The 53,258-nt window shown below is 47.0% G+C and carries 43 protein-coding genes and 16 tRNA genes (1 of these 59 only partly in view); 12 read left to right on the top strand and 47 right to left on the bottom strand.

The window, feature by feature from the left end:
• Positions 1-137: 137 nt before the first annotated feature.
• From H9L42_RS10890 to H9L42_RS10750, 29 genes are all read right to left on the bottom strand, one after another.
• On the bottom strand, positions 138-437 hold the full coding sequence (locus tag H9L42_RS10890; protein ID WP_187303422.1) for a hypothetical protein: 300 nt from the start codon (positions 435-437) through the stop codon (positions 138-140).
• A gap of 86 nt (positions 438-523) precedes the next feature.
• A tRNA-Phe gene (locus H9L42_RS10885) sits at positions 524-599 on the bottom strand.
• Positions 600-621: 22 nt separating this feature from the next.
• Positions 622-698 (bottom strand) — tRNA-Ile (locus H9L42_RS10880).
• A 21-nt stretch (positions 699-719) separates the two neighbouring features.
• Positions 720-796: transfer RNA gene (locus H9L42_RS10875), tRNA-Pro, on the bottom strand.
• Positions 797-818: 22 nt separating this feature from the next.
• Positions 819-894 (bottom strand) — tRNA-Trp (locus tag H9L42_RS10870).
• A gap of 4 nt (positions 895-898) precedes the next feature.
• Positions 899-990 (bottom strand) — tRNA-Ser (locus tag H9L42_RS10865).
• A 50-nt stretch (positions 991-1,040) separates the two neighbouring features.
• Positions 1,041-1,129: transfer RNA gene (locus H9L42_RS10860), tRNA-Ser, on the bottom strand.
• Positions 1,130-1,171: 42 nt separating this feature from the next.
• Positions 1,172-1,247 (bottom strand) — tRNA-Lys (locus H9L42_RS10855).
• 3 nt (positions 1,248-1,250) lie between these two features.
• A tRNA-Gln gene (locus H9L42_RS10850) sits at positions 1,251-1,327 on the bottom strand.
• Positions 1,328-1,338: 11 nt separating this feature from the next.
• A tRNA-Arg gene (locus H9L42_RS10845) sits at positions 1,339-1,415 on the bottom strand.
• 5 nt (positions 1,416-1,420) lie between these two features.
• Positions 1,421-1,494, bottom strand: a tRNA-Gly gene (locus H9L42_RS10840).
• A gap of 5 nt (positions 1,495-1,499) precedes the next feature.
• Positions 1,500-1,574, bottom strand: a tRNA-Gly gene (locus H9L42_RS10835).
• A gap of 18 nt (positions 1,575-1,592) precedes the next feature.
• Positions 1,593-1,677: transfer RNA gene (locus H9L42_RS10830), tRNA-Tyr, on the bottom strand.
• A 6-nt stretch (positions 1,678-1,683) separates the two neighbouring features.
• Positions 1,684-1,758, bottom strand: a tRNA-Thr gene (locus tag H9L42_RS10825).
• A 31-nt stretch (positions 1,759-1,789) separates the two neighbouring features.
• A tRNA-Asp gene (locus H9L42_RS10820) sits at positions 1,790-1,866 on the bottom strand.
• 49 nt (positions 1,867-1,915) lie between these two features.
• Positions 1,916-1,991: transfer RNA gene (locus tag H9L42_RS10815), tRNA-Val, on the bottom strand.
• A 170-nt stretch (positions 1,992-2,161) separates the two neighbouring features.
• Positions 2,162-2,236 (bottom strand) — tRNA-Asn (locus H9L42_RS10810).
• Between the two features lie 69 nt (positions 2,237-2,305).
• The gene (locus H9L42_RS10805; protein ID WP_187303421.1) at positions 2,306-2,935 is read right to left on the bottom strand and encodes a YigZ family protein; all 630 of its coding nucleotides are present in this window, start codon (positions 2,933-2,935) and stop codon (positions 2,306-2,308) included.
• The gene (gene hflX / locus H9L42_RS10800; RefSeq protein ID WP_207734963.1) at positions 2,922-4,202 is read right to left on the bottom strand and encodes a GTPase HflX; all 1,281 of its coding nucleotides are present in this window, start codon (positions 4,200-4,202) and stop codon (positions 2,922-2,924) included. Before hflX ends, H9L42_RS10805 begins: the two co-directional genes overlap by 14 nt.
• A gap of 51 nt (positions 4,203-4,253) precedes the next feature.
• Positions 4,254-4,925 carry a sporulation protein YunB gene (gene yunB, locus H9L42_RS10795; RefSeq protein ID WP_187303420.1) on the bottom strand — a complete coding sequence of 224 codons (672 nt, stop codon included), beginning with the start codon at positions 4,923-4,925 and terminating at the stop codon, positions 4,254-4,256.
• Positions 4,922-5,764, bottom strand: coding sequence for a GTP-sensing pleiotropic transcriptional regulator CodY (gene codY / locus H9L42_RS10790; protein ID WP_187303419.1), 843 nt, complete (start codon positions 5,762-5,764; stop codon positions 4,922-4,924). Before codY ends, yunB begins: the two co-directional genes overlap by 4 nt.
• A 223-nt stretch (positions 5,765-5,987) precedes the next feature.
• Positions 5,988-7,436: an ATP-dependent protease ATPase subunit HslU gene (hslU, locus tag H9L42_RS10785; protein WP_187303418.1), complete on the bottom strand. Its 1,449-nt coding sequence runs from the start codon at positions 7,434-7,436 to the stop codon at positions 5,988-5,990.
• 9 nt (positions 7,437-7,445) lie between these two features.
• Positions 7,446-7,985, bottom strand: coding sequence for an ATP-dependent protease subunit HslV (gene hslV / locus H9L42_RS10780; RefSeq protein ID WP_187303417.1), 540 nt, complete (start codon positions 7,983-7,985; stop codon positions 7,446-7,448).
• A 39-nt stretch (positions 7,986-8,024) separates the two neighbouring features.
• Complete coding sequence (topA, locus tag H9L42_RS10775; RefSeq protein ID WP_187303416.1) at positions 8,025-10,088, bottom strand: type I DNA topoisomerase; 2,064 nt, start codon at positions 10,086-10,088, stop codon at positions 8,025-8,027.
• 91 nt (positions 10,089-10,179) lie between these two features.
• Positions 10,180-11,046 (bottom strand): DNA-processing protein DprA, encoded by an 867-nt coding sequence (gene dprA, locus H9L42_RS10770; protein ID WP_187303415.1) that lies wholly within the window; start codon positions 11,044-11,046, stop codon positions 10,180-10,182.
• Positions 11,018-12,577 carry a YifB family Mg chelatase-like AAA ATPase gene (locus H9L42_RS10765; protein WP_187303414.1) on the bottom strand — a complete coding sequence of 520 codons (1,560 nt, stop codon included), beginning with the start codon at positions 12,575-12,577 and terminating at the stop codon, positions 11,018-11,020. Before H9L42_RS10765 ends, dprA begins: the two co-directional genes overlap by 29 nt.
• A 12-nt stretch (positions 12,578-12,589) precedes the next feature.
• Positions 12,590-12,925, bottom strand: coding sequence for a YraN family protein (locus H9L42_RS10760; RefSeq protein ID WP_187303413.1), 336 nt, complete (start codon positions 12,923-12,925; stop codon positions 12,590-12,592).
• 193 nt (positions 12,926-13,118) lie between these two features.
• Positions 13,119-13,940, bottom strand: coding sequence for an HAD family hydrolase (locus H9L42_RS10755; RefSeq protein WP_187303412.1), 822 nt, complete (start codon positions 13,938-13,940; stop codon positions 13,119-13,121).
• On the bottom strand, positions 13,931-14,536 hold the full coding sequence (locus H9L42_RS10750; protein ID WP_187303411.1) for an MBL fold metallo-hydrolase: 606 nt from the start codon (positions 14,534-14,536) through the stop codon (positions 13,931-13,933). The genes H9L42_RS10755 and H9L42_RS10750 overlap by 10 nt, the downstream gene beginning before the upstream one ends.
• 154 nt (positions 14,537-14,690) lie before the next feature.
• Here H9L42_RS10750 and H9L42_RS10745 point away from each other — a divergent pair, with 154 nt between their 5' ends.
• The 5 genes from H9L42_RS10745 to H9L42_RS10725 all read left to right on the top strand — a co-directional run bounded on the left by H9L42_RS10745 (position 14,691) and on the right by H9L42_RS10725 (position 21,088).
• A complete protein-coding gene (locus tag H9L42_RS10745; protein WP_187303410.1) occupies positions 14,691-16,097 on the top strand; it encodes an NCS2 family permease in 1,407 nt (468 codons plus the stop codon).
• Between the two features lie 105 nt (positions 16,098-16,202).
• Entirely contained in the window at positions 16,203-17,585 is a 1,383-nt protein-coding gene (trkA, locus tag H9L42_RS10740; RefSeq protein WP_187303409.1) for a Trk system potassium transporter TrkA, read from the top strand.
• A gap of 8 nt (positions 17,586-17,593) precedes the next feature.
• Positions 17,594-19,057, top strand: a complete 1,464-nt coding sequence (locus H9L42_RS10735; protein ID WP_187303408.1) for a TrkH family potassium uptake protein — start codon at positions 17,594-17,596, stop codon at positions 19,055-19,057.
• A gap of 13 nt (positions 19,058-19,070) precedes the next feature.
• The gene (locus H9L42_RS10730) at positions 19,071-20,540 is read left to right on the top strand and encodes a TrkH family potassium uptake protein (RefSeq protein ID WP_187303407.1); all 1,470 of its coding nucleotides are present in this window, start codon (positions 19,071-19,073) and stop codon (positions 20,538-20,540) included.
• 65 nt (positions 20,541-20,605) lie between these two features.
• Positions 20,606-21,088 carry a CBS domain-containing protein gene (locus H9L42_RS10725; RefSeq protein WP_187303406.1) on the top strand — a complete coding sequence of 161 codons (483 nt, stop codon included), beginning with the start codon at positions 20,606-20,608 and terminating at the stop codon, positions 21,086-21,088.
• Here H9L42_RS10725 and rnr read toward each other — a convergent pair.
• The 4 genes from rnr to H9L42_RS10705 all read right to left on the bottom strand — a co-directional run bounded on the left by rnr (position 21,072) and on the right by H9L42_RS10705 (position 27,176).
• Complete coding sequence (gene rnr / locus H9L42_RS10720) at positions 21,072-23,015, bottom strand: ribonuclease R (RefSeq protein ID WP_187303405.1); 1,944 nt, start codon at positions 23,013-23,015, stop codon at positions 21,072-21,074. The genes H9L42_RS10725 and rnr overlap by 17 nt on opposite strands.
• 105 nt (positions 23,016-23,120) lie before the next feature.
• Positions 23,121-23,390, bottom strand: a complete 270-nt coding sequence (locus tag H9L42_RS10715; protein WP_187303404.1) for a hypothetical protein — start codon at positions 23,388-23,390, stop codon at positions 23,121-23,123.
• A 77-nt stretch (positions 23,391-23,467) separates the two neighbouring features.
• Positions 23,468-25,111 carry a hypothetical protein gene (locus tag H9L42_RS10710; protein WP_187303403.1) on the bottom strand — a complete coding sequence of 548 codons (1,644 nt, stop codon included), beginning with the start codon at positions 25,109-25,111 and terminating at the stop codon, positions 23,468-23,470.
• On the bottom strand, positions 25,104-27,176 hold the full coding sequence (locus H9L42_RS10705; protein ID WP_187303402.1) for an efflux RND transporter permease subunit: 2,073 nt from the start codon (positions 27,174-27,176) through the stop codon (positions 25,104-25,106). Before H9L42_RS10705 ends, H9L42_RS10710 begins: the two co-directional genes overlap by 8 nt.
• Positions 27,177-27,355: 179 nt before the next feature.
• On the opposite strand from H9L42_RS10705, the gene H9L42_RS10700 reads away from it, so the two are divergent.
• Positions 27,356-27,928 (top strand): TetR/AcrR family transcriptional regulator, encoded by a 573-nt coding sequence (locus H9L42_RS10700; protein WP_187303401.1) that lies wholly within the window; start codon positions 27,356-27,358, stop codon positions 27,926-27,928.
• 87 nt (positions 27,929-28,015) lie between these two features.
• Here the strand turns inward: H9L42_RS10700 and H9L42_RS10695 are convergent, their stop codons facing one another.
• Positions 28,016-32,293 (bottom strand): Ig-like domain-containing protein, encoded by a 4,278-nt coding sequence (locus H9L42_RS10695; RefSeq protein WP_187303400.1) that lies wholly within the window; start codon positions 32,291-32,293, stop codon positions 28,016-28,018.
• A 162-nt stretch (positions 32,294-32,455) separates the two neighbouring features.
• Here H9L42_RS10695 and H9L42_RS10690 point away from each other — a divergent pair, with 162 nt between their 5' ends.
• Positions 32,456-34,096, top strand: a complete 1,641-nt coding sequence (locus H9L42_RS10690) for an IS1182 family transposase (RefSeq protein WP_187303399.1) — start codon at positions 32,456-32,458, stop codon at positions 34,094-34,096.
• 508 nt (positions 34,097-34,604) lie between these two features.
• Here the strand turns inward: H9L42_RS10690 and H9L42_RS10685 are convergent.
• The 8 genes from H9L42_RS10685 to trmL form a co-directional block, all read right to left on the bottom strand.
• Complete coding sequence (locus H9L42_RS10685) at positions 34,605-36,638, bottom strand: sodium-translocating pyrophosphatase (protein WP_187303398.1); 2,034 nt, start codon at positions 36,636-36,638, stop codon at positions 34,605-34,607.
• A 125-nt stretch (positions 36,639-36,763) separates the two neighbouring features.
• Entirely contained in the window at positions 36,764-36,997 is a 234-nt protein-coding gene (gene secG / locus H9L42_RS10680; RefSeq protein ID WP_187303397.1) for a preprotein translocase subunit SecG, read from the bottom strand.
• A 246-nt stretch (positions 36,998-37,243) separates the two neighbouring features.
• Positions 37,244-38,533 (bottom strand): phosphopyruvate hydratase, encoded by a 1,290-nt coding sequence (eno, locus tag H9L42_RS10675; RefSeq protein ID WP_187303396.1) that lies wholly within the window; start codon positions 38,531-38,533, stop codon positions 37,244-37,246.
• A 20-nt stretch (positions 38,534-38,553) separates the two neighbouring features.
• On the bottom strand, positions 38,554-39,300 hold the full coding sequence (gene tpiA, locus H9L42_RS10670; RefSeq protein ID WP_187303395.1) for a triose-phosphate isomerase: 747 nt from the start codon (positions 39,298-39,300) through the stop codon (positions 38,554-38,556).
• Positions 39,297-40,484 (bottom strand): phosphoglycerate kinase, encoded by a 1,188-nt coding sequence (locus tag H9L42_RS10665; RefSeq protein WP_207734962.1) that lies wholly within the window; start codon positions 40,482-40,484, stop codon positions 39,297-39,299. The genes tpiA and H9L42_RS10665 overlap by 4 nt, the downstream gene beginning before the upstream one ends.
• Before the next feature lie 91 nt (positions 40,485-40,575).
• Positions 40,576-41,592 (bottom strand): type I glyceraldehyde-3-phosphate dehydrogenase, encoded by a 1,017-nt coding sequence (gene gap / locus H9L42_RS10660; RefSeq protein WP_187303394.1) that lies wholly within the window; start codon positions 41,590-41,592, stop codon positions 40,576-40,578.
• Positions 41,593-41,645: 53 nt separating this feature from the next.
• The gene (gene rpoN / locus H9L42_RS10655) at positions 41,646-43,094 is read right to left on the bottom strand and encodes an RNA polymerase factor sigma-54 (RefSeq protein ID WP_243235753.1); all 1,449 of its coding nucleotides are present in this window, start codon (positions 43,092-43,094) and stop codon (positions 41,646-41,648) included.
• A gap of 60 nt (positions 43,095-43,154) precedes the next feature.
• Positions 43,155-43,625, bottom strand: a complete 471-nt coding sequence (gene trmL / locus H9L42_RS10650) for a tRNA (uridine(34)/cytosine(34)/5-carboxymethylaminomethyluridine(34)-2'-O)-methyltransferase TrmL (protein ID WP_187303393.1) — start codon at positions 43,623-43,625, stop codon at positions 43,155-43,157.
• A 143-nt stretch (positions 43,626-43,768) separates the two neighbouring features.
• On the opposite strand from trmL, the gene H9L42_RS10645 reads away from it, so the two are divergent.
• Both H9L42_RS10645 and H9L42_RS10640 read left to right on the top strand, forming a co-directional pair.
• Complete coding sequence (locus tag H9L42_RS10645) at positions 43,769-44,743, top strand: homoserine dehydrogenase (protein WP_187303392.1); 975 nt, start codon at positions 43,769-43,771, stop codon at positions 44,741-44,743.
• Between the two features lie 2 nt (positions 44,744-44,745).
• On the top strand, positions 44,746-45,240 hold the full coding sequence (locus tag H9L42_RS10640; RefSeq protein ID WP_187303391.1) for an SEC-C metal-binding domain-containing protein: 495 nt from the start codon (positions 44,746-44,748) through the stop codon (positions 45,238-45,240).
• Positions 45,241-45,455: 215 nt separating this feature from the next.
• Here H9L42_RS10640 and nth read toward each other — a convergent pair whose 3' ends face one another.
• On the bottom strand, positions 45,456-46,088 hold the full coding sequence (gene nth / locus H9L42_RS10635) for an endonuclease III (RefSeq protein ID WP_187303390.1): 633 nt from the start codon (positions 46,086-46,088) through the stop codon (positions 45,456-45,458).
• Positions 46,089-46,329: 241 nt separating this feature from the next.
• Between nth and H9L42_RS10630 the strand changes: the two genes are divergently transcribed.
• Entirely contained in the window at positions 46,330-47,937 is a 1,608-nt protein-coding gene (locus tag H9L42_RS10630) for an NCS1 family nucleobase:cation symporter-1 (protein ID WP_187303389.1), read from the top strand.
• 99 nt (positions 47,938-48,036) lie between these two features.
• Complete coding sequence (gene hydA / locus H9L42_RS10625; RefSeq protein ID WP_187303388.1) at positions 48,037-49,458, top strand: dihydropyrimidinase; 1,422 nt, start codon at positions 48,037-48,039, stop codon at positions 49,456-49,458.
• A gap of 44 nt (positions 49,459-49,502) precedes the next feature.
• Here the strand turns inward: hydA and H9L42_RS10620 are convergent, their stop codons facing one another.
• From H9L42_RS10620 to H9L42_RS10605, 4 genes are read right to left on the bottom strand one after another with little or no spacing between them, the layout of a single operon-like run.
• Positions 49,503-50,633 (bottom strand): GGDEF domain-containing protein, encoded by a 1,131-nt coding sequence (locus H9L42_RS10620; protein WP_187303387.1) that lies wholly within the window; start codon positions 50,631-50,633, stop codon positions 49,503-49,505.
• The gene (locus tag H9L42_RS10615; RefSeq protein WP_187303386.1) at positions 50,617-51,183 is read right to left on the bottom strand and encodes a hypothetical protein; all 567 of its coding nucleotides are present in this window, start codon (positions 51,181-51,183) and stop codon (positions 50,617-50,619) included. The genes H9L42_RS10620 and H9L42_RS10615 overlap by 17 nt, the downstream gene beginning before the upstream one ends.
• A 10-nt stretch (positions 51,184-51,193) precedes the next feature.
• Positions 51,194-51,775, bottom strand: a complete 582-nt coding sequence (locus tag H9L42_RS17180; protein ID WP_187303385.1) for a J domain-containing protein — start codon at positions 51,773-51,775, stop codon at positions 51,194-51,196.
• On the bottom strand, positions 51,775-52,638 hold the full coding sequence (locus H9L42_RS10605; RefSeq protein WP_187303384.1) for a DUF5685 family protein: 864 nt from the start codon (positions 52,636-52,638) through the stop codon (positions 51,775-51,777). The genes H9L42_RS17180 and H9L42_RS10605 overlap by 1 nt, the downstream gene beginning before the upstream one ends.
• 361 nt (positions 52,639-52,999) lie before the next feature.
• On the opposite strand from H9L42_RS10605, the gene H9L42_RS10600 reads away from it, so the two are divergent.
• Positions 53,000-53,258 carry the start of a PDDEXK family nuclease gene (locus H9L42_RS10600; protein WP_187303383.1) on the top strand. It continues 569 nt past the right edge of the window, so only the first 259 of its 828 coding nucleotides appear in the window; its start codon is at positions 53,000-53,002; its stop codon lies beyond the right edge, outside the window.

Here is a 53,258-nt window from a genome sequence, read left to right as displayed (position 1 = left end):
GCCATGCCGTTTTTTATCCACTATTCACTTTTCAATGTTCAAATTACATCAAGTAACAAGTTGTAACTTTTTGAGCTAAATCTATATATTTCACTTGACTTTTATATAGTTAGCTTTCTATTTGTTTCTCAAATATTCTATATGATCCACAGAAGCAACGAAATCACCGCATAGATAAGCAGCATAGCCGACAAAATCAGTATTCCGTATTTCCACAGGCGATTTTCCGTGTATACCGTTTTAGACAGCCCGTAAAAAAGCGCCACTGCAGCCGCGAGAATTCCCCACCAGTTAAAAAAAACAAATTGTCGAAACGCCCCCGGATTTCCTCCCACGATAGAGTATCGGCCGCTCATCTGGAAAATTACAACTGCAGAACACAATATCAGAAATCCAACAATTCCGCCTGATACGAGATCTTCTTTCTTTGCTTTCATACATACTCCTTAAAAAACAACGCATCTTACATCATAAAAAAAAGTAACCCTTCGGACCTAACGTCAGCGAAAGATTACCTTTCAAATGGTGCCCAGACTCGGAATCGAACCAAGGACACGAGGATTTTCAGTCCTCTGCTCTACCAACTGAGCTATCTGGGCATAAAGTAAAATTTAATTCTTATGGTGGGCCATCAGGGACTTGAACCCCGGACCTGCCGGTTATGAGCCGGATGCTCTGACCAACTGAGCTAATGGCCCAATGAAACACTTCCTTAAAAGTGGTCGGGGTGGCAGGATTTGAACCCGCGGCCCACTGGTCCCAAACCAGTTGCGCTACCAAGCTGCGCTACACCCCGAAAACAGGCTGCGTTCGAAAAATGGCAGGGGCAGTAGGATTTGAACCCACGGCACGTGGTTTTGGAGACCACTGCTCTACCAACTGAGCTATACCCCTACAATGGCGGAGAAGATGGGATTCGAACCCATGCGGCCCTTAACGAACCCTAACGATTTAGCAAACCGTCCTCTTCAGCCTCTTGAGTACTTCTCCAGGCTAAATAAAATTCCGACATAGTTCACTGCGGGATTCTCAGTTCCTTATGGCGGAGAGGGTGGGATTCGAACCCACGGCCCCTTTCGGAGTCACTGGTTTTCAAGACCAGCTCCTTAAACCACTCGGACACCTCTCCGTATTGTAAGTTTTTGTTCTGCTACACCATACCTAAAAAAATTGGTGACCCATCGGAGATTCGAACTCCGGACACCTTGATTAAAAGTCAAGTGCTCTGCCGACTGAGCTAATGGGTCGTATGGCTGGGGTAGCAGGACTCGAACCTACGAATGACGGAGTCAAAGTCCGTTGCCTTAACCGGCTTGGCTATACCCCAATCTCGAAAAATGGCGAGCCCACAGGGATTCGAACCCCGGACACACGGCTTAGAAGGCCGTTGCTCTATCCAACTGAGCTATGAGCCCAAAAATGGAGCGGATGATGAGAATCGAACTCACGCCATCAGCTTGGAAGGCTGAGGTTCTACCATTGAACTACATCCGCATAAATGGAGCGGAAGACGAGATTCGAACTCGCGACCCTCGCCTTGGCAAGGCGATGCTCTACCCCTGAGCCACTTCCGCACACATAATGAAATTAATTGGTCGAGGGTGGTGGATTCGAACCACCGAAAGCTCAGCTAACGGATTTACAGTCCGCCCCCTTTGGCCACTCGGGAAACCCTCGATAATATGGAGCTGGCGGAGGGAATCGAACCCCCAACCTGCTGATTACAAATCAGCTGCTCTACCGTTGAGCCACGCCAGCAAACTAAATTCGTCGTCGGTTCTGATAAAATTGGCGATCCGGAACGGGCTCGAACCGTCGACCTCCAGCGTGACAGGCTGGCATTCTAACCAACTGAACTACCGGACCGCATCCTTGATAACACGTCCGCTTTTTCAGCCAAACGTCAAACCGATTATGGTGGGCGTTATAGGGCTCGAACCTATGACCCTCTGCTTGTAAGGCAGATGCTCTCCCAGCTGAGCTAAACGCCCACATTCAAGTGTTCTTATCTACTCGACACATTTATTAACTATACAGCATTTTCATTCGATTGTCAAGCATTTTTTTATTTTTTATTTTTTTGTCTGCTCAATGCCACCTGTGCGAATTCGCAGACCCCGCAACACAGAACTTTGCCGCGTACTCCTCCTATCTTTTTAATTGGCTCCAAGGGTGGGGCTCGAACCCACAGCCTACCGGTTAACAGCCGGTTGCTCCACCATTGAGCTACCTTGGAACACTGAAACAGTTGAAGCTTTTATATATTAGCATAGCCCTGCCTGCGTGTCAATCAGAATTTGAAAATTTATACAGGATTTTTTTCAAGGCTGATTTCCTCTGAAAGAAGGGCCGCGCTACCCGCTGTCAGATTGGCAAACAATTCCTTTACGGTATCTACCTGCTCCAAGTTTGTCACGATTTTAAGAGTAACCGCTTCCGCGTAAGTGATATCCTCAATATAAAATCCACCTTTCTTTTCCATATTCTGCGCTTTGCTAAGAAAAGAATAGTCAAGTTTAAAGGAAAGCACCGCCATTTCTTTCACAACACACAGTCCCGCGGCCTCCAGTCCCAGCTTCGCGCTGCTCGTATAGGCTCTAACCAGGCCTCCTGTCCCTAATTTGATTCCCCCGAAGTATCGAGTCACCACAACTGCTATATTTGTAATTCCCTCTTTTACCAGCATCTGAACGATGGGCGCTCCGGAAGTTCCCTGTGGCTCGCCATCATCGCTGGCCCATTGTATCTGAAACTGATCACCAATCACCAGGGCCGGAACATTGTGGGTCGCGTCTTTGTAGTCCGCCCGTACCGCCGCGATAAACCGCTCTGCCTCCTGCCGGGTTTCCACCGGCTTTACGTGAGCAATGAACCGAGATCGTTCAATTATCTGCTCCGCCTGAGCCTCTTTTCTGATCGTTTTATATTCTTTCATATTCTTTTAACCTGCAATAATCCGCCTCGGATAGCTCCACTTCAAAACAAGTTCCCTCTTCCTGGTAATCCATAGAAAGTACCTCTGATTTCTCACACAGATATGAGGAAATATCTCCGCGACTGTACGGAATCAGCAACGACACCTTCTTCCTGGACGAGAACAGATTTTCCCGTATAAGCTCTAGGAGTGATTCGATACCATCCCCCTGCTTTGCGGAAATAAACGCGCATTCGCACCCTGTAGCATCTACCGGTAATTCTTCGAGACAATCTATTTTGTTATAAACCATAATTTTTTCTTTGCTTCCCGCTCCGATTTCGTTGATAACACGGTTTGTTACTTCGATATGGAAATCATAGTTTTCATAAGAAGCATCCACTACTTGAAGCAGCAAATCCGCATATATTACTTCTTCTAAGGTAGCCTTAAAAGCCTGCACAAGGGGATGTGGAAGCTTACTGACAAATCCGACGGTATCAATCAAAATAAATTTGTGAGAAGCATCTAAGCAAATGCTCCTCTGCTGAGTATCCAACGTAGCGAATAGCATGTCCTTTTCCGCCACAGCCTTATCGTCCTTTTCAGACAGAGCCAGCATCCGGTTCATCAGAGCCGATTTACCCGAATTCGTATATCCCATAAGAGCAACCACCGGGATGTCCGATTTTTCCCGCCTGCTCCGCTGTACGCTTCTTGTAGTTTTAATCTGTGCCAGTTCTTTACGAATATCTTCCATTCTCCTGGAAATGTGGCGTCGATCCGTTTCCAACTGCTTTTCTCCCGGCCCCCTGGTGCCAATTCCGCCGCCCAGACGGGATAAGGACTTCCCAAATCCCGTAAGCCTTGGCATGCGGTACTGTAGCTGCGCCAATTCCACTTGCAGTTTTCCTTCTTTGGATGTCGCTCTCGCGGCAAAAATATCCAGAATCAGAATGGTTCGATCAATCACTCTTACAGAAAGGGTTTCCTCCAGATTCCGCAGCTGCATCCCGGAAAGTTCATCGTTAAAAATAATGGTGTCCGCCTCCATATTCGCGCATAGCTGGGCCAATTCAGCGACCTTTCCGCTTCCAATCAGTGTCGCCGGATTTGGCCGCGGAAGACTCTGCACCACCTCTCCTAAAACAGTAACCCCAGCCGCCTGCGCCAACCCCGCAAGCTCTTTCATAGAGTAGGAAATATCCTCATCCAGCTGTATACCTACCAGAATCGCTCTATATTCCTCTTCTTTTATAATCTCGTTTTTCTCATTAAATCTGACCATGCTCCTATCTTACCACAACTGCCGCTGCGCGCGCTACTATTTTCGTTTTTCTTACTCATTTGTCACATCAAGAATATCTTCTTTGGGTACTTGAACATAACTGTTGGGAACTCCTCCTAAAATTACAGCTTCCGCAATAAGGACAGTGCTGGAAATGTCCAAATTCACAGACGATGCCGGCGCCATAACTTTTACCTGACTGTTTATTGTAATATAAACTTTATACTTGCTTTGGTTAATTCCCTGCGCTTCAAATTCTGTTTTAAAGTCCATACCCGACACACTTAAAGGGAGCACCTTCACCTCTACACTTGGTCCTGTCTGAGAAAAAATTTCACTTCCTACAAGCGCTCCAATCGGCACCTTTACCGTATCCTCCTGCATCTTTGCGTATTCATCCTGCAATTCTTTTGAAATTTCCGTAATCAGTAAATTCATCGCTTTTGTATCAGCCTGAATCATTTCGGTTTCGCCCTTTTCATTTGTCTGGCGGATCAGCAGGTTTTCCGTATCTGCTTCTTCCAGAAACTGATCGTTGATTGCTTTATTGATCATTTTCGTAACCATGGTTTTCGCGCGGATTCTTCCGACCTCCTCAATATTTGGTTCCACGGTCATTGTAAAAAGCCACCACAGGGAAAGAAATATCGCAAAAGCAATCAAAAACAAAGACAATGGCAGTACAATCGTCTGTCGCTGTCTCCATTTTTTTCTCCTGCTCATAAAAAACACCTCCGCCGTTCTTTCACTATATGAACGGCAGAGGCTTTCTGTTCCTGTCCTGTACAAATTAAATATTCAAATTCCTCGTTAAATTTCGGATTTACAATCTTAATGTGAGTCCCTTTCATTCCAAGAGATCTGGATTCAATGACACCTGCGCTTTCAAGTTTTCTCAAAGCATTCACAATAACAGATCTGGTGATTCCTGAACGATCCGCAATTTTGCTGGCTACCAGAAGCCCTTCGTTTCCCTTCAGTTCTGCGAAAATCTGCTGAACTGCTTCAATTTCCGAATAGGACAGAGTTCCAATGGCCATCTGCACAACCGCTCTCTGTCTTGCTTCTTCTTCTTCCTCCAGAGCTTTTCTTCTCTGAATTTCCAGACCTACCACCGTAGCTCCGTATTCTCCGAGTACCAGATCTTCCTCGCTGAATTCAGGTTCATAGCGTGTAGCAACCAACGTCCCCCATCTGTGGCCGCCTCCAAGAATTGGAATGACGGTATGCAGCTTATCCGATGTATCATAATCATATTTAAAAATCTTCAAAGCTTCATCAGCAGTCAAGTTTGCCTGCGTCGTAGTAACCTTGAGCAATGCTTCATTGTATTCAATCGGGAACTTCTCCGTCCCCGTCTCCGGATCCGAAATGGTTGAACTATCCGATTTAATCTTATAGTTTACACCAATTACTTTTCCCTTCCGGTTTACAATATACACATTGGCGTCCATCAAATCGCTCAGAATCGCGCATAACTCATTAAACGAAAAAACTCCTGCCGCGCTTTCCTGAAGTACCCAGTTCAGTTTTCTTACTTTTGTCAAAAGTTGATTTTCCATATAATATCTCTCCTCCTACAACCGTTGCGTTGTACAAAATTTCCAATACTTCTGATGATATATGGTATTATATATGATTGATCAAAAATTGACAAGCATTTTTTAGAGTTTTCTAAAAAGTTTTTCTCAATGCGAAAACTACGACTTTATTGCTGTCTTGACAGGTGTTTTTCGTATCAGTTTGTCAAAATTGTAGAGTTTTTGCTCAAAATCCGGGAGCACCTTACAAAATAAAGCGATCGATATCTTCCGGATGAATTTTTTCCATAAATTTTTCTTTTACATATTCTTGATCAATTACAAACTTGTCCTCTTCCATATCCGGGATATTAAACGAAATATCTTCCAGAAGCTTCTCCAAGATTGTATGCAGCCGTCTTGCTCCGATATTTTCGGTCTGCTCGTTCATCAAAAAAGCCATAGTCGCGATTTCCTCAATGGCACTATCTGTAAACTCGATCTCCACTCCTTCTGTTTCAAGCAAAGCTTTATGCTGCTTGATGAGGGCATTTTCCGGAACAGTCAAAATTTTCAGGAACGTCTCCTTGTCCAGGTTTTCAAGCTCCACGCGAATCGGAAATCTCCCCTGCAGTTCCGGGATCAGATCGGTTGGTTTTGCCGTATGAAAAGCTCCCGCCCCGATAAACAGAATATGATCTGTCTTGACCGGCCCGTGCTTGGTATTGACTACACTCCCTTCTACAATAGGAAGAATATCTCTCTGCACACCTTCTCTGGAAACATCTGCTCCCGACCGATAACTGGATCCGGAGGCAATTTTGTCGATTTCATCAATAAAAATGATTCCGTTCTGCTCCGCATTATGAAGGGCGTCTTCTATTACCTGATCCATATCGATCAGGTTCTGAGCTTCTTCCTCCCGCAAAATTTTTCTTGCATCCCGCACTCTTACTTTTTTATTCTTTTTTTTCTGAGGCATCATATCGCCGAATATATTTCCGATTGCAATACCCATCCCTTCGCCATTCAGGTCAAGGGTATTCGTTTTCGGCGCTTCTGTTACCTGGATTTCAATAAACTGATCTTCTAAAAGTCCCTGTCTGAGCTGCTGCCGCACCTGTTCTCTGGCCAGCTGGACATCCTGCTTTTCCCCCTGGCTCTCACTTCCAGCCTGCTGTGCTTGCTGCTGTTCGTACTGCTGTTTCTGGCTCTGATAGCCGCCGCTGTTCAGCAGGAAGTCAAAGGGATTTTTGCTAGGGCCCGGATCATTGGCAGGTTTCTTCTTTCCGGGTATAATCGCTTCAATGATACGATCCTCTACAATTTCGTCCGCAATTGCGTATTTTTCATCAAGCTGACTCTGCTTTGTAATACGGATGGAAGCTTCCACCAGATCTCTTACCATAGAATCCACATCCCGGCCCACATAACCGACTTCTGTAAACTTTGTTGCTTCCACTTTTACAAACGGAGCATCCATCAACTTCGCCAGACGCCGCGCGATTTCCGTCTTTCCAACGCCAGTCGGACCCATCATCAAGATGTTCTTAGGAGTGATTTCTTCCTGCATTTCTTCAGAAAGAAGACTTCTTCTATAACGGTTCCGCAATGCGATTGCCACAGACTTTTTGGCTTCGTCCTGCCCAATGATATATTTGTCCAACTCTCCTACAATTTCTTTGGGAGTCATTTGGTATAGTTTATTCGCCATCGTATCCTCCTAGAGTTTTTCTACTGTAATATTATCATTTGTATAAACACAAATTGAAGAAGCAATATTCAGCGCTTCTCTCACAATTTCTTCCGCAGTCATATCTGTATTGTTATAAAGGGCTTTTGCCGCGGCATAAGCGTAATTTCCTCCGGATCCGATCGCGATGAAATCCTGATCCGGTTCGATCACTTCACCGTTTCCTGATACGACCAGCAGGCTTTCCTTATCCGCTACGATCATCAGCGCCTCCAGGCTGCGCATAGCTTTATCCGATCGCCACAGCTGCGCCAGGGCAACTGCCGCACGCTTGAGATTTCCGCCATGTTCATCCAGCTTGCTTTCAAATTTTTCCGTAAGGGAAAAGGCATCCGCTACGGAACCAGCAAATCCGGTCAGCACCGAATTGCGGTAGATCTTCTTCACCTTTTTCGCGCCGTTTTTCATAATGGACGTCTCGCCCATCGTTACCTGTCCGTCACCGCCGATACATACGTCATCCGCACTTCTTCTGACTGCGACGATCGTTGTTGCGTGGAACTGTACCATAATTCTACCTCCATTCTTATTTGCCTGTTTTTTTCTCTATTATTGTTCTTCTTTATAATCGCACTCGCTGTTTGAGCACGCGTATTTGATTTTTTTCGTGTTTTTCTCTACCAGAAGACTACCGCATTTGGGGCACTTTCGATCAATCGGTTTGTTCCAATAGGACTGCTGGCAGTCCGGATAACCGCTGCAACCATAAAAGACGCGCCCTGTTTTGCTCCTTCTGGCCACAATGTCCTTGCCGCATTTCGGGCATTTCACATTGATGGATTTTACAATCGGTTTTGTATTTTTACATTCCGGATACCCCGTGCACGCCGCGAATTCGCCAAACCGACCGTGTTTAATCACCATCGGTTTTCCACATTTTTCACATAATTCTCCGGTTGGTTCCTCTTTAAACTCTACCTTTTCAATTTCTTTATCCGCCACTTCCAATTCTTTCTCCAGAGTACCATAATAATCCCGGATAATGTCCTTCCAGTCCACATCCTTAACTTCTACTTCATCCAGTTTATCTTCCATCTGGGCAGTAAATCCGGTATCGACAATTTCCTTAAAATAATCTTCCATCATCTGAGTCACAATAAATCCCAGTTCTGTCGGAATCAATGTTTTTTTCTCTCTTGTCACATATTTACGATCGATAATGGTTGCGATAATAGGCGCGTAGGTACTCGGCCGGCCAATGTCTTTTTCCTCCAGATCTTTCACAAGACTCGCCTCTGTAAACCGCGCCGGCGGTTGAGTAAAGTTCTGTTCGGACAGCAGATCCGTGCTTTCCAACGATTCGCCCTCTTCCAGATGAGGAAGGAGTTTGTCATTTTCCTCATCCTTTGACGATGCGTAAACCTTCAAATACCCTTCAAAGACCAGTTTTGACCCAGTTGCTTTGAACCCGTAATCGCCATTTACGATGGACGCGGAAACCCCTTTAAAACGGGCGGGAGACATCTGACTAGCCATAAAGCGGGACCAGATCAGCCGGTAAAGATTATACTGATCTTTGCTCAGAGAATCACGAATAGATTCCGGATCCATTTCCACATAACTTGGACGGATTGCTTCATGGGCGTCCTGAACATCTTTTTTCTTATTAGAGTAAACATTGTTCTGATAAAATTCACTGCCAAACTGCTCAAGAATATAGTCTTTAGCCGCCGCACGCGCTTCATCGGAAATCCGCACAGAGTCTGTACGGATATAAGAAACAAGCCCTACTGTGCCATGGCCTTTGATTTCCACGCCTTCATAGAGCTGCTGTGCGATCAGCATCGTTTTTCTCGTGTAAAATCCCAGCTTGGTAGACGCTTCCTGCTGGAGGCTGCTGGTTGTAAAAGGCGCATATGGCTTTCGGGAACGATCCCGTTCTTCAACTTTTTTTACCAGATAGGTCCCTGCTTTCAACTCACTTACAATCTGATCGGCCTGTTCTTTATTCTCAACTGTAATTTTTTTATTCTTATATTCCGCAAGTTTTGCCGAAAATTTCTTTCCTTTTTTCAGTTCTGCCGTAATCGTCCAGTATTCCTGAGGAACAAAGGCCTTAATTTCGTTTTCTCGATCGCAGATAATTTTCAATGCCGCGGACTGCACTCTCCCGGCGGAAAGTCCTCTGCGCACTTTTCTCCACAAAAGAGGGCTGATCTGATAACCTACCAGACGATCCAGGACCCTCCTGGCCTGCTGTGCGTCAACCAGCTTTAGATCGATGGGGCGTGGGTTCTTAATCGCTGCCTGAACCGCTTTTTTTGTAATCTCATTGAACACAATCCTGCAGGGTTTGTTCTGATCAATTCCAAGCAGGTACGCAAGATGCCACGAAATCGCTTCTCCCTCGCGATCCGGGTCCGTTGCCAGATAAACTTTTGCTGCGGCCTTTGCTTCTTTCTTTAGCTCCTTGATTACATCGCCTTTCCCCCGTATGGAAATATACTGCGGCTCAAAATCATTTTCGATATCAATTCCAAGCTTACTTTTGGGCAGATCCCGCACATGTCCTACCGACGCGATCACTTTATATCTGCTTCCCAGGAATTTTCCAATTGTCTTTGCTTTTGACGGCGACTCCACGATCACCAAATTCTTTTTGGCAGCAGCCATAAAAAACCTCCTAAACTTCTATCTGATTTCTGTCTGATACAGAGGAACTTCCTAAATGTATGTTCTAAATGCTTATTATATCGTTTTTTTGTTATTTTGCAATAAAAATTTTCCCCATTGATGTGCAAATTACACCTTTTATCTCCAAAATTGTAAGGATTCCGCTGACAAATGACGCGGGTTTTCCCAAGGCTCCGCATACTTGATCCTGTGTCATTTCTCCGTGGCCACGCAGAAGTTCCACAACTTTCTTTTCATCGCGTCCCAGATTTTTTTCATCATATCCCGTTTCACATATCTCAAATCCCATTTCCGATATTAAATCCTCAAGAACCACCAGGGGAACCGCGCCGTCCCTCAGCAACTTGTTGCTCCCCAGATGGTAGGCGCTGTTAATGGGTCCCGGTACCGCGTAGACAGTCCTCCCCTGTTCTGCCGCAAGCTCCGCTGTAATCAGCGCTCCGCTGCTGTTAGGCGCCTGAACGACAACGGTCGCTTCCGCAAGACCGCTGATAATCCGGTTTCGTCTGGGGAAGCGATATCTGGCCGGCGCAGTGCCCGGCGGGTATTCGGATAACAGAAGCCCACGTCTGCCAATTTCATCCCGTAGCCTTCGGTTCGAGGCCGGATAGCAGATATCCGCCCCACATCCCAGGACCGCCGCCGTATTGCCCGGAGCGCCTGCTCCTTCTTCCAAAGCTCCCAGATGGGCACATGTGTCAATGCCTCTGGCCATTCCGCTTATCACCGTTACACCGCACTGCGCCAAACGCGCGCCCAGTTTTCTGGCGATATTTCTTCCATATTCATTTGCCGTTCTGGATCCTACCACTGCCACACATCTTCTGTGAATCAACTCCAGATTTCCTACGTAATACAGAGGATTCGGCGGCTCTTTAATCTCCTTGAGAAGTTCCGGATATTTATCTTCATTTATATATACTTCTTGAACGATCATATTCCATTCTCCTATAAAAGGGCTCTAACTGGCGGTATTGAAGAGCTTCCGCTATATGGGCCGTATGAATAAGCGGTTCTTGCTCCAGATCCGCAATCGTCCTTGAGACCTTAATCATTTTATAATAGGCCCGCATGCTGAGCCCCAGCGTTTCATATGCTTTCTGCAGAAAGCGCCGCGATTCTTCTGTCATAGGACAGAAAGCTTCTGTCTGCTTCTCTGTAAGCCTGCTGTTAAAACGAATTCCGGCGTCCTTGTATCTGTCCGTCTGAATTTCCGCCGCAACAGCGACTTTTTGCCTCATACTGTAGCTGTCTTCTCCTTTTCCGCCGCTCGTGATCTGGCTTCGGGGAACTGGAAGCACCTGTATGTGAAGATCGAACCGATCCAGCAGCGGTCCGGAAAACCGCGAATAGTAACGGGCGAGTTCCCGTTCTGAGCAGGTGCAGAGATGATTTTGATCACCATAGTATCCACAGCGGCACGGATTGGAGGCCGCTACAAGCATCACCCTACAGGGAAAGGATACACTTCCCCAGGAACGATTGATTGTGATGGTTCCTTTTTCAACCGGCTGCCTCAGCGTCTCCAACAGCGCCGGATCAAACTCACCGAACTCATCTAAAAAGAGAATTCCATTATGGGCCAGCGAAAGCTCTCCCGGTCCAGGAATCCTCCCTCCTCCGATAAAGGCCGCCTTTGAAATGGAATGGTGGGGTGCCCGGAAAGGGCGACTTCTCACAACCTGACACCTGTCATCCAGAAGGCCTGCCGCACTATACACTCTTGTTACCTCCAGCCGTTCTTCATAGCTCATCTCCGGCATGATAGACGGGATTCGTTTCGCTATCATGGTTTTTCCGCTTCCCGGGCTCCCGATCATGAAAATACCATGATTTCCTGCTGCGGCAACTAAAGCTGCCCGTTTAACACGTTCCTGTCCAGCGACGTCACGGAATTCCTCTCTGGCAGAATCCACCTCACAGTCATTCTCCGCTTGCATTGTGACCCAATTTTTTTGTTTTTTGCCCCTGGCGTATGCCAGGCTTTCCGCTAGGGTTCTTACCGGATAAAGCCGCATATCCTTCAACAGGGCAACTTCCCGCAAATTATTTTCCGGAAGCACCAGTCTGCGAATTCCCTGCTGACGCAGCCCCATGGCAAGCGGCAGCGCGCCGCGGATCGGCTTTACTTGTCCGTCCAAAGAAAGCTCTCCTAAAAAAGCGGTTTTTTCGATCATAGGTTCCGCATGCCTTTCTAACATTAAAATTCCCATGGCTATAGGCAGATCAAAATGGCTGCCCTCTTTTGGCCTCCCCGCCGGCGAAAGATTGACCGTAATGCGCCGCCTGGGAAATTCCAAACCTGAATTAAGGATTGCCGCCCGAATTCGTTCCCTGGCTTCCTTGATTGTCGTGTCCGCAAGACCTACCATATGAACGGCCGGAAGCCCTGGTTGCAAATCGGTTTCCACAGTTATCACTTCCGCGTCCATCCCCAAAAGGGAGGCGGTAATTATTTTCGACAGCATCAACCTTCCCTCCTAGATATTCTCAATATGGTTAATTTCAATTTCAATGGCGTCAAACTGCATCTGCCCAAAAGCCATTTTTTGTCCCCCCTTGGCCGCCAGATAACTGCATGCGGCCGCTTTCATACATCCAAGTTTTTTCGGCGTTATGCTTTCCGCCGGATGCCCGTAGGAGTCTCCCTGTCTTGTCTTTACTTCTATAAAATGCAAAATACGTCCCTTTAACGCTACTAAATCAATTTCTCCGGCCCTGCACCGAAAATTTCTGTGCAAAATGCGATACCCTTTACACTCCAAAAAAGCTTTGGCCGTGTCTTCTCCTATTCTTCCAAGTTGCTGATTTGTCATTTTCTCTACCCCTTTTAACTAAATGTATTTATTTTACATTTATGTTATATTAAGGATTTTGTTTTGTCAAGAAAATTTTCTTTTTCTTCCCGCATTATTATTTCCTTCCAATACAAATACCACGCGTATAACGCGTGGCAAGTATATATTGTTTTTTCGGTTTATAAAAACAGATCAAACCGCTTTTCCATATTTACAGCACAAATTTACGCACCGCCTGCGCAACTCCGTCCTTATGGTTGGTAGCAGTCACATATCTGGCAATCGCCTTAACTTCCTCTTTCGCGTTTTCCACCGCTACCGGAAGGCCCGCGAGACGCATCATCGCCATGTCATTGGGGCTGTCTCCCACTGCCATCATTTCTTCCGACTTTACATTCAGAATATGTTCCAACTCCCGCAGCGCCTCGGCTTTGCTGGTTGTAGCGCCGCCAATTTCCAGATTGTGATCAAATGAGGTCGTCAGGGTTGTATCGGCAAGGCCGCTGAGAATCTCCCGCATCATAGACCGATCTTTCTGATTTTCAAAGTTCACGTTGATATTTTCAATATGCTCTTTATGGTCAAGAATGAAATCGTACAGCCCGTCTACCGGCTGGCGGGTCGTCAGCACATAATCCACATGGCGAAAGCTGAGCCTTGTTTCCCGAATATGATCGTACTCGGCTTTTTCAATATACGCGCCGCCGCCCGTGAAAGCTTCTACCATAAAGGGATACTGCTTCAACAGTTCCACTGCCTTCTCCACTGCTGAAGGAGCGATGCAGTTTTCGTAAATAACCTCCTTCGTCCGCAGATCTGTAATCACCGCGCCATTGGAAGTCAGGACATACTGGATTCCCTTTATCTCAAAAACATCCTCCGGCAGGGCTGAGTATGCCCTTCCTGTGGCAATTACTACATTGACGCCCTTTTCTATCGCGGCTTCCAAAGCTTCCCTGTTCGCGCGGCTGATTACCCGATCGTCATTTAAGGTAGTCCCATCCAAATCCAAAGCTATCAGTTTTATTGCCATTTTCCATCTCCTACAATCTCCAGAAATTCATGATTGATTTTCCGTACCTTCTTCATGTTGCATCCATCCCCATGCCCCGGATAAATAAAAATCTCATTGTTCCATTTATTAATAACCTCACGGCAAGACCGGATCATATCCGATTCTGAACCGTCTTCCAAATCGGTTCTTCCCAGGTCTACATTAAAAATTGTATCCCCTGTGAAAGCCAGTTTTCCCCGCTCTGAGAAAAAGCAAACACTTCCCGCCGTATGGCCCGGCGTATGAACCACGCGGATTTCCTCATCTTCCAGCAGGATTCTGTCTCCATCTTCCAGCGGATGTTCCACCTCAAATTTACAAAAGTCCACATCTTGCCGATGAATGGAAACCGGGCAATCAAACATTGTCTTCAGCTTCTGAACAGCGCCTGTATGATCATGATGGTGGTGGGTCAGCAGGATCCCCCGCATATCCAAATGCTTTTTTTCAATAAAATCGCGGAATACCCCCGCGCTATATCCGGGGTCAATCACATAGCAGCATCCCCTATCTTCCTGATAAATCACATAACCATTACTTTGCAGAACGCCGCCGATAAACCGTTTTATCTTCATACTTTCTCCCCCTTTTTTATTTTCCTTTTCCTCAACTATTCTATCACAAGGTACTGTTTTCGTCCAAAAAATATAAAAAACAACTTTTTCTTTTTCGCATTATTCAGTATAATGGTATTTGTAATTTTTATTGATTAAGGAGGATTTATTTATCATGGAGCGTTTGGAGCATTTTTTCAGGCTGAAAGATCACAAGACCACAGTCTCAACGGAAATTGCCGCCGGGTTTACCACCTTCATCACCATGTCTTACATTATTCTTGTAAATCCGGAGCTTATCGCTTCCGGTGTCGCGGCAGCCGGTGGTCCGTCTGACGCTGTTTTTAACGGAGTTTTAATTGCTACTTGCCTTGCTTCTTTTATTGGAACGATTCTCATGGCTCTTTACGCGAAGCTTCCTTTGGCGCAGGCTCCCGGAATGGGCATTAACGCGTTCTTTGCTTTTTCCGTAATCGTCGGATTCGGCATGACCTACCAGGAGGCCCTGGCCATTGTTTTCATTTCAGGCGTGCTCTTTATCCTCATTACGGCATGTGGCCTGCGAGAATTAATTATTCGATGTATTCCAACCAGCGTCCAGGAAGCGCTTCCCGTTGGTATTGGCATGTTTATCGCTTTTGTAGGAATGCAGAATGCCGGGCTTGTAGTCCACAATGACTCTACCCTTATCGCGTTCGCCGATTTTTCCGCAATCAGCGATCCGGATCAAAAAGTTGCCGTATATGGGTGCCTGCTCGCCCTCCTTGGCCTTTTCATTATGGCCGCGCTCCATGCGCTTCATGTAAAAGCCGCAATCCTTATCGGGATCATCGCGGTAACGATCATTGGAATTCCCCTGGGCGTCACCACCCTTCCGGAATCCTTTTCTGTGAATTTCTCAGAGCCTTTTTCGGATTTCACTACTTATTCTCTGGGTTCGTTTATCGAAGGGTTCGGCAGTTTATTTGCGGGTCAGAATCTGCTTTCTACAATTTTTACTATTTTAATTCTGGTGCTGTCCTTTTCCCTTGTAGATATGTTCGACACCCTGGGAGCTCTGATCAGCGTTTCCAAAAAGGTGGACTTCAAAGATGCTGACGGAAACCCGGTGGGTATGAAAAAAGCACTTATGTGCGACGCCATCGCCACAACTGCCGGCGCGGCTTGTGGTACATCCACGGTTACCACTTACATGGAATCCATCTCCGGAATCGGCGCCGGAGGACGAACAGGCCTTACCTCTCTTACAACCGCAGTCCTGCTCCTGCTTTCTATCCTGGCCCTTCCTTTCGTGCAGATCATCCCTTCGGCAGCTACTGCGCCTGCCCTTATCTTTGTCGGGGCTATGATGCTCCCGTCTCTGAAAAATATTCAGTGGGATGATTTTTCCCAGCTGGTTCCGGCATTTCTTACCATTGCCGCTATGCCGTTTGCTTACTCCATTGCCACCGCAATCGCGCTGGGACTGATTTCCCACATTATTATAAAACTGCTGTGTGGAAAGGTCCGCGAGATTCACTGGCTAACGGCCGTACTGGGGATTTTGTTCCTAATCCGGTTCTTTGTTCTAGGGGCTATCTGAGAATTAGACGAAATTTTGTATATCCTGTAAAATGCGTATTGCCAAACCGACAAATAGTGATACAATAATGGTGTTATTTTCATTATGGAGGTACAAAAGGGAGAAATGAAAATTGCTATTGTCGGCGCGGGGAAGCTGGGCCTGAAGGTTACGGAAGCGCTCCTGGGCGGAGATCATTCTGTAACCATTCTCGATCAGGACGAAGATGTTCTGCAGAAGCTCAGCTCCCATCTGGATGTCATGACCGTTAACGCGAACGCGAAGGAGACGAAAATTCTCAAGAACCTGGGAATCGCCACCTATGATTATTTGATCGCTGTAACAGAAAGCGACGAGACCAATATCGTCATCGCGTCTTTCGCGAAAAAGCTTGGCTGCTCCAAAGTCATTGCGAGAGTCCGCGATCCGGAGCATATGGATCAGCTTGGTTTTATTAAAGAAACTATGGGGATTGACAACATTGTAAATCCGGATCTGGCAATTACCGTTGAAATCTATAAATACCTGGTGGAAAAATATACCCTTAGCAATGGTATTTTTTCCAGCGGGAAAGTAGCGCTTCTGGAATTCAGCGCGAAAAAGTTTTCCGCGCTCATCGGTCGTTCGATGCATGATGTAGGCGCTGTGCTGGAGAACATGCTGATTGTCGCTTTATCCAGAAACGGAAAAGTCATTATTCCCCATGGGGACACCGTTATCCAGCCCGAAGATGGGCTTTATGTGATCGGTGAACGGATTCCCATCATGGAGCTGAACGCGCAGGTACATGAAAAGGGTAAGTACACCGATCTGCAGAAAGTCATGATCGTGGGGGGAGGAAAAACCGGATATTATCTCGCGAAAAAACTCTCCGAATTTGGAATTGCGGTCAAAATCATTGAAATTGACAAGAATCGATGCCATTACCTTTCCACCCATTTGGAAGACGTTATGATCCTCCACGGCGACGCCACGGATCTGGATCTTTTGGAAGAAGAAAATCTGGATGAGATGGACGCCTTTGTAACGGCGACCGGATATGATGAAGAGAATTTGCTGCTGGCATTAATGGCCAAACGACATAAAATTGAAGATGTAATCGCTAAAGTAAGCCGCGAAAGCTACTCGGAACTCATTGAAAGTATGGGAATCGATATGGCCCTCAATCCGATTGATATTACCGCGAGTACAATTCTCCGTTTTGTCCAGGGTTCCAAACGGGTCGTTTCTTCTGTCCTGATTCAGGGACAGGCTGAAATCATGGAAATCATCGCTTCCCACCACATGAAACTCATCGACCGTCCATTATCTGAATTGGAAATTCCGGACGGAGTCATCGTCGCCGCGATTCACAGAGGACTGAATGTCATTATTCCAAATGGAGACACCATCATTCAGGAAGGGGATCGGGTCATTTTCTTCAGCCTGCTGACAGAGCTTCCGGAACTGGAAAAAATGCTGAGGGATAATGAAAAGCTGCCATTTTTTAAACGTAAGAGACAGAGGTGAGCGCCGCTATGAATCTGAGTTTACGTACATTCTGCAGAATCATTGGTCTGGCGATGCTGGTCATCGGGCTTTCCATGTTTCCTTCTCTTATTGTAGCGGTTATTTATAAAGAAACTGTTTCGTTTCTGGCTTTTCTAGGTACCATATTGTTTGCGGCGGTCTGCGGTTTTTTTCTGTTATGGTTTGGACAGCCTTCTACACAGCACCTGAAAGTCCGAGACGGATTTCTGATTGTAACGGTATGCTGGATTGTATCCGCGCTTCTGGGGGCCGCGCCTTTCATGCTTTCCGGAAGCATACCTGATTTTTTTGTTGCTTTTTTCGAGTCCTGTTCCGGCTTTTCTACAACAGGCGCCACAGCGCTTTCTGATGTGGAAATCCTTCCCAAAAGCATCTTGTTCTGGCGTTCTTTCACGCATTGGATCGGGGGTATGGGGATTCTTATTTTTGCCATTGCGCTCATGCCTTCTTTAGGGATCAACGGACAGAATATCGCGGTTTCGGAAGCTCCCGGCCCGACTCTTGATAAAATTACTCCCAAAATGTCGGATACCGCCAAGGCCCTGTACACAACTTATTTTGTGTTTACGATTGTAGAAACCATTCTCCTGTGTCTGGGAGGCGTCAGTCTTTATGACTCGCTGCTTCACACCTTCGGCTCCGTAGGTACCGGAGGATTTTCCGATTATAATAACAGCGTCGCCCATTTTGACAGTGTTTACGCGGAAATGGTCATCACATTTTTTATGATTCTCTCCGGCGCCAATTTCAATCTGTATTATATGTCGCTGAAAGACGGAATTTCATCTATTTTCCGAGACGCGGAGTTTCGCTTTTATTTGTTCATTATCGGAGCTTCCACGATTCTCATCGCGGCCAATCTCTTTTTCAGCGGGTTTTACACCAGCGTTGGTCAGTCTCTGCGTTATTCCGTATTTCAAACATCAACAATCATTACCACAACCGGTTTCGCGACAGATAATTTTGACCTTTGGCCGACCTTCAGCAAGATGATTCTGATTCTCCTGATGTTTATCGGCGGCTGCGCCTCTTCTACCGGCGGCGGCATCAAAGTCGTACGAATTCTGGTTCTTTTAAAGCTGATTCGACGGGGCATTGCCACCAGACTTCATCCCAACGCAGTGGTCACAGTTAAAATAAACGGAAAAAACATTCCTTCTGATACGGTTTCGGCTATCGCCAACCATATGTTTTTGTATATCGCTGTGGTTTTCATTTCTACGATTCTGCTGTCGCTGAATAATTTTGATATGATTACCACATTTACTTCCGTGCTCACCTGCATCGGAAATATCGGTCCCGGACTGGAGCTTGTAGGGCCTGCCGCCAATTTCAGCATTTATTCGGGACCCGGTCTGTTCCTTCTGTCCATTCTCATGCTGGCAGGACGGCTGGAGCTGTTTACCCTGTTTATTTTGCTAACGCCTAGATTCTGGAATCCAAATCATTAAAGGAAGTACCGCCATGTCATTGAATGTTAAATTAAATTATCAGGTTATCGCAAAAATTCTTGGAATCGTTACGCTGATTATCGGGCTTTTCATGCTTCCCGCTCTTTTCTGCGCCGTTTTCTATGGGGAAACAGAAAACATCCGGGCGCTGATGATTTCTTCGGGGCTCACCATTGCTACGGGTTCCTTTGTGATTCTCATTGTAAAGCCGGCGAAAGCCCGATTTCGCGCAAGAGAGGGATATCTTGTAGTAGCTCTCTGCTGGCTCATATGTTCCTTCTTTGGAGCGCTGCCCTATTATTTTTCTGATTTTACCAGCAGCTTTACCGATAGCTTTTTTGAGTCTGTCTCAGGGTTTACAACGACCGGCTGCACCGCTATGGGAATCAAAATCATGCCGAAAGCCCTTCTCCTTTGGAAAGCGATTACTCACTGGCTGGGCGGCATGGGGATCTTAGTTTTTGCCATTTCTATTCTTCCCGCTCTCGGGATCAACGCCCAGCTGATTGCCCGCGCGGAAACGCCTGGCCCTGTATTAGAAAAAATGGCCGTCCGCATGAGTGATTCCGCGAAAATACTCTATCTGACCTATATTTCCTTGAGCCTCCTGGAATTTATTCTGCTGTGCCCATTTATGACCCCCTTTGATTCTCTGATTAATACTATGGGAAGTATCAGCAGCGGCGGACTGTTTGCCCATCCCGACGGTATCGCTTACTATAACAGCGTAGCTGTTGAGATTATTATCAGTGTCTTTACAATCCTTGCTTCAATCAACTTTATTCTCTACCACTACGCGGCTACCGGAAAGTGGGGTTATGTGGCGCGGGATGTTGAGTTGCGCTCCTTTTTGCGAATTATTATCGGGGCTGTGCTGCTTTGCACTCTTGGACTTTATTTTCTCGGAAATTATCCGAACTTTTTCCAGGCTCTGAGAGATTCCTTTTTCCAGGTAGTCAGCATGATTACGACCTCCGGATATTCCAGCGCAGATTATACCATCTGGCCGGCCGTATGCCAGATGATCCTCTTCACCCTGCTGTTCATCGGGGGTTGCGCGGCTTCCACCAGCGGTTCCCTCAAGGTTATCCGTGTAGTCGTTCTATTAAAGTTAATCGGCCGCGGATTTTACAAACGGATTCATCCACGCTCTGTAGTGGCGGTCAAAATCGGGAAAAAAGCGGTTCCCGCCCTGGTGGTTTCGGAGATCACGGTGTTCATTCTCATGTACATGTGTTTGTTTCTCTTTTCCTGTCTGGTGCTTTCTTTGCAGAATCTGGATCTGGAAACAACGATCTCTACAGCCGCGTCTCTATTGAGCAACACCGGTATGGCCTTCGGCGAGGTAGGTTCTATGGGAGATTATTCCATATACAGCGCTCCGCTGAAATTATATCTCAGTCTACTGATGATCATCGGAAGGCTGGAGCTGTTTACCATCGTCATTCTCTTTACCAAAAGTTTCTGGGGGAGAGAGCGTTAAGTAAAATGGAAAAAGGCGCCGTATAAAGAAAATTTTTCCGGGCATCCTAATCACAGGATGCCTTTTTGGATCCGATTTTAAAAGTCAGAGAGGATAATAACATGCAGGTAAAAGATTTAATGACCACCGGCATCAGCTGTGTGGAGGAAAAGGCGCCCCTCAGCCAGATTGCCAGGCAGATGCGCCAGGAAGATGTAGGCGTGATTCCGGTCTGCAATGATAAAGGAGAAGTTCTGGGGATTGTAACGGATCGGGATCTGGTAATCCGCGCTCTCGCCCGTGAAGGGGATGGGAAGCCTTCCGCCGAGCTGAAAGCCGGCGATATAATGTCTACCGGTCTTGTCTGCGCTTCCCCGGAAATGAATACCCATCACGCGGCTCTGCTGCTGGCAAAATATCAGGTGCGCCGCCTCCCGGTCACAAAAAACGGCCGGCTTGTCGGTATGCTCTCCATGGCCGATATTGCCCGCCGTCCGGTATTCATCGATGAGGCCGGGGACGCCCTTTCTTCCATCTGCGCCGTCTCCGCGCCTACCCTTCAATCCTGAAGTTGATTTCCCGGTTTTCAATGTCCACAGAATCCACCTGGATTCGCACGCTTTGTCCCAAACCGTAAACTCTGCCCGTGCGTTCTCCTATCAGCCGGTATTTTTCCGGTTCATGGATATAGTAGTCGTCCAGCAGAGTATCCAGCCGGATCATGCCTTCCACGGTATTTTCCAGCTGTACATAGATTCCGAATCCCGTTACGCCGCTGATAATACCATCGTAGCGCGCGCCGATCCGATCCGCCATGTATTCGGCTTTTTTCATTTTCTCAACTTCCCGTTCCAGTTCGATAGCCGTACGTTCTGTAGCCGAAGCCGTATCTGCCGCTTCCTGCGCCTTTTTCCGAAAATGCTCCATGCTGTCCGCGTCCAGCGTTCCATGCAGACACGCCTTGATAACGCGGTGGATGAACAGATCCGGATATCTGCGGATCGGAGAAGTGAAATGGCAGTAATAATTCAGCGCCAGACCGAAATGGCCGTCGCACTCTGTACCGTAATAGGCCTTCTGCATGGATCGGAGCATCACTGTATTTACCACATTCTCATAACTTTTGCCTTCTACGCTTTTGAGGATTTCATTGAGGGTCCGCGGATGTACGGACCCCGCCGTTCCTTTCACACTGAGCCCGAACCCTCTCAGGAAAGTACGGAACTCCTCCATCTTCCGGAGAGTCGGCGCTTCATGGACACGATAGATAAAGGGCACTTCCATCCAGAAAAAATGCTCTGCCACAGTCTGATTGGCAAGAAGCATAAATTCTTCGATCAGCTTGTTGGCGGTACGCCGTTCGGCGATATCCACGCTTACCGCGGCTCCTGACGAATCCAGCCGGATGTATGCCTCATCAAAGTCAAAATCCAGGCTCCCCCTCGCTTCCCGCTTTTCTCGCAGAATACCCGCCAGCTTGTTCATAATCAGAAGATCCTCAAAAATATCCCGGTATTTTTTTACCAGCGAATCATCCTTTTTTTCCAGCATGTCCGATACTTCCGAATAGACCATTCTCTCTTTTGAATGAATCACGCTCTCATAAATATCGTGGGAGACCACCTCTCCCTGAGGAGTGACTTCCATATCCACGGACAGGGTCAGCCGATCCTCATCCGGGTTCAGGCTGCAGATTCCATTGGACAAACTCTTAGGGAGCATGGGAATCACCTGATCGATTAAATAGACGCTGTTCCCCCGTTTCAGCGCCTCCCGGTCCAGGTATCCGTCCTCTGCCACATAATGGCTTACATCGGCAATATGGACGCCCAAAAGGTAATTGCCGCCCGGGAGCATCTCTACGGAAACCGCGTCGTCAAAATCCTTGGAGTCCGCCCCATCTATGGTAATGATCGTTTTATCCCGCAGATCCCTTCTGCCCTCCAGATCTCGGCTGTGGATTCCCTCTCTGCTGACCGCCTTTGCCTCGGCGTTCGCCCTGCTGGGGAAAGTCTCTCTCAGCCCGTAGCTTCGCGCCAGAGCCTTGATATCGCCTCCCGCCTGTCCGTTCCTGCTGATGATTTCCACGATTTTGCCTTCCGCGCTGTTCTCTTTGTCCGGGTATTTTGTAATCCGAACCAAGACTTTGTCCCCTCTCTGAGCGCCGCTAAAATCCTTTTTGCGGACGAAAATATCCTCTCCTCCCTTTTTTCCATCCGGAATGACAAAGCCGAATTTTTTGCTTTTCTCGAAGGTTCCCGCCACTTCCACGGTATTCCTCTGCAGGATTTTTATGATAATCCCTTCCCGTGAGCTTCCCCACAGAGCCTGCGGAATCAGGTCGACCAGCACCCGGTCCCCGTCCATGGCTCCGTGAATACTGCGGGCAGAAATATAGATATCGCTCTCTCCGTCTTCGGTTCTGACAAAGCCAAAGCCTCTTTTGTGCTTTGACAATGTGCCTGCGATTTCAGGTCTTTTCTTTTTCTTCTTCATATGTATAGTTTACCATAGGAGTCGCTATTGCAAAAGCAGAAAGGAAGCCCCCGCGCAGTCTTTTGTGTTTCCGCGCCGGGAACTTCCCTTCTGAATGTTCTGCTATTAATTGGTGTTTTTTGTATTATCTGTGCCATCCAGCAGATCCTCGGCGCCGTCCTTTACATCGGTCGCCATATCCTCAGCGCCGTCTTTCATATCTTCTCCCAGATCTTCCGCGTCATCTTTGATATCTTCCGCCGCGTTATCGGTCGTTTCTTCTACAGTCTGGGATTCCGTCGTGCTGTCTGTGTTGCTGTCGTTATTTCCGCAGCCCGCGAAAGTAAAGACGGATAAGGCAAGCAGCATCGCGATTACCATTCTTGCTTTTTTCAAAGTATTTCACTCCTCTCTTAATTTCGTAGATATTATTTGCGCTTTTGTACAAATTTATCTATGAAATTAAGATTTTTTCAGGAAATACCGAAAAGATCCAGGAATTTCTGCCACAAGCTGCGGCTTTCTGCTTTCGTTTCCTTGGGAACACTTTTTTCCGGCAGTGTAATCGCTTCGTTTTTAATCACAAACTGAACCGCCTTTACATTGGTATTTTTTTCTGAGACAAAGGATTTTACCGTTTCCCCAGTTCCGGAAATGCCGGACAGGACGCTGTCTATTTCCTCTCCTGCTTTTTCGCTCATACCGGAGGTCTGGCTGTTCAGCTCTCCGGTTCCCACAGAAAGGCTGCCGCTGCCCTCGGACAGCGCGCTGCTTCCTGATTTGAGACTGCCGCTCCCCTCCGCCAGGGTCTCCGCGCCATCCGCCAGTTTTCCCAGCTGGGAAAGGTCCACATCTTCCAGCTGTCCGCTCAAAGACCGGATCGCCTTGTCAAAATCCGCGTAGCTTTCCGCCAGCGCGTCCGCGCCTTCATCCGCCTGGCTGACGCTTTTCGAAGCCTGATTCAGATACTGTTCCATTCCGGAAAGGGCGCCCAGATTTCCCTGGAGCAATTTTTTCGCTTCCGCGAACTTTTCCTGATAGGCCGCGGGGATCAGACCTTCCAGCTGATTCAGGAGCTGGAGCATCTGCTGGTTTCCGGACTTCAGACTGTCCAGATCCAGTCCCTGCTGTGCCATAGCGGATTTAAACGCCTGATAACTGATCCCTTCTTTCAGCTTCTCAGTTCCCTCCGCCAGGACTTCGGTGGCGCCCTTCACCTGGCCGGAAGCGGACTCCAGCTTTTCCGCCTGTTTGAGTTTTTTGGACAGTTCCTTACTTTCCTTTTTCAGCGGCGCGGTTTTCTCCTTCAGCTCCCGCGCGCCCTTATCGAGCTCCTCGGCGCCTTCCGAAAGATTCTCGGTTCCTTTGTCAAGGGTTTTCGCGCCTTTATCAATAGCTGCTACCGCTGTTTCCAAAGCGTCAAACTGCCGGGTAAGGGCGTCTTTGTCCAGATCCACATCCAGGTTCATTTTCACGCCGTTAAAGGAGATGCTTTCCATTTCAAAATCTGCCACGTCCGCCGTAAGATTCAGGGTCTTTTCTGTTTTCGGCAGCAGCGTCCACGTAAACTGCCGGTTTCCTCCCGCGTTGGCTTCTGTGGCTCCCTTTGCCGTGATATTCCTGCAATTCTCCGTATTCAGGGCAGCCGTCACCTGCAGCGCGTAGTTTTCAAAGTATTCCGGGTCCGCGTCCTGGTTTTGGCGGATTTTCACGCGAATCCGCAGATGTCCGCTGCTTCCCGCCAGCTCTTTCGCGGAACATTCTTTTCCGTCAAGAAAGCAGGTAATCCCGATATCCCATGGAATTTCTCCACTCCTTAAGTTTCCCTGATAATACAGAATATCATCCTCCGTAGCGATCTGAATCTGATCCCCCTTCTGGCGGATCTCATCGGTGGAAGTCATATTTCGCACGGATTCATAGATTCCGTAATCCTCAATCTTTTTCTGGTTTTCAAAGATATTGACCACATAAACCTCTTCCGTCTGACCGTTATCCTTAAGATCCGCGTAGACCACTTCTTCTTTTTCGCTGGGCGCCTGCGCCGCGAAAACCGGTGACGTCGCCGTGCAGACCAGAACTACTGCAAGTCCGATTGCAATCCATCGTTTACCCATGTTGTTTATCCTCCCTGAAAAAATTCGCTTTCCACGTTGTTTTCTCTATCACCTTATCCAGCAGGTATAAAATTCCCGGCAGAACCAGGAGCACCAGGATCGCGGAGAAAATCGCTCCCCGTCCTACGAGCACTCCCAGTTCTTTCAGCACTCCGTTTGTGGAGATGGCGCCCAGAATCAATCCGGCCAGGGTAAGGATGGAAGCGGATGTAAGAATCGAAAGGCTCGTATTCTTCACCGCTTCCAGCACAGCCTCGCCTTTGGGCCGGATGCTCCGCTCTTCCAGATAGCGGCTTGCCATCAGAATCGCGTAATCCACCGTCGCGCCCAGCTGTATGGAACTGATAATCAGATAGGCGATATATTGGAGATGTTCTCCCGTAAAGTATGGCACCGACAGGTTCATCCATACGGCAGTTTCAATCACAAGGACTAATACGACCGGGATCGACAGGGAGCGCATCGTCAGAAGCAAAATCAGGAAAATCGCTCCGATGGCGATGAAATTAACCACCTGCATATCGGACGTCGTCACCTCTCGCATATCGTAGGTGGACACGCTGTCTCCTGCCAGCAGATATTCTCCGCCGTAATACTTCTTCCCCAGCTGCCGCAGTTTTTCCACCACCGAGAAGGCGTCTTTCCCCTCCGGCTCTGTGCTGACGGAAATCACCATGCGGCTGTAATGTTCAGAAACAAGCTGGCTCAGAGTATCCTCATCCAGATATTCAATCGGAACCTCCGCGCCTGCTGTATCCACATAAGAAATCACGTTCGTCACCTGCGGGATTTCATAAATCGCGTCGCTGAGTTCCTTTTCCTTTGCCGTATCACCCCTCGGCACCATCATAACCATCTGGTTTGTTTTTCCAAAGGTGCTCTCCACCTTAATCCGGTCTTCATAGACCTGGGTGCCTTTACCGAACATGTCTCCCGCCCCATAGCGAAAGTCATTGTCCCCCTGCGCCAAAAACGCCGGCGTGATAATCAGCAGAAACAGAATCATCGCCGGAACGCGAATTTTGAAAACCAGCCCGGCGAATTTCCCGAATTCCGGAAGCAGCGGCCGATGCTGGGTGCGGTCGATCAGCCGGTAGCTTACCAGCGCCATGGCAGGCAGCAGCACCAGTACCGAGATCAGCGACAGGGCGATGGCTTTTACCATGACGACGCCCATATCCGGCCCGATACGGAATTTCATACAAATCAGCGCGGCGAAACCGATTACAGTCGTAAGTCCGCTGGCGGTAATCGTGAAAAAGGATTTATGCATGGCGTTTATCATGGCCTCCCGGACGTCCATCCCCTCTTTCCTGTACGCGGAAAACCGGTGGAGCAGAAAGATGGAATAATCCATAGAAACCGCCAGCTGCAGAATGCTGGAAGCCGCTTTTGTGACAAAGGAAATTTCTCCGAAGAACAGATTGGTTCCGATATTGATGAGAATGGCTATCCCAATCGTCAAAAGGAACAAAATCGGCTCAAACCAGGATGTGGTGGTCAAAAGCAAAATCACAAGGCACAGAGGCACGACGATGATCATAATATGGCTGACTTCCGTTCCCGTTGTTTCGGTGGCCACCGCCGTATTGACCGCCGAACCCTCCATAAGAGCGTCTTCCCCCGCCTGCTTCCTTACCTCCGTAACCGTGCTCAGAATTCTATCCGAATCAATGGTCAGGGAAAAGCATGCCTTTCCATCTTTATAATATTCTTCCAGAACCTCTTCCTCGATAAGCTCCAGCGGGCCTTCGATATCCGCCGCGTCATCCAGCCAGGTAATCCCGTCTACTCCGTCGATACCGCCGATCTTCTCTTTCATCTCCAGAGCCTCCGGAATCGTCACATCCGGAATCACCAGTCTCGCGTTGGGAGCCCCTCCGTCAAATTCTTCATTCATGGTCTCCAGCGCCACGGTGGAAGCCGTATTTTGCGGCAGATAATCCGCAAAGGTATAATTGACTTTTACCCCTAAGGAAAGAATCGCTCCCGCGATGGCGCAGCACACAAAGAGAGCGATAACAAATTTTCTGTGGCTTAAGACTCCCCGAAAAAAACGATTCATACATCCCCCTTTTGTTTTCATTTATCAACAAGATTCTATTAATGAACATTGTGTTGATTTATCAGCTGTATTTTATTATAATGATTTTAACGGATTTTTCAATAAGCAATTCCGCTTTTGCTGTAGAATAATGAACATTCCCAGCGGCGCGTGTTGATTTTGGAAGGAGGTTGTTTAAAATGGAAAAGCCGGTCGATCGCCGGGTCCGCAAAACAAAAAATCAGCTTCGGCAGGGGCTTGCCAGGCTGATGCTGAAAAAAAGCCTGAAGGAAATTACGGTCAAGGAGCTGACCGATCTGGTGGATATGAACCGAGGGACCTTTTATCTCCATTACCGGGACATTTACGATATGGTGGAAAAAATCGAAGATACGATTATGACGGAGTTTCAAAGAATTCTGGACTCGGTTTCCGATGAGGAGCTTTCCCGCTCCCTGCTGCCCCTTTTTTCCCGCATCTACGCATATCTGGCGGAAAACGCGGATCTATGCGCGGCGTTTCTGGGAGAAAATGGAGATATCACCTTCCTGGAGCGGCTCAAAGGGCTGGTTCATGATAAGTGTTTTCAGACCTGGGAGAAGAAATACGAGCATATCGACGCCCGGCAGTTCGAGTATTTTTACGCCTTTATCATCAGCGGCCACATCGGCCTGATCCAGACCTGGCTGGATACCGGCATGAAGGAAAGCCCAGAGGAAATCGCCGCTCTCGCGGCGGAGCTGTCGCTTCACGGCGGGCAGTTTTTAGAATAACTGCCTCTGCTGGAATGTAATATGCAAGAAAAGCGAGGCTTGCCCTTTCAGGCAGCCCCGCTTTTCTTGTTGTTCTAAGGATGGTTCTTAACGAACTTTGATCTTTTTGATTTTGCTGTAAGTTCCGTAGTATTTCTTGCCGTCGATCTTCTTGTAAGCACGAACTTTTACATAGTAGTACTTCTTCGTCTTCAGCTTGCGGATCTTCTTCGTCAGCTTCGTGGTTGTAACCTTTTTGTATTTTCCGGATTTTCCGTATTTATAAGCAATCTGGTAGCCGCTTACAGCCGCTTTTTTCTGGCTCTTAATCCGAACCTTCATGTTTCTCTTGCCTTTTGTCAGCTTGCTGATAGCCGCTTTATTCGGAACAATGCGGAAGGTCGCAGTCTTCGCGGAGAATCCCGCGCAGTCGCCCTTACCAGTTACCGTTACCGTTGCTTTTCCGGATTTCACGTTGCTCTTGTAAGCGATGGTGTAATCCGTTCCATTTACAAAGGCGCTCAGGCCTTTTACGGTCGGCCGTTTTGCCTTGCCGTTGTAAGTGTACTTCGTTGTGCTGAGAGAAATCTTCGCGCTGCTGTACGCCGCTCTCTTCGCTGTCTTATACGCAGCTTCCGCTTTTTCAATTGCCGCCAGCTCGGAGGTCAGCAGAACTTTCGCATCCGGAGTTTCCGCTACAACACTGTCATACAGCGCTCTTACCGCGTCAATCTGGCTCTTAACCGCAGTTGTGAATGCCACGTTTGTCGGCAGTTTTTCCGCGACTGCTTTGCTTACGCGGTTCGCCTGGGATACGACTTCACCTTCCTGGGAAGCTTTGCAGATATCTTCTACTGTCTGCAAATCCTGCTCATAAGCTTCCAATGCTTTCTTCTGGCTGTCATCCAGTGCTTCAAACGCCGCTCTCAGCTTCGGAACCTGCTGCTGCTCTTCATAAGACATTACGCCGCCATCTTTAACTTTGTCATAGAAGGCGTCAAACTCTGACTTGAAGGCCTGAACTTCATCGTCCAGCGCTTTGTAAGCAGCTTCCGCCGCAGTCAGAGTATCCAGATTTCCCACCTTATCGGTATCTTCCGGATACTGCTTCGCAAACAGATCATACTGTTCTCTCGCCTTTTCGATTGCAGCTTTTGTCTCATCTCCATATGTTACCGTACCGATGGCCGCAATTACTTCCTCAATATTCTCCGCAACTGTTGTAGCTTCGATTTGCTCTGCACTGAATACATAAGCGGAAGCATGAGCCAGCGTAAAGGTAACCGAGTTATCCGCCACAGTCAGCGCATCCTGGGCCATCAGCTCCAGAGCGCCGTCGTTATAATCGTTATAGTAATAGAGATATACGGTAGCACCTGCAGTAATGCCACTGTCACTGCTTAAAGTGTAAGTAATAGTTGCCGGTGCCGGGAAGTTTCCGTCGTGAGTCAGCTCGATCGCTTCTGTTGTAGCTCCCGGAAGCCATTCATCAACATCTACATCCTTTGCATCTGTAATCTCTACGTTCACATCCGCCGCGTTTTCAATCTGAGCCGCGTCAAAGGTGAAAGTGGCCTTTTCCGTTTTAATAATCAGTTTACCCGCATTTCCTTCTTTAGCTGCCGCGAATACGTCCTTGCTAATTACATTATTGGTATCACTCGGAACGTTAACCAGAATTTCATCCGCATCATCCGCATTGTTAATGGCGGTAACGATGTCATCTGCATTCATCGTAGTATCAGTAACGGACGGCTGTACGGTGAGGGTTGTTGTCTCGTCTGCGTCTTCTGTAACCGTAATATTACACGTCGCAGTCGTTTTTCCATCTTTTGCAGTTGCAGTAACCTCTACCTTCTCAGCCTTTTTGAATGCTGTTACAACACCTGTGTCAGCATCTACTTGGATTTCTGTTGTGCCCTCTGGAACGGACCATGTTACGTCTTTATTGTAAGCGTTTTCCGGAGATACAGTGGCGATTAACTGTGCTTTATCGCCTACTTCCAGAGTCATCTCTGTCACATTCAGTTTAATACCTGTAATATCCGCGCCTGGCAAGTACTTAATAATATTTTCATCTGCAGATTTTTCCGCATGCCATGGGCCCGCTTCATCACCGAATTCAACCACTGTATCAACTACAGATGAGCCATCTACATTATCCAGCTGAATCTTATTTTCTTCTTCCAATGTTCCTTTATTGAACTGAAGTGTAGGCGTATTTGTCACATTACTTCCTTTGGATACATTGATGCCACCCCAGTTGTTTCCACTGGTGTTAAGTCCGTTAACGGTAAGGATTGAACCATTGGCTACCGCGCCATATCCGGTACAGTCTTTGATCATCACATTTTCCAGAGTAGCGCTATTGTCTGCTCCGTAAGTCTGCACGCCATGTCTTGCCGCATCTCCGCCATTGATCGTCAGATTCTTTACCACAATGTCTTTTGCCTGCAAGCCGAGAACATGGCTCATACCCTTATTCTCAGCGTCTTCAGCCGGCTTAATGTCGCCGAGTTCAGCCGTAATAGTCTTTCCATTTCCATCCAGCGTCAGGGTCTTGTTGAGCAAAATAATCGGAGAATCCTTTTTAACTGTTTTTACTGTGATATCTTTCAGCAGTTTTACAGTCGCGTTTTCTTTCGCTGCTGTAATCGCTGCCTCAAGGGTCGCATAGTTGGATCCATTTACCTGAGCAACTGCTTCGCCTTTTGCCGGTTTCCACTGGATCGCTGGTCTACCATCACCAGTTTCTGCGTCTGTGATGATATCCCATTCTCCGGCACCTTCACCAAAGGTTACCCAATCAGCATCTAAATCGCCCTTTTCTACATCTATCTGAATCGGATTTTCGTCAGTCAGAGTTCCGCTGTTCAGTGTGAAAGACGGATTGTCTGTGATATTAACGCCTTTGGTAACATTTACGCCGCCCCAGCCGTTTCCATCAGTCGTCAGTCTGGTCGCTGTCGCTGTCGCTCCGTTTACAACCAGTCCATATCCGAAACAGTTTTTTACTGTTACAGAGTACAGTGTCGCCTTGCTGCCTTCTCCATAAACCTGGATACCATGTCTCGCGGATTTGTCCGTACCGTCAATTGTAAGATCTCTTACTTTTACGTTAGCGCCTTGGATTCCCAGGATATGGCCCATTCCTTCCTTTGCGTCGATTTTGTTTGCAGCGATGGTTTTACCGTTTCCATCTAATGTCAGTTTCTTTGTAATAGCAATTGCCGCCGCATCCTTATCACCCATATCTACAGTGATGTCTTTGAGCAGGGTTACGGTGTCGCCTGCTTCTGCCGCGTCAATGGCTTCTTTCAGAGTTGGATAATAGGTTTTTCCTACCAGCGCCACATTTTCTGTTGTGTCACCTTCTTTGATGATCTGATATCCATCTTCCGTTTTATCTGCCAGATATCCATCTGCAATATATTTATCCGGATTTGTGCTAAAGGTTCCTCCGGTGATGGAGATATCACCAATAGAAGTAGAGCCTCCCATCTGCTCAATAGCGGCATGATTTCCACCAGCAGTAAAAGTCCCACCTGAAATTTTCAGAACACCCTTGTCCATGGTGTCATTTAATTTTCCATTTAAAATTGCCGGACCTTCTGCTTCACTTGCTACTGTGAAAGTTCCTCCTGTCACTGTCGCTTCATTCCAGTTGAGGAAAGCGGCCTGTGTTACATTTTTAAAGGTACCACCATTGATTGTAAGAACTCCATAGTCATCATTTTTAATTGTATTGAGTCCTCCCTCAAAAGTACCGCCATTAATAATCATTTCAGCATTTATTTTTGCTGTGTTTTGGTTTCCATCATAGTAACCATTTTCAATCAAGCTAGAAAAATGTCCATCCTGTTTAACGGTGACACCTTCATTAATCGTCATTTTTCCATAATTGCGGATATTGTAAAATGAATTCCCGCCGCTAGCTTCAGCGCTCTGTCCATTCTCCTTGCTGCGGGTATATGTTCCGCCATTTAGGACAACTGTTCCACCCTGCGCATTATGGATTGCTGCTGTTTGATGTGTCACATTGTCCACGATACCCTCACCAGTAATTGTTAGATTTCCTTCATTAGTGATGGTATGAGTTTTCGTTTCATTAGTAATTGTTTTCCCATTCAGGTCAATTGTGACTGTATCATCTTCTGCAATAGTCACATCTTCCTTAACATCTTTCAGCATTTGAATTGTCGCATCACCTTTAGTTGCATTAACTGCTTTTTGAAGGGTCGCATATTCCTGATCGCCAATCTTTGCCGCGTTGTCAGACGCATTATCTTCTGCCGCCCATACAACGGACGATGGCAGCGTCATGGTAAACACCACTGCAAGCGCAATCAGCCATGCCAAAAGCTTCGCACTTTTTCTTGCTTCCATGTTTTCCTCCTTGTCTTAAATATGTAAAAAAATAATCGGATGGGGCTGTCGCATTAACGGGAAATGACTGTTAGTGTGACAGCTTTTTTGTGTACGCAAAAAACAACAAAAAACAGCCCTAAAATGTCGTAACATCACGGGCTGTTGGTGTAAAATAGTTGTGTGAAAAATATCTTACGTAAAGAGTATACTTTAAATACGAAGGAATATCAACTGAAAATTCCAATGGAAATCGATGCATGTATACCAGCTAATGATTGTGTGAGGCTCATCAGTCAGTTTGTGGAGGAAATGGATCTGACTGCTCTCTATGATACTTATGAAAGAATGCCATCAGAGAAATACGCGTCTCCTGAAATTATGCTGAAAATCATGCTCTATGCTTATCATGAAAGGAAAGATATCTCGTCCAGAAGCATCGAGAAAAACTGTAAACGTGACATCAATTACATGTATCTTCTTGAAGGCAGACAGGCACCGGACCATTCCGCTATCGCACGTTTCCGCAGCGAACACTTTGGAAAATGTGCGGAACTGTTTCTGTCGCAAATGGCTCGTATGCTGTTGGAATTGGAGCAGATTACGACAACGGAAGTCTTCATTGACGGAACAAAGATTGAGGCTTCTGCCAATAAATACACATTTGTATGGAAGAAATCTGTAACCAAACACCAAGCCAGGCTGCTGCAGAAAACGGCATTACTTGTGGGCGAAATAATCGACCGGTATGAAATGAAACCTCTCTGGCATAAGGAAGTGAAGAAACAACATGTAAAAAAGATTCTGAAAAAGCTGTGGAGGAAAGCAGAAGAAGCAAAACTTGAATTTGTATCCGGACGTGGTAAAAGAAAAGAACAATTGCAAAAGGACATCGAGGATCTGGAAGCTGCGTTGAAAAAGATTAACGAGTATGAAGACAAACTCCGCAGATGCGGAAACCGTAACAGCTATTCCAAAACGGATCCTGACGCTACATTCATGCACATGAAGGACGACCATAGGATGAACGGGCAGCTGAAGCCTGCCTACAATATCCAGCATGCCGTCAATTCCGGATTCATTGTGGCTGTAGGTGTTTATCCGAATCCGTCAGATGTGCTGACCCTGAAACCATTTATGGAGCAGATGGAAGCGTCTTTGGAGTTTCAGTTTGAACGTATCGTTGCCGATGCGGGGTATGAGAGTGAGGAAAACTTAGTATTTCTAAGAGATAAAGAGATTAAAGCCTACATCAAACCATCCAATTATGAGCAGCTGGGAACGAAGAAATTCTCGCAGGAAATCGGGAAAAAGGAAAACATGGCCTACGACAGGGAGGGAGACTTTTACATCTGTCATAACGGAAAGAAGGTAGAAAAAGCAGGGAAGAAAACCAGAAAGACGTCATCCGGATACTGCCGTGAGGAAACCCACTATGTATGCCGGGAATGCGGAGGTTGCCCTTACAGGGAAAAGTGTCTGTCAGGAAGGAACTGGAAAAAGCCTCTGGAAAAACGTTACAAGAAACTGATTGTATCCAGATTGTTTGAAGAGCTGAGGGAAGAAGAATACCGTCTGATCAATTCCAAAGAGGGAAAGCAACTCCGTATGAACCGAAGCATCCAGGCAGAAGGCGGATTTGCAGACATTAAAGGAGACAGTGGATTCACCAGGTTTTTGTGCCGGGGAACGGATAATGTATTTGCAGAATATGTCCTTTATGCCATGGCACATAATCTTGGCTGGCTGCATAGCAGAATCCAGAAAGACAAGCTTGATTTGCACCTTTATGAATTGAAAGAAGACACAGAGAAAGTTGCATAATTTTGTAACAAAAATATGATACAAAAATATTGGGGACAGCCAGGCTGTCTCTGTTTGCATTATATAAAAAGAACGAATGACGGAGCACCCTTGCCTGATTCATCCGCCATTTTTCAACGCATGAAGAAAGGGCTGTGCACTAACGCTTATTTCTCGTTAACGCGACAGCCCCACAGCAATATATTACCCTATCCAGATTTTGTCAAGGGCTTTGAAAGCTTTTATGTCCAACAAAAAAGTTACTTTGAAACATTGTAACAATTGGACTTTTTAATGTAAAACTTGGCTCTTGACAATTTGTTTTTCTTGATATTGAGACACTCCTTTTTACAATTTGAGAATTCTATAAAAAAGAGATTTAGGCGCAAAGGAAGGGTAAGACGCGAAGGAAATTTTAGTAAAAATAGTAATGATTTTTCTGCAAAATCCCTATGCTGTATATACGAAAAAACGAGACGAAAGGCTAAGCCCTTGTCTCGTTTTTTCTCTTCAAAAGTTGATTTTTTGTTTACAGAAGACCGCCGCCACCGCCGATACTCAGGAACAGAGGCGCGAATACAACTGCTACAATCGTCATTAGCTTGATCAGAATGTTGATGGACGGACCGGACGTATCCTTGAACGGGTCGCCGACCGTGTCGCCTACAACCGTGGCCTTATGGGTTTCCGAACCCTTGCCGCCATAATGCCCTTCTTCAACATATTTCTTGGCATTATCCCACGCGCCGCCGGCATTGGCCATCATAATAGCCAACAGTACGCCTGCCGCGAGAGAACCAGCCAGCATTCCACCCAGAGCTTCCACGCCCAGAATGATACCCACTGCCAGAGGCGCGATAATCGCCATCAGGCCCGGAGCCATCATTTCTTTCAGAGCCGCTTTTGTGGAAATGTCAACGCAAGTCGCGTAATCCGGTTTTGCGGTTCCTTCCATGATGCCAGGGTTTTCTCTGAACTGTCTTCTTACTTCTTCGATCATATGGTTTGCCGCCTTACCTACGGAGTTCATCGTCATAGCGGAGAACAGGAACGGCAGCATGGCGCCAATAAACAGTCCGATGATTACCATTGGCGCCAGCAGGCTGATGGAATCAATTTTCGCTACCTGAGAGAAGGACGCGAAGAGCGCCAGAGCTGTCAGAGCAGCAGATCCGATAGCAAAGCCTTTACCAATAGCAGCTGTTGTGTTTCCAACCGCATCCAGCTTGTCCGTAATCTCTCTTACTTCCGGAGGAAGTTCGGACATTTCCGCAATACCGCCTGCATTATCGGATACAGGACCGTACGCGTCAACTGCTACTACCATACCGGTTGTGGACAGCATGCCGACCGCAGCCAGAGCAATACCGTACAGTCCGGCAAATCCGTTTGCAACGAAGATTCCAACCGCAATGCAGATAATCGGCCATACTGTGGACAGCATTCCAACGCCCAGTCCGCTGATAATAGTTGTAGCGGCACCCGTCTGAGACTGATCCGCAATTCTCTTAACCGATTTGAAATCTCCGGATGTATAAACTTCTGTAATTTTTCCGATCGCGATTCCTACAATCAGACCCGCGATGATCGCGATCGCGCAGTTGTAATTTCCCAGCATTGTTTTGCTCAGAATGAGGGAAACGATAACTACGATGATACCGCTGATATACGTACCCATATTCAGCGCGCTGGCAGGATTTTTGCCTTCTTTCCCTCTTACGCACAGGATTCCGATAACAGAGGCTATGATACCAACTGCGGAAAGAATCAGTGGGAATAAGGAACCTTCCAGAGGCGGAAGTTCAAAACTCGTGCCAAAATCCGGCGTAATCGTCGGAACGATAACCGCGATTGTAATCGCGGAAATAATAGAACCTACATAGGACTCAAACAGGTCTGACCCCATACCGGCAACGTCTCCTACGTTATCGCCTACGTTATCCGCGATAACCGCCGGGTTTCTCGGGTCATCTTCCGGGATTCCCGCTTCAACCTTACCTACCAGGTCAGCGCCAACATCCGCCGCTTTCGTATAGATACCGCCGCCTACACGTCCAAACAGCGCCATAGAAGAAGCTCCCAGACCAAATCCGGTTACGACATTTGCGCAATCAACGCCCATTACGACGAAAATCACGCCAAGTCCCAGCAGTCCCAGACAGGATACGCAAAGTCCCATAACCGCTCCGGAACGGAAAGCGATTTTCAGCGCTTTGTTGATTCCGCTTTCATGAGCCGCATTCGCAGTTCTTACGTTACCTTTGGTCGCAACATTCATTCCAAAGAAGCCTGCCAGAACGGAAAGCAGCGCGCCGATTACATAAAGCAGCGCTGTCACCCAGCCAATGAAGATGCCGATTACCAGGAAGATGACGATGATTACAATTGCCATCACCTTGTATTCTCTCTTCAGGAATGCCATCGCACCCTCTCTGATGTGTCCCGCAATCTCTCTCATGCGGTCATTGCCCTCATCAGCCTTCGAAATCCATGTGGCAAGTGAAAACGCCACAATCAGACCGATTATCGCTGCTATGGGGGCAATCAACGATAAAATGTCCATAGAAATAATACCTCCCTCTCACCTTTGCACAATGATAAGAGATGTCGCAGGACACCTCTTTCGCCGGAAAAGTGATATTTAAAATTTTTATTAAACAAATTCGTAAATCTGCCGTGCTTCTGCTTTTAACCTTCCATCATAACAAGAATCAGCGACAGTATAATAAACAAAATAGCGGATACTGTGGAAATCCGGTTGAGGATTCCTTCATAACCCTGGCTTTTTTTCTTGCCGAACAACTGCTCCGCTCCTCCTCCGATCGATCCTGATAAACCGGCGCTATTGCTGGATTGCATCAGTATACTTATAATCAGAACAACACTCGCAAGTGCCAGTATGATCATGAGAAATGTCTGCATTTTTTTACCTCCTCGTAAAGTGACTTATAAAGTCTACCACAGGGCACTTCAAAAATCAAGGGGTTTTGTCGGATTTTCAGTGGTTGCGGGGTTTAGACAGCTATAATTATCTGTTTCAGAACTCACATAAAGATAGCACTTTTGTAGTATCCAAATGTACCTTTCCACAAAAAAGGAAAAGCAGCACATAAATCAAATAGACTCATAGGCTGCTTTTTTTCTAATCGGTTTCCTTACTATTTGCTTTTATTTCAGATTATAAAACGCGTCATTTCCCGCGTACTGTCCGGAAGCGCCCAACAGTTCCTCAATACGGAGAAGCTGGTTATACTTGGCAATCCGATCCGTTCTGGAAAGAGACCCGGTTTTAATCTGGCCCGCGTTTAAACCTACTACAATGTCCGCGATGGTTGTATCCTCGGTTTCACCGCTTCTATGGGAAACAACCGCCGTGTATCCCGCTTTTTTAGCCATTTCAATCGCGTCAAAGGTTTCTGTCAGGGTTCCAATCTGGTTTACTTTAATCAGAATGGAATTGGCAATTCCCTTTTCGATTCCGCTTGCCAGTCTCTCAGTATTGGTAACAAACAGGTCATCGCCTACCAGCTGAATCTTTTTGCCCAGTTTTTCCGTCAGCAGCTTCCAACCGTTCCAGTCATCTTCCGCAAGTCCGTCTTCAATCGAAACAATCGGGTATTTATCCGCCAGCATCTCATAGTACTCTACCATTTCCGCCGCAGTCCGGCTGACGCCTTCTCCGGTCAGGTTGTAAATATCTTTATCCGCGTCATAAAATTCACTTGCCGCTACATCCAGCGCGATCTTCACGTCATCACCGGGCTTATATCCCGCTTTTTCAATCGCTTCGATAATTACCTGGATCGCTTCTTCATTGGTGGAAAGATTTGGAGCAAAACCGCCTTCATCCCCTACCGCGGTATTCATCCCCTTTCCTTTCAGCACAGTTTTCAGGTTATGGAATACTTCCGCGCCCATTCTAAGCGCCTCCCGGAAAGTCGGCGCTCCCGCCGGCATAATCATAAATTCCTGAATATCAACAGTATTGTCCGCATGGGATCCACCATTTAAAATATTCATCATCGGAGTAGGAAGCACCTTGCCGTTTACTCCACCCAGATACTGGAACAACGGCAAACCTACCGATTCCGCCGCAGCTCTTGCCGCGGCCATAGAAACGCCCAAAATGGCGTTAGCGCCCAATCTTCCTTTATTAGGGGTTCCATCCAGCTCAATCAGCATTTTGTCCAGCCCCACCTGATCGAAAACGTCAAATCCCAGAATTTGATCCGCGATAATTGTATTGACATTTTCAACTGCTTTAAGGGTTCCTTTGCCCAAATAGCGCGCTTTATCACCGTCTCTGAGTTCGACCGCTTCATGTACCCCTGTAGACGCCCCGGAAGGGACCATTGCTCTGCCCACGCTTCCGTCTTCCAGGGTAATTTCTACTTCAACTGTCGGGTTGCCCCGTGAATCCAGCACTTCCCGTGCGATTACATCTTCAATAAATGGCATCTTGTATGTCCTCCTTACTTTTAAAAATCAATAATCTCCATAAAATCGGACGCGTTCAGGCTCGCTCCTCCTACCAGAGCGCCGTCGATATTCGGCATATCCATAATATCGGTAGCGTTGGCAGGCTTTACACTGCCGCCGTACTGAATCACGACCTGATCCGCCACTTCTTCACCGTACAGCGCTTCCACCGCGTTGCGGATAAACTCACACATATCTTCTGCCTGCTGTGGCGTCGCGGTCTTTCCCGTGCCGATGGCCCACACCGGTTCATACGCGATCACGATCTTTGCCGCCTGCTGCGGCGTAATTCCCGAAAGCGCCCAAATCAGCTGATCCCGCACTACCAGATACTGTTCTTCTTTTTCACGCTGCTGCAGATTTTCTCCCACGCATAAAATCGGGGTAATCGGACCTGCCAGCAGCCGCTTCAGTTTTTTGTTAACGATTTCATCCGTTTCTCCAAAGTACTGCCTTCTCTCCGAATGGCCGATGATGCAGTAATCGACTCCTAAATCTTCCAGCATCTTTACCGAAACTTCACCCGTAAAAGCGCCTTCATCTTCATAGAACGCATTCTGGGCGCCGACTTTAATTTTGGTTCCGGAAAACAGATTTTTCAAAAGCCCCAGATAGACATAGGGAGCGCAGACAGCAGTCCTTACGTCCGTATCCTGGTACAGCTTTTTAAAGTCTTCCGCAAAGGTCACAACCTCCCGGCCTGTTTTAAACATTTTCCAGTTTCCCGCAATAAATGGTATTCTCATTCTTTTTCCTCCAATACCGCAATTCCCGGCAAAACCTTGCCCTCTAAAAATTCCAGGGACGCTCCGCCGCCCGTGGAAATATGGGTCATTTTATCGCCATAGCCAAACTGCTGAACCGCCGCCGCCGAATCGCCGCCGCCGATAATGGATACCGCGTCGCTTTCCGCCAGGCTTTCCGCAACCTGTTTCGTGCCTTCCGCAAAATTCGGCATTTCAAACACGCCCATCGGTCCGTTCCAAACAACGGTTTTTGCCTGCAGCAGTTCTTCACGAATCTGCCGCGCGGTCTTAGGGCCGATGTCCATACCCATACGGTCTGCCGGGATGTTTTCCCTGTCGCACACGATTTTTTCGCTGTTATTGTCAAACTCTTTCGCACAGACCACATCGATCGGAAGCAGCATCTTGACCCCTGCGCTTTCTGCCTTTTTCATCAGTTCTCCCGCAAGTTCCACACTTTCCTCATCCAGAATGGAGGTTCCGATTTCCAGCCCCATCGATTTAAAGAACGTATAGCTCATGCCTCCGCCAATAATCAGCGTATCCACTTTTTTGAGCAGATTCTCAATAACCGGAATTTTATCCCCTACTTTGGCGCCGCCCATGATAGCGACAAACGGCCTCTGCGGGTTTTCCAGCGCGTCTCCCAGAAATTTCACTTCCTTTTCAATAAGGAATCCGGAAACCGCCGGCAGATAGTCTGCCACTCCGGCTGTAGAGCAGTGCGCCCGGTGAGCGGTTCCAAAGGCGTCATTTACAAAGATTTCGCCTAACTGAGCCAGTTCTTTTGAAAAAACGGATTCGTTTTTCGTCTCTTCTTTACGGAAGCGCACGTTTTCCAGCAGCATTACCTGTCCTTCTTGCAAACCGTTTGCCGTTTCCACAATCTGCTGGTTTACAACCTCCGGTACGCTGATAAAGATGACTTCTCTATCCAATAGCTCCGCGAGACGATCCGCTACCGGTTTTAAAGTATACTCCATTTTGGCCTCGCCTTTCGGCCTTCCCATATGAGACATGAGAATCACTTTCGCTCCGTGATCCAGCAGATACTGAATCGTCGGAAGCGCAGACGTAATCCGTATATCATCGGTGATTTTACCATCCTGCATCGGTACGTTAAAATCACACCGCACCAACACCCGCTTTCCTCTGACTTCAATGTCTCTGACTGTTTTTTTCATAATGCTCTCTGTTCCTTTCCCAGAAAATATCTGATACGACGACAGCCGATGCGTGATCGGCTGTCTTTCATGGCAGGCTTATCCTGTCCTTTTATTTAGTATCAACACTATTCATATGTTTTATAAGTGAAAGGACTTTGCTGGAATACCCAAATTCATTGTCATAAAAAGCAATCAGCTTAAAGAATTTATCGTTCAGCTGGATTCCCTCTCTCGCGTCGAAAATGGAGGTGTGCGGATCGCCGATAAAGTCGCTGGATACCACTTCATCGTCTACATATTCGATTATGCCTTTCATAGGACCCTCGGACGCCTCTTTTATTTTCGCGCAGATCGCTTCGTAGGAAGCGGATTTTTTGGTCATGATATTCAGGTCGATTACGGATACATCCGCAGTCGGAACCCGGTAGGAAATTCCTGTCATCTTTCCTACCAGAGAAGGAATTACAAGTCCTACCGCCTTAGCTGCTCCTGTTGTTGACGGGATAATGTTATTAAAGACGGATCTTCCGGTTCTCCAGTCTTTCAGCGAACGGGCGTCTACAACCTTCTGCTTTGCCGTCGCCGCGTGAATGGTGGACATCAGTCCCTGTTCAATCCCCCAGTTGTCCTCAACGACTTTTGCCAGAGGCGCCAGGCAGTTCGTCGTACAAGACGCGTTGGAAACAATGTCCATATCTTTCTTGTAATTCATATGGTTAACACCCATTACGAAGGTCGGCGTTGTCTTATCCTTCGCCGGGGCGGTGATGATTACTTTTTTCGCTCCCTGATTGATATGTACCATCGCTTTTTCCGTCGTATTGTACGCGCCTGTACCTTCTACAATATATTCCGCGCCGCATTCGCTCCACGGGATATTGGAAGCGTCGCTCTCACTGTAGACCGGCACTTTCTTGCCGTTGATTACAATTCCGTTCTCGTATACAGCAAGGTCTTTGGGAAAACGTCCGAAAATCGAATCGTATTTGAGCATATACACCATATACTCCTTGTCCGCGTTGCGCACATTGATTCCGCAGATGTCGATGTCCTTATCGTCCATCGCCGCGCGAATTACCACTCTCGCAATACGGCCAAAACCACTGATACCAACTTTAATTGCCATTTTGTAATCCTCCTCGATTAACTGAATATCTTATATTTTAGTTATAGTATAAACTAATAACGTCTCCGTTTGGATGAGGACAGGATATGCATCTCATCTCTGTATTTTGCTACGGTTCGTCTTGATATATCGATGCCCTTTTCCTTCAGCATCTTCACCATATCCTGATCGCTGTACGGTGATTTCGGATCCTCTCCGTCAATGATTTCTTTAATAAAGCTCTTGATGCTCTTGGAAGAAATTCCTTCTCCCCCTCTTCCACCCGTAACGCCGCCGGAGAAAAAGTATTTAATCTCAAAGACTCCCATAGGACTCTGCAGATACTTTCCGTTGATAGACCGGCTGACGGTGGATTCGTGAATTCCAACTTCTTCCGCAATCTGCTTTAGAGTCAGGGTTTTCAGATATTTGCTTCCTTTTTCAAAGAATTCTTTCTGATATTTTACGACTGCCTCGACAACATTGTAGATGGTCTGTTTTCTCTGTTCAATGCTCTTTATCAGCCAGACCGCAGAGTTCAGACGATCTGTCAGATATTTGGACAGATTGGAGTCCTTTTCCGCCTCGCTCAAAAGCCGTTCGTAATAAGAACTTACCATCAGATGAGGCGTGCTGCTGTCATTTACCGTAACGACAAAATCATCGTCCACTTTTTCTACAAGTACATCCGGCACAATGTACCGAGTATCTGTCTGGCTGGCAAACTGGCGGCCCGGCTTTGGCTCCAGCCTTTTAATTTCATCCGCCATTTCCTGGACTTCTTTTACACTGATTCCCATGTCTTTTGAAATAGCTCCCAGTCGATTGGCAGCCAGATCTTCCAGATGTTCACATAAAACTCTTTCATAGCTTTCATCAAGGATTCCCTTGTGCTCCAGCTGAATCATCAGACATTCCTTCAGATCTCTGGCGCCTACGCCCGATGGGTCAAAAGTATGTATAATATCCAGCACTTCTTCAACTTTGTCTTCCGGAGCGCCGGTTGCTCTCGCGATTTCTTCCACAGTAAGGGTCATATATCCGTTTTCATCCAGAGATTCAATAATATATCTCCCTACGAGCCGACATCCCTTTTTGTGGGAAGCAAACTGAAGCTGAAACATCAGATGCTCCGGCAGGGTAATATCCGACGTGGTATACTGCTCATAGGAATTTTCCTTTTCATCCGGATCCTTGTATTCCCACTGCCGATAGCTGATATCATCATACTGCCGTTCTTTCAGGTATTCCTTCCAGTCAATATCGTTTTCCGAAAGTCCCGAATCGCTTTGAGGAGTTTCATTCTCCTGTCCACGATCTGTTTCCCGGCGTTCCTGTCCTTCACTGCCAGGCTGCGACGCCCCCTGCTCTAAAACAGGGTTTGTCAGCAACTGTTCTTGCACATAGGAATCCAGTTCCTGTGTATTAAACTGCAGGATCTGGATCGCCTGGATCAATTCCGGAGTCATGACCAGCTTCTGTGTCTGTTCAATTGTTAAATCATATCCCAGTCGCATACTCATTTAACACCTCTAAAATTATACGCATTTATTATACCATATTTCATGCCTTTTTCTAGGCTTTTATCTCAAATTAGGAAAGTCTAACTGCCTGAGGGCTTCGAATAAAATAATGTTGGCGGAATTGGATAGATTGAAAGAACGAAGTCTTGTTTCCTCACTCATCGGGATCCGGATCGCTTTATCCTCATTGGCCTGAATCAGCTCTTTCGGCAGGCCTGCCGTCTCTTTTCCCAGAAGGATCATATCTTCATCCTGATAAGAAACTTCCGTATACAGCCGGGAGCCTTTCGTAGTCGCCAGATACATGTTTCTTCCCTCGTATTGTTTCAGGAACGCGTCCAGCCCCGGGTGAATCTCCACTTGCACATAAGGCCAGTAGTCCAGCCCTGCCCGCTTGAGGCTTTTGTCATCAATCGAGAAACCCAGCGGTTCTACAAGGTGGAGAACACTTCCTGTCGCCGCGCAGCTCCTTGCGATGTTTCCCGTATTTGGCGGGATTTCAGGTTCTACTAATACAATGTGAATTGCCATATTTTTTCCTCCTCGCACTCTTTCCATTTTGCAGACTGGAGACAGAAAAGTCAAGAAAATAAAAAATAGTAAAGACAAATTTATTTTTTTGTTATATAATTTTTTAATCAATGCATTTTAGAGTTCGTAGGAGGTATAGCTGAATGAAAACAGTACAGGTTGGATTGCTGGGGCTCGGCAACATCGGAACCGGCACATATAAAACCTTGGAAATGAATAAAGCGCAAATTGAAGCTGCTGCTGAATGTAAAATTGAAATTACAAAAATTCTGGAAAGAGACGTGGATAGAGAGCGGGATATTACCGTCCGTCCGGAACAGTTCACGCAAGATCCGGACTCTATCTTTAAAGATCCGGAAATTGATATTGTAATCGAACTGTTGGGCGGGATCGAGCCTGCGACAACCTTCATGCTTTCCGCTATGGAAAACGGCAAACATGTGGTAACCGCCAACAAGGCCGCGGTAGCCGCTAATTTTGATAAACTGATGAACACGGCCCGTGAAAACGGCGTTGAATTTCGGTTTGAAGCCAGCGTAGGAGGCGGGATTCCGATTCTCAACGCGATTACAACCGTACTCCGTTCCAACCAATTTGAGGAAATTCTTGGCATTCTTAATGGCACCACCAATTACATTCTGACACAGATGACCGAATACGGACTGCGTTATGAAGATGTTTTGAAAAAAGCCCAGGAAAAGGGATTCGCGGAGGCAGATCCGACCGCGGATGTAGAGGGGATCGATGTTGCCAATAAGCTTTCGATTCTCATGGCCCTGGCTTTTGATACTTATGTTGCTCCTGAGGATATTCCAACGACCGGAATCACTCAAATTACCAGAAAAGACATTACTTCGGCCGCGGTGAATGGATGTAAAATTAAACTGATTGCTTCCGCCAAACTGGTAGACGGCAAATTGGAATATAGTGTAAAGCCCACACAGCTTCCAAATTCCCATCCTCTGGCATCGATCAATAATGAATTCAACGCGGTATTTGTCAAAGGCAACGCGGTGGACGAGCTGATGTTTTACGGTAAGGGCGCGGGCCCTCTGCCTACCGGCAGCGCTGTAATGGGCGATGTTCTTGAAATTGCAAAATTATGCGGGAGGAAATAGAAATGACATTATTTAAGGAATGGCGCGATCTGATTGAAAATCAGACAGAAGCTACGTTTAAAAACTTCTGGGAGGAATACAGCGGCGCGGAAACGAGGATCTACAGCAGTATTCTGGATAATCCCGAAGAAATTGTGTCCGGCACATTAGGTGAGCTTGCGGAAAAATATGAAACCCGCCCTGTGATATTCATGGGCTTCCTCGATGGAATCAACACCAGCCTGCGTCAGGAACTGGACTTTGAAAACTTTGACGAGTCATCACAGGTAACGCTGGATATTGACCTTGAAAAACTGTATTTTAATATGCTGGCGGCAGACGCGGATTATCTGTATTCCCTGCCGCAGTGGGACAGGCTCTTGACTGCGGAAAAACGTCAGGAAATCACAAAAGCTTATAAAAAATCCAAGACGGTTGTAAAGGGAAAGAAAATCGGACGTAACGATCCTTGCCCCTGCGGAAGCGGTAAAAAATACAAAAAGTGCTGCGGACGCTAGAAGCTTTCTTGCCGGTCCTCTTTGTGGGGGGGCCGGTTTTCTTTTCTTTTTGGTCTTGGAAGGTGGCGAGGGCCTTTTTTTCTGGCCAAATCGGTCTTTTTGAAATTTGGGAACAGACTTTTTCCATTTTTGTGTCCAGCCAATTTATCTGGCCTGTTTGGGAACATATCACATTGACGGCTGGCTGCCCAGTTCGCAAAGCCTCGAAGCATTCATCACAGCCCCTTCTTTTCACATATGTAACCGATTACACAACTCTCACATTCCGGCTTCCTCGCGTGGCAGCAATAACGTCCGTGAAAAATAAAACTATGATGAGCTCTGGACCAACGGTTCTCCGGCAGTATCTTCATCAGCGCCAATTCTGTTTTCAGCACGTCTTTTTCCTCTACCAGTCCAATCCGATTCGTAACCCGAAATACATGGGTGTCCACCGCGATACGCTGATGACCAAACCCCACTGCCAGCACGACATTAGCAGTTTTCCGACCTACGCCCGGAAGCTCAATCAGTCTGTCATAATCTTCGGGTACTTGCCCATCGTACTTTTCTACCAGCATCTTTGCCAGCGCCAGAATATTTTTGGACTTTGTTTTATACATGCCAATCCGCTTGATCATCTCCGCGACATCTTCCTGAGATGCTTCTGCCAGAGCATAAGCGTCCGGATATTTCGCAAAAAGATCCTTTGTCACTACATTCACACTTTTATCTGTCGTCTGCGCAGATAAAACAACAGCGACGAGCAGTTGAAATACGCTGCCGTGTTCCAGCGCGCAGTCCGCGTCCGGATACCGGTCTTCCAATTTGTCCAGTATCTCATTCACTTCTGATTGACAAAAAGACATAACATACCTCCTTTAAAAGCTGAATACGATTATACTATGTAAGCCTTCCTGTTTACAACCCGGTTTCTCTTTTTCTCCCTCCATTCCCGGCAAAAACCACGCGACTTTGTTTTGTTTGAATCCGGGATAATATTTAGATTTTTCTAAATATTATTTTAAAAAACTAGTTACATCTATGGAAATTTATAGTATAATTTAAATACGCAATTATTTTCTCATTATGCAAAATGGAGGTGTTTAAATGTCAACGCATACACAAATTGAGAAAAACGGTCTATTTGAATTGACCGACGAGGCGCGTGCGGAACTGGTGTCTTCCAAATACTATAACGAAGACCTTGCTCCTACGTCCGTATCTCAGAGAACATGGACTACATACAACATCACAATGCTATGGGTCGGCATGTCCATCTGCGTTCCGGCTCTTTCCCTCGCTACAGGGCTTGTAAGCCAGGGGGTTTCTCCATGGCTCGCGGTTCTGAATGTAGCGCTGGGGAACATCATCATCCTGATTCCGATTCAGCTCAACTCTCAGATCGGATGTAAGTACGGCATCCCGTTCCCTGGTTTTGCCAGACTGACCTTCGGCTCAATCGGCGCGCACGTTCCGGCTCTTTTGAGGGCGATCACCGCCTGCGGCTGGACGGCGATTCAGGCCTGGGTTGGCGGCGGCGCGGTCGCCGCGATTATCGGCTGTTTCGCGCCAAAATTCATGGACGCGAACTGGACGATCAATCTCCCTTCCTGGGGCGGAATGCAGACAACTTCTGCGGGAACCTTCATCGGTTATATCATTTTTATGGTATTTGTCGCGTGGGTTGCCTATAACGGAGTGGAGCGAATCAAGTGGGTACAGAACATCGGCGGTCCGATTCTGATTGTCCTCATGATCGCTTTGATGTTCTGGTCCGTCAAAATCGGAAGCGACGCGGGTTTCTCCTTTGGAGAAATTATGGGTCAGCCGAATAATCAGGAGCTGATCGACGCGTCAGGAGGGAACTTTACCGTTATCTATCTGGTCGGCCTGATGGGCAATATCGCCTTCTGGGCCACAATGGCTCTGAACATTCCGGACTTTTCCAGATACGCGTCTTCCCAGAAGGCTCAGTTCAGAGGACAGCTTTATGGTATGCCGCTTCCGATGGCGTTCTGCGCGTTCGTCGGCGCTCTCTATGCCCAGTCCGCGGAACTGCATAACACATCCAATGGACTTCAGGCAGGGCAGGCCGGGTATTACAATCCGTTCGACGTTGTATCGGTACTTTACAACATCAACAGCAAAATTATCGTGCTCATCGCTTCCATCGGTGTTATCATGGCGACGATTACAACCTGTGTAGCCGCGAACGTAGTCGCTCCGGCAAACGGATTCTCCAACCTGTCGCCAAAGCGGATTTCCTACAAGAAGGGAGTACTGATCGCTGTCTTTATTGCCTTCTTTATTCTGCAGGCATGGTGGATCTATGGTTCCGGCGGAGCATTCTTCACTTGGATGAACGCCTACGGCACAATCCTGGCTCCAATTGCCGCGATCTTCATTGCCGACTACTTTATCTGCAAGAAAAGATATGTGGATATTGCGGCTCTCTTCAAAGGACAGGACGGAAGGTATCATTATCACAATGGCGTTAACTGGGCTGCCATTATCGCCTGGGTAGTCGCTTTCATCCTCCCGCTCTTTATTTACTTTGGAGTGCAGGGAGCATTCTGGACATTTATCAATTCCATCAACTACATCTGGTCCTTTGTTGTCGGCTTTGTCGTATACCTGCTGCTGATGAAGACCAGCCTGGCCAAGGATTCTTTCATGACAGAGGACGAACACGAAACTCTGACCAGAAGATCTTAAAAAGACGTTTTAAAATTACTGCCAAACTATATGCATTACCGCAGGAGCCTTTGCGACCCAAAGGCTCCTGCAGTATACATGGGAAAAGGAGGTTCTATTATGGATTTATTAATCAAAGGCGGCACGGTGGTAACAGCACAGTCCAGCTTTAAAGCCGACGTAGCCGTAAAGAATGGAAAAATTACAGGAATCGGCGCGAATCTTAAACCGGAAAAAAATACAGAGGTTGTCGACGCAAAGGGAAAGCTTGTGCTCCCCGGCGCAATTGACGGACATACCCATCTGGCTATGCCGTTTGGCGGAACCATTTCCACAGACGACTATTACGCGGGAACCCGTTCTGCTGCCTGCGGCGGCACGACAACCGTCTTTGATTTTGTCCTTCAGGGACAGGGGGAGCCTATGCTCGACGCAATCAAGAGAAGAGACGCGCTGGCCGCTCCTGACGCGGCGGTGGATTACGCGTTCCATATCGGCGTCGGCGATGTAACCACCGATGAAATGCTGGATACCATGGAAGATGCCATGGCGTATGGCGTTACCTCGTTTAAAGTATTCATGGTTTACGATTTCGGGGTAGATGACGGGCAATTTTTCAAAACATTAGTAAAGGCGAAAGAAATCGGCGCGCTCGTAGGTGTCCACGCTGAAAACCGGGATGTAAACAATGTGCTCATCGCTCAGTATCTGGCGGAAGGCAAGACCGACGCGTGGTGGCATTATATGTCCAAAAACGAAGCGGTAGAAGGGGAAGCGGATGTCAGAGCTATCAACCTTGCGAAAATGGCCGGTACCTCGCTTTACATCGTGCATCTGGCGAATAAGCAGGGAATGGACGCGGTTACGGAAGCACGCGATCAGGGCTATCCGATTTTCGCGGAGACCTGCCCGCAGTACCTGTATTTTACCAGCAAAGTCTACAAGGATGGTATTCCGGAACAGAATCTGAGAGCCCGGGATTTTGTCTGCTCGCCTCCGATGAAGGGAAAAGAATCCCAGGACGCGCTGTGGGAAGGCATCAAGCGCGGCGATATTTCAACTGTGGCAACGGACCACTGTCCGTTTACAAAAGCGGAAAAAGACTGGGGAATTACCCAGAAAGACGGAACTCCCGGCAACTTCACCACCATTCCAAACGGCTGCGCGGGAATTGAAAATATGTACCCTTATATACTGTCCGAAGCCAATAAAGGCCGCATTTCCTTCAACAAAGCGGTGGAGTTGTGCGCTACCAACCCTTCCAAACTGTTCGGCCTGGATCACTTGAAAGGCGCTCTGCAGATAGGACTTGACGCGGATATCGTCATCTACGATCCAAAAAAGGTCTTCACCATTACAAATGACGCCATGCATGGCGATACCGATCATACGATCTGGGAAGGGGCAAAATTAAAGGGATACCCCGAAGCCACCTACAGCAGAGGAAATCTGGTCTACAAAGATGGTAAATTCCTTGGCAAGCGCGGCGATGGCAAATTCATCAAATGCAAGCCAATTAAATTGAAAACTCCACAGCTTTAATGGCAATTAAAAGAGGACCGTAATTACGCGGTCCTTTTTTCTGTTCAATTTTTTGCTTCTTCCTTGAAGAATACGATATTTCCCTTTTTTCCTTTTTTCGCCCGGTATAGCGCTTTGTCACTTTCCGCAATCGCGGTTTCCATCTTTCCCGTAAAACGAGTCAGGCCAATACTCACCGATATCGGAATACTCTTGCCATCCCGATTTCGATATCCGGCAAGCTGCTGCTGAAAGTCCCGCAGTTGCGCTTTTATGTGTCCCGCGTCCGAGTCAAAAATGACCGCGCAGAACTCATCTCCGCCATAGCGAAAGCATTCCATCCATGGCGACCACGCTCGGCAGGCCGCGCCGATATAACGCAAAACATCATCTCCCTGCAGATGTCCGTAAATGTCATTGAATCTCTTAAAATCATCAATATCCCAGAGCGCGAAAAAACCCGGCAGTTTACACTCTCTGTAGTACTGTCCATCTTTACCGTCAAATTTACCGTCAAAAAAATCTTCCAACGCCTGCCGGTTATGAAGTCCGGTCAGCACATCGGTCCTGCTGGTCTGGCGCATTTCGTTCCATGCGTGCATACTTTCTGTAACCATTTCTCGTTTTTCATTTTCCAGTCGGATAATAAAAAGCGATAACACATACATCCCAAATAAAATTACAAAAGATAGCAGCAAATTTGCAATGGACGTATCATCCGTTACTACGTTTTTATCAATGCAGAACCGAACACTGATCACTCTTCCGATAACAGCCAAAAGAAAAATAACGGTCGTCAGAATTTTCTCGCCATAAAATACCGTAATCATAATTGCCATCGCAAAAATCAAACAGGTCGCAGAAAACACCCCATGTACGAGCGCTATAACAAACGAACTCAAAACCAGACAAATAGAGAGCGCATAACTCTTCAGCCGCACGTCTGCTTTTTTTGAATGGTATATAATATATCCGCTCACAATCAGCAGCGTGTTGCACCCCGTGGGCAACAAAAGATATTTGATAAAATATTTCTGTGTACCAATTTCTATGACTCCCTGAGATGATAAGAGAAAGAAAAAAAGGACTTCCAGAACAAACGTCACCGCTCCCGTGCAAAACAAGGTCAGCATATGAATTTCCGCCGCTTTGTTCAACGGTACATTATAAGCATTATCCTTATTCGTTTTTTTCATTTTCTTCCTCACCTTTTTTTGAGAGTTCAAAATGAATCTTTTTTTCTTTACGAAAACGATCACAGTAAATACGGATCAACAATGTATAAATCAGATCGTAGAGAAGCAGCATAATAATCCCTGCCCCAATTAACACCCATATTGGGAAGTCCGGCAGGCTGGAGCCGCCGAACAAAAGGCTTTTCAAAGCGGTAAACGCGACGGTTGTCACTGCCGCAAAAAAAACAACTTTCAGCATCACCTGGGCAACCGGATTTTTCAGTTTTTCGATGTAAAACTTGACAATTCCGTAAAGCCCGAACATGCCGATATATGGCAGCACTCCAACTTTGTTGGGCACAATCAGAAGTCCCAGCAGAGCTGCCGCAATGTAAAGCGCAATCCCGCCTTTGACCCCGCTTTCCAGAATCATCACCGCTATAAACAGAGCACTGATCGCGTAAAGCGTCAATTCCGCACCTGGAACGATCGACGCGCCGAACATAAAGATAATGGTAAGCGCCAGGCAAATTCCTCCCAGCGCTAATTGGTAAGTCTTTTTGTTTGTCAAATCCGTCACCTCAGCAATCAGGCGTGCACATATCCAGACAGCAGTAGCACTGCAGCGCCTTACAGAACGCGTCTTCCGTCGAGTTAAACCCTCTGCCGTAAGCGGTATTCTGATAGGATCTTCCGACATTCATCATCTGGTTCAGCGCCTGCTGGTATTCCGGATTGTAGGGATCCATATTGACCGCCTGCTGTATTTTATTTACCGCGTCGTCATACCAGCCCTTCCGGTACGACAACATCCCGGAAAGAAACATCCACTCAGCATTACGGTTTTGACTGCGATTGAGAATCTCTTCCGCGCCCTGCAGGTTTCCCATATCAATATTTCTTCTAACCTGGTTAAACTCCGCCGAACTGTTTGCCCTGCCGTAGCTGGAACCATTGTTTCGATAGCCGGAGTTTCCCTGGTTTTTCCCCATCAGCATATCGTACGCCTCATTTACTTCCTGCAGCTTTTCCTCCGCCAAATCGGAAAGCGGATTGTTCTGGTATTTATCCGGATGATATTTTTTCACCAGTTCCTTGTACGCTGCCTTAATCTCTTCCTCGGAAGCCCCCTGTCTGACTCCTAACACTTCATATGGATCCATTATTCCTCCTTCTGGGTTATATACTCTGTTTTTCTTAATAACCCCTTGTACACCACGTTTTCAATTATACCTCTGTTTTTTTTAATCGCGAGCAGATCCACCGCCTTTCCTATCTCTCCCAGATAGTGAAACAGATTGAACCTGCAAGTTTTCATAATTCTGGACTTAAATCCCTCTTCTTCCGCCTCATAATGGAACCGGAAGAGCAACGGATTATATGCGCCGCTCTCTATATTTTCATCAATATCATCAATCGCGTCGATCAGATAAATCCACTTTCCCAGATGATATCCGATTCGGCGCAGCACCTGCTGTTCTTTAAATCCTTCGGGCAAAGGCCCCTCTTCAAAAATCGCTTCCATAATTTTCGCGAAAGCCTCCGCCGTCTCATCCAGACTGTCACATTTTTGTTCCTCCAGACGTCTCAATGCTTTTAAATTTTCATCTACCTTTTCACAAAGCTCCGGTCTCGCGCGCTGCAGTTTGCGAAAAACTCTCCTGAATGCCTTTAGGGCTGCCTTCGCGCGCAGGCGTCCCTCATCATGGGCGTCGTCCATCAGTTTATACCAAGCAAGAATCAACATCACATCCGCCGCATAATCAATTGCGTTGTTGCTTACAATCGTCTTTTTTTTCGCGGGGTGGGCGATACAGTGTTCTCTCGTCGGCTCGTCAGCCTCCCCGGAAAGCCCTCCAAGAAGCAGTGCCAGAAAAGCAGCGTCATAACTCAGAACTATTCTCGGGATCTGCCCATAGCGCCTGGCAATGGATTTGCACACGCCGCAGTAATATCCGCTGTAGACTTCAAATTCCCGCATTTTCAGCTCCGGTTTATCTGCTGTTACATATCCCAACATGCTCATGCCGCCCCTTTCTGTCCCTTAGAGTACCATAACAGCCGCTGGAATTCAAATAAATACGAAAAATTATCATAAAAACTTCATTATTTTTGCCGCTTCCGGGCAGGAATGGAATTTTGGGCAACGCGCGAACAAAACACTGGATTTTATTTGCTATTTGCGCTGCCCGCGAACAAAGCGTGGGAACCCCTTTACAAATTGCGTTTTTTTCGATTTTTTCATGAAAATCATCTTTTATAGCTGGGCTTCGGACTATTTCTATGGTAAAATATATATTATTTTACATTTATTTGAATTTATCCGCACTTTTTATGCTCTCTAACATCTTATGTTTGCATGTTTGGTATTTGCAAAGGAGGTTTTTATGGACAAAAAACATTTTGATTCTTTTCAGCAGGCGATTTCCCTTGAGCAGTTAAACCAGCGGACTTTTCTCGAGGAAAGCCGCGCTGTTCTGGCATCCGCGCCGCCAGGCCGGCTTTTCATCCGGGAGCGGAGCAATTCACAAACGCCCTATCAAATTGTAAAAGAAAAAACACCCAGCGGATGGTCCAACTGCAGCCGCAACTTGAAACGGGATCCCGATACGCTCCTCGCCCTTGCCGAGAAAAAGCTGGCGGAGG

The organism is Zhenpiania hominis, assembly GCF_014333425.1.
Classification (GTDB): domain Bacteria; phylum Bacillota; class Clostridia; order Peptostreptococcales; family Anaerovoracaceae; genus Hominibacterium; species Hominibacterium hominis.
Note: the sequence above shows the minus strand (reverse complement) of the source record. Positions and strands in the feature narration are given on the sequence as shown.

What these genes read in the sequence shown, in the direction of transcription:
- H9L42_RS10890 (WP_187303422.1), bottom strand. Translation starts at nt 437, where the DNA reads ATGAAAGCAAAGAAAGAAGATCTCGTATCAGGCGGAATTGTTGGATTT.
- H9L42_RS10805 (WP_187303421.1), bottom strand. Translation starts at nt 2,935, where the DNA reads ATGAAAGAATATAAAACGATCAGAAAAGAGGCTCAGGCGGAGCAGATA.
- hflX (WP_207734963.1), bottom strand. Translation starts at nt 4,202, where the DNA reads ATGGTCAGATTTAATGAGAAAAACGAGATTATAAAAGAAGAGGAATAT.
- yunB (WP_187303420.1), bottom strand. Translation starts at nt 4,925, where the DNA reads ATGAGCAGGAGAAAAAAATGGAGACAGCGACAGACGATTGTACTGCCA.
- codY (WP_187303419.1), bottom strand. Translation starts at nt 5,764, where the DNA reads ATGGAAAATCAACTTTTGACAAAAGTAAGAAAACTGAACTGGGTACTT.
- hslU (WP_187303418.1), bottom strand. Translation starts at nt 7,436, where the DNA reads ATGGCGAATAAACTATACCAAATGACTCCCAAAGAAATTGTAGGAGAG.
- hslV (WP_187303417.1), bottom strand. Translation starts at nt 7,985, where the DNA reads ATGGTACAGTTCCACGCAACAACGATCGTCGCAGTCAGAAGAAGTGCG.
- topA (WP_187303416.1), bottom strand. Translation starts at nt 10,088, where the DNA reads ATGGCTGCTGCCAAAAAGAATTTGGTGATCGTGGAGTCGCCGTCAAAA.
- dprA (WP_187303415.1), bottom strand. Translation starts at nt 11,046, where the DNA reads ATGATCGTTCAAGAAGTATATATAAATGAAGATAAATATCCGGAACTT.
- H9L42_RS10765 (WP_187303414.1), bottom strand. Translation starts at nt 12,577, where the DNA reads ATGCTGTCGAAAATAATTACCGCCTCCCTTTTGGGGATGGACGCGGAA.
- H9L42_RS10760 (WP_187303413.1), bottom strand. Translation starts at nt 12,925, where the DNA reads ATGACAAATCAGCAACTTGGAAGAATAGGAGAAGACACGGCCAAAGCT.
- H9L42_RS10755 (WP_187303412.1), bottom strand. Translation starts at nt 13,940, where the DNA reads ATGGCAATAAAACTGATAGCTTTGGATTTGGATGGGACTACCTTAAAT.
- H9L42_RS10750 (WP_187303411.1), bottom strand. Translation starts at nt 14,536, where the DNA reads ATGAAGATAAAACGGTTTATCGGCGGCGTTCTGCAAAGTAATGGTTAT.
- H9L42_RS10745 (WP_187303410.1), top strand. Translation starts at nt 14,691, where the DNA reads ATGGAGCGTTTGGAGCATTTTTTCAGGCTGAAAGATCACAAGACCACA.
- trkA (WP_187303409.1), top strand. Translation starts at nt 16,203, where the DNA reads ATGAAAATTGCTATTGTCGGCGCGGGGAAGCTGGGCCTGAAGGTTACG.
- H9L42_RS10735 (WP_187303408.1), top strand. Translation starts at nt 17,594, where the DNA reads ATGAATCTGAGTTTACGTACATTCTGCAGAATCATTGGTCTGGCGATG.
- H9L42_RS10730 (WP_187303407.1), top strand. Translation starts at nt 19,071, where the DNA reads ATGTCATTGAATGTTAAATTAAATTATCAGGTTATCGCAAAAATTCTT.
- rnr (WP_187303405.1), bottom strand. Translation starts at nt 23,015, where the DNA reads ATGAAGAAGAAAAAGAAAAGACCTGAAATCGCAGGCACATTGTCAAAG.
- H9L42_RS10710 (WP_187303403.1), bottom strand. Translation starts at nt 25,111, where the DNA reads ATGGGTAAACGATGGATTGCAATCGGACTTGCAGTAGTTCTGGTCTGC.
- H9L42_RS10705 (WP_187303402.1), bottom strand. Translation starts at nt 27,176, where the DNA reads ATGAATCGTTTTTTTCGGGGAGTCTTAAGCCACAGAAAATTTGTTATC.
- H9L42_RS10700 (WP_187303401.1), top strand. Translation starts at nt 27,356, where the DNA reads ATGGAAAAGCCGGTCGATCGCCGGGTCCGCAAAACAAAAAATCAGCTT.
- H9L42_RS10695 (WP_187303400.1), bottom strand. Translation starts at nt 32,293, where the DNA reads ATGGAAGCAAGAAAAAGTGCGAAGCTTTTGGCATGGCTGATTGCGCTT.
- H9L42_RS10685 (WP_187303398.1), bottom strand. Translation starts at nt 36,638, where the DNA reads ATGGACATTTTATCGTTGATTGCCCCCATAGCAGCGATAATCGGTCTG.
- secG (WP_187303397.1), bottom strand. Translation starts at nt 36,997, where the DNA reads ATGCAGACATTTCTCATGATCATACTGGCACTTGCGAGTGTTGTTCTG.
- eno (WP_187303396.1), bottom strand. Translation starts at nt 38,533, where the DNA reads ATGCCATTTATTGAAGATGTAATCGCACGGGAAGTGCTGGATTCACGG.
- tpiA (WP_187303395.1), bottom strand. Translation starts at nt 39,300, where the DNA reads ATGAGAATACCATTTATTGCGGGAAACTGGAAAATGTTTAAAACAGGC.
- H9L42_RS10665 (WP_207734962.1), bottom strand. Translation starts at nt 40,484, where the DNA reads ATGAAAAAAACAGTCAGAGACATTGAAGTCAGAGGAAAGCGGGTGTTG.
- gap (WP_187303394.1), bottom strand. Translation starts at nt 41,592, where the DNA reads ATGGCAATTAAAGTTGGTATCAGTGGTTTTGGCCGTATTGCGAGAGTG.
- rpoN (WP_243235753.1), bottom strand. Translation starts at nt 43,094, where the DNA reads ATGAGTATGCGACTGGGATATGATTTAACAATTGAACAGACACAGAAG.
- trmL (WP_187303393.1), bottom strand. Translation starts at nt 43,625, where the DNA reads ATGGCAATTCACATTGTATTAGTAGAACCTGAAATCCCGCCAAATACG.
- H9L42_RS10645 (WP_187303392.1), top strand. Translation starts at nt 43,769, where the DNA reads ATGAAAACAGTACAGGTTGGATTGCTGGGGCTCGGCAACATCGGAACC.
- H9L42_RS10640 (WP_187303391.1), top strand. Translation starts at nt 44,746, where the DNA reads ATGACATTATTTAAGGAATGGCGCGATCTGATTGAAAATCAGACAGAA.
- nth (WP_187303390.1), bottom strand. Translation starts at nt 46,088, where the DNA reads ATGTCTTTTTGTCAATCAGAAGTGAATGAGATACTGGACAAATTGGAA.
- H9L42_RS10630 (WP_187303389.1), top strand. Translation starts at nt 46,330, where the DNA reads ATGTCAACGCATACACAAATTGAGAAAAACGGTCTATTTGAATTGACC.
- hydA (WP_187303388.1), top strand. Translation starts at nt 48,037, where the DNA reads ATGGATTTATTAATCAAAGGCGGCACGGTGGTAACAGCACAGTCCAGC.
- H9L42_RS10620 (WP_187303387.1), bottom strand. Translation starts at nt 50,633, where the DNA reads ATGAAAAAAACGAATAAGGATAATGCTTATAATGTACCGTTGAACAAA.
- H9L42_RS17180 (WP_187303385.1), bottom strand. Translation starts at nt 51,775, where the DNA reads ATGGATCCATATGAAGTGTTAGGAGTCAGACAGGGGGCTTCCGAGGAA.
- H9L42_RS10605 (WP_187303384.1), bottom strand. Translation starts at nt 52,638, where the DNA reads ATGAGCATGTTGGGATATGTAACAGCAGATAAACCGGAGCTGAAAATG.